Genomic DNA, 55,496 nt, shown 5'->3' on the forward strand with positions numbered 1-55,496 from the left:
TTCGCCCTTGAGATAGTTGTTGATGTAAAACGACCAGAACAGATCCTTCTCGCGCAGCAGGTTGAAGGAGAACGCCATGATGCGGCCATCCAGATAACCATCCGCCTCGAGCTGACGATCGATGCCTTCGAGCGCCGCCTCGCTGAGAAACACACCGATCTCACCGGGATCGCGGAAATCCTGCAGAGTGGCCATATAGGTGACCGAGCGCACCTTACGACCGCGTCGCGTGCTGGTCAGATAGGCTACTGTCGAGGCCGCCAAGGTGCCGCCGACACAGTAACTGAGCAGATTGACCGACTTTTCGCCGCAAGCCTTCTCGATGGCTTCCATGGCGGCGATCGGCCCTAGCTGCATATAATCGGCCCAGGTGATGTCACGCTGCTCGACGCCTGGATTGCGCCAGGAAATGAGAAAGACGGTATGACCCTGGTCGACCAGCCATTTCATCAACGAGTTGTCTTGGCGCAAATCGAGGATGTAGTACTTGTTGATCCAAGGGGGAATGACCAGCAAGGGGGTCTTGAACGTCTTTTCGGTGGTAGGGCGATACTGAATCAATTGAATCAGTTCGTTTTCATAGACAACATCACCGGGGGTTACGGCGATGTTGTCACCGATACGAAAGGCTTCGCGATCGGTCATCGCCACATTCAGGCCTTCCGCCGAATTGGCAAGATCTTCCCGTAGACGCTGCAATCCATCGATCAGATTCTGACCCTTGGTTTCCAGGGTCCGACGCATCACTTCGGGATTAGTGGTGACGAAATTGGTCGGCGCCATCGCACTCATGTACTGGCGCGCATAGAATTCGAGACTGCCTTTTTGTTTGTCTGTAAGATTATCGATCCCCTCGATCAGCTCGTTCATCGTGCGCACCGACAGCAGATACTGCTGCATGATGTAGCGATAGAAAGGCTCGTTTTGCCAGGCTTCATCTCGGAAACGGCGATCGGAGCGCTCCGGTTCGATGATCGTCTCTCCCGGCTCGGCATCACCATAAAACGTCTGTGCGGTCTGCTGCCAGAGACGCATCTGATCCTGTGCTAGACGCATCTGCGCGCCATAAAGCAACTGGGGATTGCTTGCCAGTGCCTCCGCACCCCGGCGCAAACTTTCTTTCATGTCTCCAAGAATCGACTCACCGGCTTCACTAGGCATCATGCGCGTCAGCAATTCCTGCGTCAGCGCCTGATACTCATGATTGATCGCTCCGAGCTTTTCCATCCACTGCTCGTCAACGAATGGTCCAAGCTCGAATTGGGAATCTGACTGCATACACCCCCCTATGCTCCTGGCGCATCTTTATTGAGTATATCCCGGCATACCAACGTGCAAGCCTCACTGCACGAGACTTGCACCTTGTACCAGGATCACATTGCCAAGGCCGGTATTGCCGGCCTTTTATCGATCAACTGTTCTTGGTATTGCGCGAGCTAGTGGACTTGGATGATTCAGCAGTCGATTTTGCCGAATCGGCAGCCATCTTGGTCGCTTCCTGGCCTTGACGCGCCGCTTCATTCATCTGATTCATGGTCTGCTGGCCGGCGTCGGAAAACGCCTTCTGCAGCTCTTCACGAAACTTGACGCTCAGATCGGACATGGCCCGAGCATCTTCCATCATCTGCTGCGACAGCTCGTTCATCAGCTCGGTCTGACGGCTTGCAAAGTCACGCATGTCGTCCGCATCCTTGATTTCAGAAGCAGCACGCACACGCTCGGTGCCCATCTGGCTATAGCGTTTCATTGACTCCAACTGGAACTGAGTCATCTTTTCCATGTTGTCGAGCATGACGCCATTGAGCTTACGCATCGGCTCGAAGAAGTTGCGAGTCTGCTCGGTCAAGGCGTTGTACATCTGCTCTTGCTGATCGGTGCGTGCCATATCGAGTACCTCCTGATAAAAATCGTCATTATCGTGGTAGTGCACTTTTTGCTGCACTGCACAAAGCGTAGACGCTGCACTGGCAAGTTGCAACAAGTTCACGCTGATATAACCAGGTCGCGCTCCTAGAATTCATCGACCCGATCGGTTTTACACCTCAGTTCTGTGTCTTTCGTGATTTGCTGCGAGAGGAGCTCGCGGCGCTTGAGCGTGTCGAGGATGTATTATCGCTTTTCGCATTTGCCTTTTTTTCCGACGCCTCTTGTTTCTCCTGCGTTGCGGATGAAGATGATGCCGTGACATTGCTTCCCGCCTGGCGAAACATGTCCAGCATCATTTGCTGATAATTGCCAAAATTGGCCATTCCCTGGTTTAGCCCCTGATTCAAGTTCTGGCTGAGCCCTGTTTGCAGGAAGGGTTGCATTAGACTCCAGGGATCGTAACCGTCGACGCCGGCTTCCATTTGCTGCTGGATGCGATTCATCATATCGCGCTGGAATGCCTCGACGTCCGGGAGCCCGAGAGACTCTCGAAACTCTGCCGGGGTGAGATCGAATTCAACGTTGATCTTCATGAAATGTCTCGGTCGCTGAACATTGTTTTCAGTGTAGCAGCAATGCCGATACAAGCACGTCGGCGTTTAACCCCGCCTGGACATTCAACAGCCCGTTCATGTTCGACAATGGAAGACCCCTCAGCGCAGATGGGGCGTATCGACTCGCACCTGCGGATTTTGCGCACGCTGACGCAACAGATGATCCATCAGGGTCAACGCCATCATGGCTTCCGCGATGGGGGTAGCACGAATACCGACACAGGGATCATGGCGGCCTTTGGTAATGACCTCGATGGGATTGCCCTGGACATCGATGGACCGGCCAGGCTGTGTGATGCTCGAAGTGGGCTTGAGTGCCAGATGCGCAATCACCGGCTGCCCCGAGCTGATGCCGCCCAGCACCCCGCCGCCATGATTGGAAAGAAAGCCCTCCGGTGCCATCTCGTCACGATGCTCACTACCGCGCTGGGTCACCGTCGCGAAGCCATCACCGATCTCGACGCCCTTGACCGCATTGATGCTCATCAAACCATGAGCGAGGTCCGCATCGAGTCGATCGAAGACCGGCTCTCCCAATCCCACCGGCACGCCATCGGCAATCACGGTGATACGGGCACCCACGGAATCCTGATCGCGCCGCAATTGATCCATGAAGGCCTCGAGTTCGGCCACTTTATCCGGGTCGGGGCAGAAGAAGGCATTATCATTGACCCCTTCCCAGGACTTGAACTCGATGGGGATAGGGCCGAGCTGACTCATGTAGCCCCGCACGGTGATACCGTGACTTGCCAGGTATTTCCTGGCGATGGCACCGGCGGCGACGCGCATGGCGGTTTCCCGAGCGCTGGAACGACCGCCGCCTCGATAATCGCGAATCCCGTACTTGTGATGGTAGGTATAGTCGGCATGGGCCGGTCGGAACTGGTCCTTGATGTTCGAATAATCCTTGGAGCGCTGGTCCGTATTTTCGATCGTGAGACCGATCGGGGTACCGGTGGTCACGCCCTCGAACACACCGGACAGGATACGCACTCGATCCGGTTCGCGGCGCTGAGTGGTGTGTCGCGAAGAGCCCGGACGACGACGATCCAGATCCTGCTGCAGATCGTCTTCGGTCAGCGACAATCCCGGCGGACAGCCATCGACGATGGCGCCGAGCGCAGGACCATGGCTTTCGCCGCAGGTGGTAACGGTGAATAGCTTACCGAAAGTATTACCGGACATGCTGCGTTCCTCAGAGGGTGTTTACAAAACAGGGCTCAAATAAAATGGTGCGCGTACTCATCGAGTTCGCCCGCGGTCAATACAAACACGCCATGGCCGCCCCGCTCGAACTCGAGCCATAGAAAGGGTACTTCCGGGAAAGTGGCTTCAAGTTGCCGGTCCGAATTGCCCACCTCGACGATCAATACGCCATCGTCTTCGAGATACTCCCGAGCCTCGCGCAACAAACGCCGTACGACGTCCAGTCCGTCATTGCCTGCCCCCAGCGCCAACGCCGGTTCATGACTGAACTCAGCAGGCATAGTGGCTAAGTCTCGAGCATTCACGTAGGGCGGATTGGCGACGATCAGATCGTAGCGCTGACCGGCCACGCCCTCGAACAGATCAGAGAGCACCGCTCGTACCCGCAACCCCACGTCATGAAGGGTGATATTGGCCTTGGCCACCTCCAGCGCCTCGGCACCGATATCGACCAGATCGACCTCGGCGGTGGGCAGATACAGTGCCGAGGCAATACCGATACAGCCCGACCCAGTCCCTATGTCCAATATCCGATCTGGAGGCTGAGCGGGAAACCAGGCGGCAAAACCATGCTCGATCAGCTCGGCGATCGGTGAGCGTGGAATCAGTACGCGTTCATCGACCACAAAGGGATAGCCGGCGAAGAAGGCCTCGCCTAGCAGATAGGGCAAGGGTCGACGTGTCTCGATACGTTTGCGCACCAGTTCAACAAGCCGCTTGCGCTCGGGCTCCAGCAGCCGAGCATCCAGTACCGCCGGGTCGACGTCCCAAGGCAGATGCAGGCCGCCAAGCACCAGTGCCACAGCCTCATCCCAGGCGCTGGCGGTCCCGTGCCCGAAATGAAGGCGGCTTATATGAAACTCACTGGCCGCCCAGCGCAGATAATCCCGCAGGGTGATGAGCTCTAAGGTAAGCTGTTCGTCATTCAGCGTCAGCGTTGAAACAGCGGTCGGTTGAGGGTTCACGCGACATCCTGTCGTTCGAAACGGTCATGGAAAGGATACTAGAAGAGGAATTGTACCTGCCTAGGGGGACGGTTCACAGCCAGGCTCAAGTCGCTATACTGAAGCGCTACGCACAGTATCGGACGCTATCAAGGGCCAGATCATGAGCCGACATCGCCGCGACAACTCAGACGAAGAGATCGCCCTGTTTCGTCAGGCGCTGGAAGATGCCGGCGTGCGAAAGCTTACCTCTGATCGTGCCGATCCGGGCAAGCGCCGACAGGACAAGGCAAGCCTCGGCGAGCGCAGAAGTGCCGCTACCGCGGTGGCAACGGATGTTTTGAGTAGCCGCACCAGCGATGGACGCGTCGAGCCTGTACGTCCCAGCACCCACCTCAATTTTGCGATACCGGACTTACCTTATCGGACCCAGAGCGCCTTGAAACGTGGTCAGATTGTCTGGGAGGCGGGGCTCGATCTGCACGGTTACACCCTCGACGAAGCGCGTCTGGAACTGGAAAGCTTTCTGGCCGAAGCGCGCGACAAACGCATGCGCTGCGTGCTGGTGGTGCATGGCAAGGCGCGCACCAGCGCCGGCAATCTGCTCACCGACTATCCTGTCATCAAGAGCCACGTCAACGCCTGGTTACGAGAGTGGCCCACGGTGTTGGCCTTCTGTTCCGCCCGGGAACTGGATGGCGGTACCGGTGCCGTCTATGTGCTGCTGCGCCGTCGTGGCGAAGTGTAGCCACTGTTCGTACCCTCTCTAAGATGTTGAGATATCATTGAACTGGTGCGCAGCGACCAAGGGATAGCTGCATCTAATCGCAGTGCTCTCCAAGGTCACCTGGTTGCTGCTTGATAGAAACTTACATGCATACAACGTTGATATTGGAGGCTTTGAAGATGGCAGTGAGGCGTTGGCAATAGTAGCGAACCTAGTGCATCATCCGCCATCAGGAGTAAGCATGCATCGTCTTATTTCTAAATAGCCTAGTGTGGGATGACGACCAAGCTTCGGTGGAACCGCATAGAGAAGTGTTGAGGCGTGGCTTGGGGATGTGTCCGCTTCAATTTGACTAAAACAATTTTTTTAAACAAACATAGTTCACAACATGAATATTTTGATGCGCCCTCCGGCTATGACCAGCTTTTTTGGAAAACTTGCCTTAAGCATGCTCGTCCTTCTAGGCATATTCACTACCTCCTCTGCGCTAGCAGTCGAGCGCGATGAGAAAAAGCATTTTGCAGCTTCGACGGCGATCTCTGCGACCTTGACCGCTGCCACTGACAAGCCATGGGTCAGCTTTGGAGGCTGCATCGCAGTTGGCGCAGCAAAGGAGCTTTATGATGATCGCCAATCTGACAACCACTTCGACTGGCAGGACATGAAGTACAACACCTTGGGATGCGCTATCGGCATTCCAATTGGCAAGGGCGCACGATGGCTGTTTACCGATGGCCGTTCGTTCGGATTTCGTGCGAACTTTTAGCCGCGCTCAAAGACTTTCACTTGGGTTCTCTCCAAAATAATTGCAAAGCAGCATTCGCTATTCGATCTCTTGTCTGCGCTTACTTCCGTTTACTGTGACAAGCTTTTCCAAGCATTACTCATCAACAGCGACCATAACGGTCGTTCAACCGCACGATATCATCTTCTCCCAGGTAGGAGCCCGACTGTACTTCGATTAGCTCCAGGGGAATTGAGCCAGGATTTTCGAGCGCATGCACCTGGCCAATGGGAATATAGGTGGATTCGTTCTCGGTGACCAGATAGGTCTTATCGCCGTTGGTGACCCTGGCGGTGCCCGATACCACGACCCAATGCTCGGCGCGATGATGATGCATCTGTACTGACAGCTTGGCTCCAGGCTTCACGGTGATCCGTTTGACCTGGTAACGATGACCGTTGTCGATGGAATCATAGACCCCCCAGGGGCGATACACCTCCCGGTGAGTGTCGGATTCACGGCGCTTCTGGGCATTGAGCGTCTCGACTACCTTTTTGACATCCTGCACCTGGTCCCTGTGGGCGACCAGTACGGCGTCCTTGGTTTCAACGATCACCAGATCATCAACGCCCACCGTGGCCACCAGCCGACTATCGGCATGGACCATCAGATTATGGCCGTTCTCTATCAGCACATCGCCTCGGGTCACGTTACCTCGATCGTCCTTGTCACTCACTTCCCATAGCGTCGTCCAGGAGCCGATGTCGCTCCAGCCAGCATCCAGCGGTACCATGCAAGCCTGCTCGGTTTTCTCCATCACCGCGTAGTCAATCGATTCCGACGGACACGCCCTGAAGGCATCCGCATCGACACGCATGAAGTCGAGATCCTGTTGAGCCCCTTCGATGGCCGCGCGGCATGCTTCTACCATTGCCGGCTGAAAGCGTTCCAACTCTTCCAGGTAGCATTTTGCCTGGAACATGAACATGCCGCTGTTCCAATAATACTCCCCCGAATCGAGATAGTTCTGAGCCGTCGCGAGACCCGGCTTTTCGACGAAGCCTTTTACATGAAACCCTTTACCGCCCAAGGAGGCGCCGCGCTGAATATACCCATAGCCCGTTTCGGGGTGAGTGGGGACGATGCCGAAGGTGACGAGCTGGCCCTCCTCCGCCAGTTCTTTGGCATCATTAATCCGCGCCTGAAACTCGACGACATCCGTGATCAAGTGATCCGCCGCCAATATCAGTAACAGCGCGTTTTCATCCTGGCGCAGGGCCTGCAGGGCGGCGAGGGCAATGGCCGGCGCCGTATTGCGGCCTTCCGGCTCGAGCAGAATAGTGGCCTCGGCAATCCCTTGATCGCGCAGCTGCTCCGCGACCAGGAAGCGGTGTTCTTCATGGCAGATCAGATAGGGTGGCCGATGCGCGATATTTTCCAGGCGCTTCAGCGTTTCCTGAAGCATGCTGCCTTCTCCCGTCAAGGCGAGAAACTGCTTGGGGTTGTATCTGCGCGACAATGGCCACAAGCGCGAACCGCTGCCTCCGGCCATGATGACGGGGGTAAACAACACTTACACTCCTTTTGACTGGATGGCATCCAGATAAGCCCCAGGAGCCGTATCGACCGCAACGGAGGCCGCTCTAATTCGCGGGTTTTCCTGTGGCCGGCTCGCTCACCATCTCCTGGCCATCTTCGCCTCGCGAATCACGATTGGCTTCGTAGCGATCCAGCGCCTGTACCGCCAGATGGCGACCCAAGCGAATCAGGGCGTCGGCACGATGAAACTCATAAGCGCCACATACCGTCTTGGGTATCTCGACCAGGATATCCGGCGGATAGCCTGCAATCTTGTACTTGGCAAGCGCCCCCTGGGTGATCTCGAAGGAGGCAAGCATGATATCAAGCTTACTCCATGCTCGTTCTGCGGCGCGCTTGTGCTTGTTCGTCACATCTGCCTTTTCGTTAGTGTCATCGTTGTCTTCATCTTCTTCTTGAGGACCACTAAACATGCGGTGGGCCCGCTCACGTACCCATTTGGAAAAGCCCTTGCCCTGAGCCTCAAGCTCGGCTTCCCGAGCATGCTCCTTGGCAGCCTCATCCTCCGGTAGTAGCTCCTCAAGAGACACCGGTTGGTGAGACTGCGCCGTGGCATTGACCGCTAGTACCAGATCAGTGCGCGTCGACACCGTGGGGATGATCGGCAACGGATTCATCAATCCACCATCCACCAATATCTGACCATCGAGGCTGACCGGGGTGATGATGCCGGGCACGGCGATCGAGGCACGAATCGCCTGCAAGAGCGGCCCATTTTGAAACCACACTTCGCGCTGACGATTGAGATCCGTGGCCACGGTCGTCAGCGGAATGGGCAAGTCCTCGAGCAGCACATCGCCGATCAGTTCCTCGAGCTTGTCCATCACCTTGTTGGCACGCATCGCGCCAAGCGGACTCCAGGTAACGTCGATCAGTTTGAGTACATCGAAATAGGCAAGCTGGCTGACCCACTCGCGATAGCCGTCCATCTGGCCTGCCACAAAAACACCACCGACCAGGGCACCCATCGAACATCCGGAGATGGCAACGATCTCGTAACCCCGAGACACCACCTCATCGATGACGCCGATATGGGCATAACCCCTTGCCCCACCGCTGCCCAGCACCAAGGCGATACGTTTGCTCACGCTAACCTCCTCTCATGAGTTGTCGACGACATCCGCCACGATCGCCTCGCTGACCGCTGCCACCGCGGCCGGCTCGAGATGGAGATGATGACCGCCGACCAGGACACGTCTTCGCAATGGCCGAAGGGCACTGCGCGCACGCTGAGCCTGTTCGCGATCGCCGAGAATGCCACCATCACCCTCGATCAACAGCGTCGGCATTTCGATGGCATTCAGAATCGCCTGCACCTGCTCCGGACAAAAGCGCACCATCGAAGGTCGCAACAAACGTCCATCGGTACGCAGACGATAGCCTCCTTTCCCATCATCCTCGAGATTGCGCCGCACCAAAGGCTCGGCGGTAACCGCATCGATGGCGGTCACTCCCCCGTTGACCCGCGCCGCAATGGCGCTCTCGACATCCGCATAGTGCGGTGCCTTGGAGCTGCGCCGTCGATGACCCTGCAACCCCTTGCGCAACTGCTCGGCGGTCTTCTCCGCTGGTGTGCTCAAGGTACCGAGCCCATCGATCAGAACCAAACGCTCGACGCGTTCCGGCAATGCGGCCGCCACCAGACAGGCGACCCCCGCGCCCATCGAATGACCGAGTAACGGCGCGCGCTCGAGTCCCAGAGATTTCAATACATCCAGCACATCCTGGGTGTAATCCCAGATAGCATAGTCGGCTCCGGAAGGGTGACGCTGCGATTTGCCATGACCACTGAAGTCGATGGCGACAATACGTATGTTCAAACGCTCGACAAGCAAGGGGGCCAGCCGCGAGAAGCTCGCCGCATTGTCCAGCCAGCCATGCAGTGCCAACCAGGTCGGTGCGTCTTCGTGGCCCCAGCTCAAACCGGCCAGGCGCCCTCCTGCTAGAAGTATTTCAGTCGCTGCAATCATTAGATGTGATTCTCCAGCAAGGAGTCGATAGTGACTAACAAGGTGGCACGCGCTTCTTCGGGATACTCCATGGGAAACATGTGGCTGCCCGGGGTCGTGACGACATGCAGGCCATGACGCGTCAGTCGACGTCGGCGGGCAGGCGTCAATAAATCGGAACGATCGCCGGCAATCAATGCAAGGGGTGTTTCGACACGTCGCGCCAGGCCGTGCAGGTGATCCGGCAGATAGCGAAATATCTCGACCTCCACCGCAGGATCGAACAGCAGCTCGATACTGCCATCGTCCCGGCACACGGTGCCGCCTGCGATATAGTCCTGCAGCGCCGCCTCGGTAAAGGGCTTGAACAATCCCCGCTGACGCAGATAGTGGCCCATGGCATCTCGGTTAGGCCAGTGCTGACGCCGCCCCTTGCTGCGGCCCGCCGGCGTGACGCGATCGACCATTTTAAAACGTTTGGCAGTGCGCAACGCCAGGGCATCCAAACCCACCATAAGCGGCGAATCGAGCATCACCACGCAACGCAGCGCTTCCGGCACTATTTCCGCAGCCATCAGCATCAGCACGCCACCCATGGAATGACCGACCCCGATTACCGGAGCATCGAAAGACCGCAGATGCATCACCAACTCATCCCGCAGGGCCGGCCAGTTATCGCTCACCGGATGATCCGGGTCATGGCCCAAACGATCCAAGGGATGAAGATCGAAGCGGGCTCCGAGCGGAGCTAGAAAGCTTTTGTAGCTGGCGCCGGTGAAACCATTGGCATGAGCGAAGAGCAATCGGGGTAATGGCATCGAACCCTATTTTCCTGTGACGAATGACGAACGCACGACTATTGGAAGGGCGCGCTAGGCGTAGGTAACGTGCCGGTTTACCATAGTACATCGACAGCAAGAATCATACAGTCGTTTAAATCTCAACTAGCGACCGCTGACAAGGAAGCCGCTGTGTCAAATTCTCGCCCTCCCCGCAACACTGGTCTACGCAACTCCTTGTTTTTCGCGACGGTGATTGCCGCGATCATCGTCGGCTTATGGCTGGCACGCTAGGCGGATACAATGAATCTACTTACGATCTTCGCGCAAACGCTGGAAATCACCCTTCCGGTCTTTGCCATGGTTTTTATCGGGCTCGGGCTCAAGCGTATCGGCTGGATCGATAGCGCCTTCATCACCACGGCGTCGATGCTGGTATTCAAGGCGACGCTGCCAGTGCTGATTTTCCTCAGCATCATCCGCGCCGACCTCGAGACTGCCTTCGACCCCGGGCTCATGGTGTTCTTTGCTCTGGCAACGATCGTAACCTTCTTGCTCAGTTGGCTGTGGGCTGGTTGGCGTGTGCCCAAGGACGATCGCGGCATCTATGTGCAAGGAGCCTTTCGCGGCAATTGTGGCGTGGTGGGGCTTGCGCTGGCGGCGGGTATGTATGGTGATTACGGGCTCTCCGCCGGCAGTCTGCTGCTGGGCGTAGTCATCCTGACCTATAACGCCCTGTCGGTGATCGTGCTGACGGCCTATCAACCCGGGCGGCAGGCGGATTGGTATGGCATGGGAAAGCATATTGCGCGCAATCCGCTGATTCTGTCCGTCCTGATTGCCATCCCCTTCGCCTGGTCCGGTATCGAACTACCTGATTGGCTGATGACCAGCGGCGACTACTTTGCCTCGCTGACCCTGCCCCTGGCGTTGATCTGTATCGGTGGCACCTTGTCGGTAAGCGCCCTGCGCGACGATCGAGCAACCGCACTGGGCGCCAGCCTGATGAAGATGGTCACGCTACCCGTACTCGCCACCGGTGCCGCCTGGCTAGTTGGGTTTTCCGGCCCTCAACTGGGCCTGCTGTTCGTGTTTTTTGCAAGCCCCACCGCGGCAGCAAGCTTTGTGATGGTCAAGGCGATGGGCGGCAACGCCAAGCTGGCCGCAAACATCATTGCCGTCACCACCTTGATGTCCAGCGTCACGATCACTGGTGGGGTGTTCGTGTTACAGATCTGGGGGGTGATTTGAGAGATTAACGTCTGGCGCTGATGACGATCTCGAACTGCTCGATGCCGCCGCCTTCCCGGGTCGCCTCCGCCGGCAAAGGATCGGCGTGGGCTTGCTTGAAATCCTCACTGTTCACCCAGCCGCGAAATGCTTCCTGACCTTCCCATTCGGTTTCCACCACATAGGGCGCCTGATTGCCTAGAGGGCGCAGCACGCGCATGGCGACGAATCCGGGCTGCTTGTCGATCTCACCGGCCCGGGCCTTGAAGCGAGCCTCGAACATCTCCTCGAAGCCCGGATTGACGAAAATACGGTTATTGACCACGAACGACATGCAAACCTCCAGATAAAAGATGCCAGACAAGCAGCGGTGTCAGACAAGATCGGCGGGATGGCGGAAATCAATCATCTCGGCGCAGCCCGCCGCCCATACCTCGGCCTGTAAGGCTGCGATGGCGGCGGTCGGCATGGGCAGACTACTACGTGGGTCGCCTTCGACCAATCGCGCACTCAGCGTCCCCACCATTGGCATATGACTGACCAATAGACACGGCGCTTGCTGAGCCTCCTCCTGCAGCCAGTCGATGATGGGCTCCACAGGGTCATCCGGGGTGATGATCGTCAGCGTTTCGACCTCTCTGCCCAGCCGCTCGGCAATGATGTCTGCAGTTTTCCGGGCGCGGACATAGGGGCTTGCGACAATGCGCAATTGCACGCGCTGCGTGGCATCGAGGCTCTCAGCCAGCCACTCGGCCATGCACCGCACCTCGGCGCGTCCATGAGAAGTCAACTCGCGTCGTGAATCGGGATGCCCCTGGGCAGCCTCACCATGGCGCATGATCCAGAGCCGTTTCATACCGTCCCCTCCTCTGCACCTTGTCCCTTCTCATCCCCTTGACGCTGTTGCTGGACGATCTCTCGTGGAAGGGTGAATTCGACATCGCTGCTCTGTTCGTTCTGCATCAGCAGCTGTGCCATCTGACGCGCGGGTACGCCTTTGAACAGCACCTGGTAAAGCCCGGCAGCCAGGGGCATGTAAATACCCTCCTGGCTGGCCTTGCGGCACACCAGACTGACCGTGTTGACCCCTTCGGCAACCTGCCCCAAGGCCTCGACGGCTTCGTCGAGCGTTCTGCCTTCCCCTAGGGCATACCCGACCCGATAGTTGCGGGACAGACTCGATGAGCAGGTCACGATCAGATCCCCCACCCCGGCCAACCCGATGAAGGTCAGCGGGTTCGCGCCAAGCGCGACGGCGAACCGGCTCATTTCCGCCAGTGCTCGGGTCATCAACATGCTGCGGGTATTTTCTCCCATGCCAAGCGCCGCCGCCATCCCCGCGGCAATGGCATAGATATTCTTGAGGGCGCCGCCAAGCTCGACCCCGTAGCGATCGTTGCTGGCATAGACGCGAAAATAATCGCACCCAAGCGCGGTCTGCACCCGGGCGCGTGTCAGGGCATCGTCGCTTGCCACCACCGTGGCGGTCAGTTGCTTTTGAGCGATCTCCGAGGCCAGATTGGGCCCGGATAGCACGCCGATGTGGGTAAATCCGGTCTCCTCTTCGAGGATCTGACTCATCAGCTTGAAGCCCTCCTCCTGGATGCCCTTGGTAGTGCTGACCAGGATCTGGTCACTATTCAGATAGGGTAGGGCCTGACGTAGAACCGAGCGAAAGGCCTTGGAGGGAATGGCCACAAATACCAGCTCGGCCTTCTCGAGTACCGCTTTCAGATCGCTCGAAGCCCACACCGCCGGATTGATGGCGTAATCCGGCAGATAGCGGGAATTGCGATGCTCCTGGGTGATCTCGGCGGCAAGCTCGACATCGCGCATCCATTGACGCACCTCGCCACCGTTGTCGGCGGCGATGCTGGCGAGGGCCGTGCCGAAGCTGCCGCCACCCAATACCGCTACGCTCAAGCCCATCGACGTCGATTGCTGGTCTTGGCTATTTACCGTCATGGAGTACTCCGGCTAGATCAATACTGTTTTCGAGTATAACGAAAAACGCCCCTCGCAAGGGGCGTCGTCGGAGTGGGTAGGATCAATCGAGTAGCGGTAACAGCGAATCGATGCTGCTCTTGGCGTCGCCATAGAACATTCGCGTGTTGTCCTTGAAGAACAGCGGATTCTCGATACCGGAATACCCCGTACCCTGACCTCGCTTGCATACAAAGGTCTGCTTGGCCTCCCACACCTTCAGCACCGGCATGCCGGCGATGGGGCTGTTGGGATCTTCCTCGGCCGCCGGGTTGACGATGTCGTTGGAGCCGATGACGATGGCCACATCGGTCTGAGGGAAATCGTCATTGATCTCATCCATCTCCAGCACGATATCGTAGGGCACCTTGGCCTCGGCCAGGAGCACGTTCATGTGGCCGGGCATGCGCCCTGCGACCGGGTGAATGGCGAAACGCACATCCTTGCCGGCAGCGCGCAGTTTGCGCACCAGTTCACTGACGGCATTCTGCGCCTGGGCTACCGCCATGCCGTAGCCGGGGATGATGACCACGCTGTCCGCATCGTTGAGGGCACTGGCCACGCCACCGGCATCGATCGAGACCTGCTCGCCCTCGATCTCGGCGGCAGGTCCAGAGGTGCCGCCGAAGCCGCCCAGGATCACATTGACAAACTTGCGATTCATCGCCGTGCACATGATGTAGGAGAGGATCGCACCGCTCGAGCCCACCAAGGCGCCAGTAACGATCAACAGATCGTTGGACAGGGTGAAACCGATGGCCGCTGCCGCCCAGCCGGAATAGCTGTTGAGCATCGACACCACCACCGGCATGTCGGCGCCGCCGATGCCCATGATCAGGTGCCAGCCGATGAACAGCGCGAGCGCTGCCAACACCAGTAGCGTCCAGAACCCCGCTCCGTTGAGATACATGATGGCCAACAGCAAGCACAGGATCGCGGCCCCGGCATTGAGCATGTGGCCGCCGGGGAACTGCGTGGGTTTGCCGTCGATCTTGCCCGAGAGCTTGCCGAAGGCAATGATCGAACCGGTGAAGGTGACGGCACCGATGAACACACCAAGCACCACCTCGACCTGCAGGAACGTCAGTTCCGCAGGCGTCTTGGTGGCCACCAGAGCGGCAAATGCGGAGAAGTTATCCGCCGCGCCTTCGATCATCTGGCTCGCCAATACCCGACGGCGTTCAAGATCGGCGTTGAAGCCTACGAATACCGCTGCCAAACCGACAAAGGAGTGCAGCGCCGCGACCAGTTGCGGCATCTGGGTCATTTCGACCTTCTTGGCGACGTAGACGCCAACCACCGCACCGATGATCATCATGGGGATCATCAGCCAGTAGCCGCCGATGCCTGGCCCCAAGATGGTAAAGAAGACCGCGACGGCCATACCCACGATGCCGTACCAGACAGCCCGCTTGGCTTTTTCCTGATTGCTCAATCCCCCGAGTGAGAGAATGAAGAGCACACTTGCCGCAATCGCCGCGGCAGAGACGAATTCTTGACCTAGCATTCTTTATTCTCCACCGCTCAAGATTTCTGGAACATGGCAAGCATCCGGCGCGTCACCAGAAAGCCACCCACAATATTGATCGACGCAATCAGCACCGAGATACCCGCCAATATCACCACCAGGGCATTGCCGGAGCCAATCTGCAGCACTGCCCCTAGCACGATGATGCCGGAAATGGCATTGGTCACCGCCATCAGCGGCGTGTGCAGGGCATGGCTCACGTTCCAGATCACCTGATAACCGACGAAGCAAGCCAATGCAAAGACAATGAAGTGCTGCATGAAAGAGGCCGGTGCTACCAGCCCTAACAACAGCATCACGACGCCGCCAATGCCCAGCATGGTGACCTGCGTCTTGGTTTGAGCCTTGAACGCCGCGATTTCGGCAGCCTTCTTCTCCTCCGGCGTCGGCTCCTTTGCCTTGGGTTTGGGTTTGGCGGCGGCGATCGCCTGCACCTTAGGCTGGGGTGGCGGATAGGTTATCTCGCCTTGATGCGTCACGGTGACGCCGCGAATCACATCGTCTTCCATGTTCTGGTTGATCTTGCCGTCTTTTTCCGGCGTCAGATCCGTCAGCAGGTGGCGGATATTGGTGGCATACAAAAGCGACGCCTGGGTCGCCATGCGTGAGGGAAAATCCGTATAGCCGATCACGATCACGCCATTATCGGTCACGACCCGCTCGTCCGGCTTGGTGAGCTCGCAGTTACCGCCCTTTTCCGCGGCCAGATCGATGATCACCGAACCGGGCTTCATGGCCTTGACCATGTCCTCGAGCAGCAGTTTAGGAGCCGGCCGTCCGGGAATCAGCGCCGTGGTGATGACGATATCCACCTCAGGTGCCTGTTCACGGAACAGTGCCAGCTGCTTTTCGCGGAATTCGGGGCTCGAGGGCGATGCGTAGCCACCGGAGCCAGAGCTGTCCTGGGAGTCCTCGAAATCGAGAAACAGGAACTCGCCGCCCATGGACTCGATCTGCTCGGCCACCTCCGGACGCACATCGAAGGCACGCACGATGGCGCCGAGGCTCGCCGCGGTACCGATGGCGGCAAGACCCGCCACGCCGGCGCCAACGACCATGACCTTGGCCGGCGGCACCTTGCCGGCGGCGGTCACCTGACCGGCGAAGAAGCGGCCGAACTGATTACCGGCCTCGATGACCGCCCGGTAGCCAGCGATATTGGCAGTGGAGGACAGTGCATCCATCTTCTGGGCGCGAGAAATACGCGGCACCATGTCCATGGCCATGACCGTGGCGCCCTGAGCCTTGCATTTCTCCAGTAGCGCCTCGTTCTGAGCCGGCCAGAAAAACGAGATCAGGGTCTGATCTTTCTTGAGATATCCGGCCTCCTGCTCGGAAGGCTCGCGCACCTTGACGACGATATCGGCCTCCTTCCACAGCGCCTCGGCGCTATCGACCACGGTGACATCCGCCTCGCGATACGCCTCGTCGGGAAAACCTGCCGCCTCGCCGGCACCGGTTTCCACCAGGCACTCATGACCGAGCTTGATGATGTGCTTCGCGCTCTCGGGGGTCAGCGCGACGCGCGCCTCTCCCTTGGCAAGCTCTTTGGGTGCACCAATCTTCACATCCATTCTCCTGTTTCCAGGTTATCGTTGTGTGCCCAATCCTGGGCGAAGGCATGGCAACTACGTCTTGTCCGCCTAGCTTACTGCAAATTTATAACCTTACGTGATGCTTATTACCTATGGCATCGATCATTCAGACGAGTCATGGCAACCTGATCGAACATCGAATCAAAAATGCCGAATGATCGCATGCGTATCGGTGACTTGCGCATATTCGCCATCGAGCAGCGCCAAACTCAGATCATGCACCTTCTCGGCAGGCCAATGTTGCTGATGACGATCCGTCACCGAAAAGCTGGCGCAGGCGTCTGCCGGCACCGAGACACTGAAATCCAGGCAGGCGGCGTGACGCACGCTGGTACTGACCGAGTGTGCCGTAGCGACACCCGCCATGACGAGATGCGTTACCCCATGGCGATGTAACCAGAGTTCCAGCTCGGTGCCTACGAAGGCACTGTTGACATGTTTGGTAATGATCCGCTCGCGCTCGTGGGGTGCAGCACATGCCTTGAACTCGGCACCTGGCTGTCCGGCCCGGTAAGGAGAACGCGGCTCCCGGGAATGATGCCGTACATGGACGATATAACCATTACCACGGCGCCAGCAACTCAGTAGTTCCGTCAACCGCTCTTCAAGATCCGGGTTGTTGCGATGCCCCCAGTAGTCGCTGTCGTCGATCGCCTGCTGTACATCGATGATGACGAGAGCGGCGCTCTCATCGCGGGCATCACACAATCTTAAACGAGCTGAGCCAGCTGCCATGAAACGGAACTCCTGCAACGAGAAGCGAAAAGGATCGTTATAGCATAGGCGTTGATGGCAACGCCTGCCGATTCTGATCGCCACTCTCTCAGGATGAGCAGGAAAGGCATACCGGCGGTGCCGTTATCGCCGGGGGCAGGAACCAATCATCGCCATCACCGACGTGGCGGCTGAAGGGTGAGGCCAGACGCTCGCGAAAACAGCGCAAAGGAGCGCTGTCACCGGCCTCGGCGGCCTCGATGACCTCTTGAGCTAGATGCGTGCGCAGCACATAGCAGGGGTTGACCGCATCCATCGCGAGCTTGCGGGCTTCAGCACCGCGGGATTCCTGCTGCAGTCGCCGATCGTAATCGTCGAGCCAGGTTTCCAGCGCTTTGTCTTCCGGTGCGATCTCCAGGGCATTTGCCAGTTGCCAGCGCGAATCGGCATCGCTGCGATAATTCCCCAATGCACGAAAGGCGTTGTGAAAGTCCGCTTGATGCTGCTCGAGCAGCTTGAGCCAAGCGGCGGTCAACGAAGCGTCGCCCGGCGAATGGTCGTCGTCCTTCTTGGCGGTCAATCCCAGCCGCGCCCGCATAAGCTGCGCGTAGGTGCTTTGCAAGGTAGGCTCGTATTCATCGAGCATGCCTCGTAAGCGCTCGACATCGATCAACGGCGTCAGCGATTGCGCCAGTACGGTCAGGTTCCACAGGCCTACCCCAGGCTGTTGATCGAAGGCGTAACGCCCGCCGGCATCGGTGTGATTGGGCGTCCAGTCGGGTTTATAGCGCTCCATGAACGCATAAGGCCCGTAATCCAGTGTCAGGCCCAGCAGCGACATGTTGTCGGTATTCATCACTGCATGCACGAAGCCATAGGCCTGCCAGGCGGCAATCAGGTTCGCGGTACGCTCCACCGCGTCGGCAAAGAAGGCCTCGAAGGGCCTCTCGGCCTCGGCGAATTCGGGGCGATGGCGATGAATCAAATGCCAGAGCAGCGCTTGCATGTCCTCGGTCTTGCGTCGCTGATAAAGCCACTCGACATGCCCGAACCGCGCATGACTCGGCGACAACCGTAACAAGGTCGCGCCGGGCTCGACCCGCTCGCGCATCACGCGCTCACCGTTGATCGCCACCGCCAGTGCCGTGGTGGTGGGAATGCCCAGCCCGCTCATGGCCTCCCCGGCGAGGTATTCGCGGATCGAGGAACGCAGCACGGCCCGGCCATCGCCGAAGCGGGAGTACGGGGTCTGACCGGCGCCCTTCAGGTGTAGATCCATGGCCCCCTGGATCGTCATCGCCTCGCCCAGCAGCAGGCCGCGCCCATCGCCGAGCGCCGGGTTGTAGGTGCCGAACTGATGGCCGGTGTATTTCTGGGCGATAGGCGCCATGCCGGGCAGGAGTTCGCGACCGGCCATCAATGCCTCTAGGCACTCGCGATCGATGGAGTCGGAGTCCATATCCAACTGAGCGGCCCCCAGGGGGCTCACATCCAGCACACGCGTATCGCGCCAGGTGGTGGGCGAAACACGGGAATAGAACGCCTCCGGCAAGCGCATCCAGGCGTTGTCGAACTGCAGAGAATTCAAGTTCATGCGACACACTCCTTGCGACGATCGCTGTCTTGAGTGTAAGCCATGCCAGTGGCATGGCTGCAAAAGCAAGCGACCGGCCAGAAGGCCGGTCGTTTGTATGGTGCTGTCGATAATGTCAGATGAACCTCAGGCCGTCAGCAACGTATTGAGGCGCTTGACGTAGGCCGCCGGGTCATCGAGATGACCGCCTTCGGCGATGATTGCCTGATCGAGCAGGATGCGAGCAAGATCCGCGAAGCCGTCATCACCGGCATTTTCCAGCCGAGTCACCAGGCTATGCTCAGGATTGAGTTCGAGGATCGGCTTGACCTCCGGCACTGGCTGACCCGCAGCCTCCATGATACGCCGCATTTGAAAGCCCATCTCATGCTCGGAGAGCACCACGCAGGCCGGGGAATCCGTCAGGCGATGGGTCACCCGCACTTCCTGAACGTCATCGCCTAGCGCTTCCTTGACCCGCTTGACCAGATCTTCCTTGGCCTTGGCAGTTTCTTCCTGAGCCTGCTTCTCTTCTTCGCCCTCGATCTCACCCAGATCGAGATCGCCCTTGGCCACATCGGCGAAGGTCTTGCCATCATATTCGGTGAGATGACTCATCAACCATTCGTCGATGCGATCGGAGAGCAGCAGCACCTCAATGCCCTTCTTGCGGAAGATCTCCAGATGTGGGCTGTGCTTGGCAGCATTGAAACCATCGGCAATGATGTAGTAGATCTTCTGCTGACCTTCCTTCATGCGGCCCACGTAGTCCGCCAGGGACTGATCCTGGGTAGCGCTGTCAGTGTGGGTGGTCGAAAAGCGCAGCAACTCGCTGATCCGTTCGCGATTGGCATAATCTTCCGCCGGGCCTTCCTTGAGCACGCTACCAAAGTTGTTCCAGAAGGTCTGGTAGGTTTCCTTGTCCTTGGCCAGCTTCTTGAGCATGTCGAGTGCGCGCTTGGTCAGCGCCGATTTCATCTTGTCGACCTGCGGATCTTGCTGCAGCAGCTCCCGAGACACGTTCAAGGACAGATCCTTGGAATCCACCACGCCCTTGACGAAGCGCAGATAGAGCGGCAGAAACTGCTCGGCATCTTCCAGAATGAACACGCGTTGCACGTAAAGACGTACACCCCGAGCGCCGTCCCGCTCGTAGAGATCAAAGGGTGCGCGCCCGGGCACATAGAGCAGGCTGGTATATTCGAGCTTGCCTTCGACCTTGTTGTGACTCCAGGTCAACGGATCGCTGAAGTCATGGGCCACGTGTTTGTAGAACGCCTTGTACTCGTCGTCGCTGATTTCCGACTTGGGGCGCACCCACAGCGCCTGAGCCTCGTTGACGGTTTCCCAGGTAACGGTTTCGCTGCCCTCGATGTCCTTGCCGTCCTCGTCCTGGGCCCTTTCGGTCTTGGGCATGCGCACCGGCACTTCGATATGGTCGGAGTACTTGCGCACCAGATTCTTGAGACGGAAGTCGTCGGCGAACTCCTTGGCGTCTTTTTTAAGGTGCAGCACGATCTCGGTACCGCGTTGGGGTCTGTCGATATCGGCGATGGTGAATTCGCCCTCGCCCCTGGAGCGCCACTCCACACCCTCCTTCGCATCAGCGCGACGGGTGCGTACCGTGACCTCGTCGGCCACGATGAAGCCGGAGTAGAAGCCTACCCCGAACTGGCCGATCAGCTTGGCGTCCTTCTGCTGCTCGCCGGAAAGTTGCTGCAGGAACTCCGCGGTACCGCTCTTGGCGATGGTGCCGAGATTCTTGATCACCTCTTCACGACTCATCCCGATGCCGTTGTCGCGCACGGTGACCGTTCCTGCCTTGTCGTCGTGCTCGATCTCGATACGTAGATCGCTGTCGTCGCCATAGAGCGCATCGTTGTCCAGCGCCTCATAGCGCAGCTTGTCGCAGGCGTCGGCGGCATTGGAAATCATCTCGCGCAGGAATATCTCCCGGTTGGAATACAGGGAGTGAATCATCAAGTGTAGCAACTGCTTGACTTCGGTCTGGAAACCAAGCGTTTCTTCATGGGTGGCGGTAGTCATGTGGCAAAAGCCCCTCATGGTGCTGTGAGTGATTGCGTCGATACCGATATGGGGCCCAGCGAACACTTTTCAAGCACCCGAACATGATAAGCAGTGTTGTATTAGCCTGGGTTCTGCATCGGTGGGTCGGCATCGACTCCTTTCCAGCGACGATAGTCCTCGAGCGAGCCATCGACCTTGTGGAGCATCCAACCGACGATCACTACATCGTCCACCATCCCGATCAACAACAAGGCTTCAGGAATCAGATCAAGGGGCGATATCAGATAGACAAAGGCCAACGCCATCCACATGAATGCCGACCAGGGAACCGGACGATAGCGTCCCTTGATCACATCGGCACACATGGGGGCAAACAGCCGCAGGGCGCGGCCCATACGCGACAGCGCGCCGGTGCGATGCTTGAGACGCGAGAAAAAACTCCAGGGTTTCAGTAGGGACATTCCTTTTCTCCGTTTCGAACGCGTAAAATTGCAAGACTTCCTAGCTGAAGACACGTTGCAACCTGATGGCACTCACCTGTCGGGACAATCTACATAATTGGGGCAAGCACGAGGAAACACCAGTCATGAAAATTCGATATGTCAGGCATGGCATGGCCTTGGTGATCGCCACGTTGATGAGTCTACCTGCCATGGCCGCCGACAGCGCCGATCAGCAGATGCGCCAGGCTCTGGAAGCCGCCCGCAACAAGCAATGGCATAAGATCAACCAGGCCGCCATCGAGGATCATATACTCGCGGGTTATGTCGAGTACCATCGTCTACGTGACCGTTTGCCTCATCTCGACCCGGCGGTCGTCAACGATTATTTGGAGCGCTATGCCGATTCGCCTCTGAGCGACTGGCTGCGCGGCGTGGCGGAGGTCAGCTACGGCGCCAGCGGTCGTTACGATGCGCTACTGGCAGTCAGCAATGGCGAACCCCGCGGCACCATCCGCCAGTGCCATTACTATACCGCCCTGCTCGATCGCGAACCGAGCACGGCGTCCCGGGGTGGACTCGATCTCTGGCTGACCGGGCGCTCTCAGCCTAATGCCTGTGATGATCTGTTCGCTACCCTGCGGGCGCGGGGCGTCATCGATGGGCATGCCATCTGGCAGCGTCAGATGCTGGCTTGGGAAAACGGCGAAGACGGGCTGGCGCGCTACCTGGCACGCTCGCTACCCAGCACCTGGAATGATGCTCAAGCGGCCTTCGAGCGCCTGCAGAAGGATTACGGCGCGATTACGCGGATACCGATCTCGCTTGGCCCTGGCGGAGCAGGCAGTGCCGCCCTGTTCACGGCGGGCATGCACAACTTCACCCGGGCCGATACCGAGGCGGCCCTCGAGGCGTGGCGCAAGATCGGCTCTCATCTGACACTCGAGCCCTCGCAACGCCATCAGATTGAACACGATCTGGCGTTCTACTCCATGGCCCGAGAGATTCGCAACAATGAAGGCTGGGTCGATCAAGCACTTCCTCGCCTGGCGGACGAGGATCTGCTCGAACTCCGGGTGCGTCGCGCTTTGGCACAACGCAACTGGCACGAGGTCATTCACTGGGTCCGCACAATGCCCGACGAGGCCGGCCAGAGCGCCCGCTGGCAATACTGGTTGGGGCGTGCTCTGGCCAAGCAAGGCGACGAACAGGCATCCCGCAACGCCTATGCGATCGCCGCCGCCCAGCGCGACTTCTTCGGCTTTGCCGCTGCCGATCGTCTGCAGCAGCCCTATAACCTCAATTTAGAACGGGCCGTCTTCAACGAAAGCTTCCGTCGTCAGGTCGCCAACTGGCCTGCGGTCAAACGTGCCGAGGCCTTGCAGCGCATCGGCGAACCCGGGCTTGCCCGCAGCGAATGGTATGGCGCCGTGGCGCGGGCCAGCGAGCAAGAAGCCAAGGCGCTGGCAGACTACGCGCTGAGTCAGGGGCGCTATGCCACTCTGGTCCAGACCACGATTGCCGCCGAGCAATGGGACGCATTGGACTGGCGCTTTCCCAGCGCCTACCGCGATAGCTTTCTACGCTGGGGCGAGACGACCGGTGTCGACCCCTTCTTACTGATGGGCATCGCGCGGCGGGAGAGCGCCTTCAACAACGAAGCGGTTTCCCCGGTAGGCGCCCGAGGCCTGATGCAACTGATGCCGGGTACTGCGGCGCTGGTCAGCCGTCAAATGGGTAGCGCCAACCCCAGTCTGGAAGGTTTGTTCGACCCGGAGGTCAACATTCGCCTGGGCAGCACCTACATACGCGATATGTTAAAGCGCTATCGTGGCAACCGTTTGGCGGCCACCGCGGCTTACAACGCAGGCCCGGGCCGAGTGGATCGTTGGCTACGCGACTCACCTGAGGAGTTCGACCTGTTCGTCGAGAGCATCCCGTTCCGCGAAACCCGCAATTACGTTCAGGCGGTACTGGCCTATCAAGTCATCTTTGCCAGCCTGGCACGGGATGGCGATACCCGCGGCATCGCCATGCTGACCCAGGCCGAACGCCAGAGTGACTACGATGCCTCGCTGCTCGCCCGCAACTAGTAACAGTGGAATATGACGCCGGACGCCTCGCTTGAGGCGTCTTTTTTTAAGCCCTGACAAGACGCTTAGAACCTGTTCATGGACGTTGCTGCAGAGCCAGCTTGATGCCGAACAGGATCAACACCGTTCCGGTGAGACTCTCGATACTGCGCGACACCCACCCCTTGGCCAGCCAGTGGCCAGCACGGCCCACCATCAGCACGATCCCGATCTGCCAGACATTGGCGATGAGGAAATGCACGCTGGCCAGCCACAGCGACTTGAGCAGCGCCGGATCACTCGGCGCGATGAACTGGGGCAGAAAGGCCATATAGAACACGACGGTCTTGGGATTGAGCACATTCGACAAAAACCCTTCCCGCAGCGACAACCAGGAAGAGACCCGCCGCGACGGTGCACTGACCCCGGCGACGGGCAAGGGTGTACCGCGCCGGGCGCTGAGCAGGCTCTGTATTCCCAGCCATATCAGATAAGCGGCTCCCAGCAATTTGAGCACACCGAAGGCCCAGGCCGATTGCAGCAGGATCAACGAAATACCCAGCGCGGAAACACTGGCATGTACGAACAGGCCGCAGCAGATGGCTAGACTGGTCAGTACACCCTCCCAGGTACCACCGCGCAATGTATTACGAATCACCAGCAGCGTATCGACCCCGGGCGTCATGCTCAGCAACGTGATAGCAAGCACGAAGGGCCAGAATTGAGCATCAATCAGCATGGTTGATCCCACTAGAAAAGCGTCAGCTTGAATGGGCGAGTCACGAAAACAACCACTGAAACAGGAACAGGCCGCCAGCGACCACCACAACGAGCCCAAACGCCATCAACAGGCCATCTCTGGCGGCCAACCCGAGCCCCATCAGGGTAATGGCCAGCGCCGGTAACGCAGCCGCAAAGGGCACGAGCTCCAGAGGAAGCATGGATAGCGCCAGAGCCACTGCCAGAGCGGCGATCAAGCGTGTGGATAACGGATTGACCAGACGCTGCAAGCGCGGCTTGAGCAATTTGTCGATGCGTTGTGTCCAGGGCTTCAGGCGCGTCACCGCACGACTGAATTTGTCGTGACTGAACCCACGCTGGGACAGGCGTTGTGGCAACCAGGGCGACGACTTGCCCATCATCATTTGTGCCGCCACCATGGTGATGAACAGCCCACATAGCGTCGGTATACCCGGAATGGCGCCGGTCGGCAGCACTACTATGAGGGCCGGCAACACCAGTAACGGCCCGAAGCCGCGAGTCTCGAAGTTATCGACGATGTCCTGCAGGCGAATCGTCTCGCCACTATCAGCTTCATCGAGTTGCTCGATTAGCTGCGTCAAGGTGATGCCTTGCGCCATGCGCCCTCCTTGGCGTGCCTCAATCGATGAGATGAGGTCGAAGTGCAAGATGAGCAGCGTGCTCAGCCACTGAAGATTCCGCGGCGTGCATGCTTCAAGGAAATCTGATCGTTCAGCGTCCAGAAATCGTACAGTACGCCGAGCAAGAATAGTCCGCCGGTGAGCAGATAGAGAATCCCCGTGATCCATTTGCCCATGTACATCCGGTGAAGGCCAAAGATGCCTAAAAAGGTCAACAGCACCCAAGCCAGCGTGTAGTTGATCGGTCCTGCTCTGAAGCGCAGGTCGGCCTGCCTGTCCATGCCAGGAATGAGAAACAGATCGATCAACCAACCGATGCCCAACAGGCCCAGAGTAAGGAACCAGATCGTTCCGGTAACCGGCTTGCCATAGTAGAAACGATGCGCCCCTGTGAAACCAAAGATCCACAGCAGATAACCAACCCCCATACTGTGGGTATTGCTGGCAGACAAGTGAGTCACGTTCGCTCCTGTAATCCTGTGATTGTTAAACGACACACTACCAAAATCTGTTTAAATGACGCCAAGCGCTCTTTGAGATAGCTGTCCGCCGTATGGCGCTCCGATGCAGGTGATCACGCCCTCCAAGCCCGTGTCACGCCATTATTGCAAGAAGTGCTCCGCGGCGGTTGGAGAAGCATAATCGGCATTCTGGACGTACATGATTTTTCCAACTATCGTGCTTATGCGGGTATCGTAACCTGAAAATAGCCGCCTTAGCAGCACAACGGCATTCTTCAAACATGACCCCGCAACGTTGGTCGGCAGGCAAAGTAGCGTCACCTAAGCCGCTCGCACGGTAGATAATAGCGCCTTTGCCGACTGACTTACGTGATACGGGTGTGAAAGCAACACTGGTTCTTTCACTCCCAGCACCATCATTAGTTAGTCGAGGAAATCTGCAAATGGCAACTGGCACTGTCAAGTGGTTCAATGATACCAAGGGCTACGGTTTCATCTCCCCAGACGATGGCGGCGACGACTTGTTTGCCCACTTCTCCGAAATTCAGGCTGACGGCTTCAAGACTCTGCAGGATGGACAGAAGGTCTCCTTCGACGTCACCCAGGGCAAGAAAGGCCTTCAGGCCGCTAACATCAAGGTCGAGAACTAATCTCTGCGCTACTTCAATTCCGGAGACGATGACGACCCCCCTCGCAACGGCTCCTCAATTGCCAGCGCTCGCAGTAAAAGGCTCACCCAGGTGGGCCTTTCTTTCATATCCTATGGTCAGCATACGTCATACTGCCAAGCATGATGTCAAATAGTTCTTGACCCTTTCGAATGAATAGCGCACTCTCTCCTCCGTTGGTTTGTAAGCAGAATGACGTCGGTTGTAATCGATTCCCCTCGATAATCCTCGTGCGCGTTTTCTCTAGCATATGAGCCTCGCACTGATGGTGGAAAGCAGCTCACGGCTTCTCGAAACCTCGTTAATATCATCTAGTTAGAAGTAAGGAAATCGACAATGGCAACTGGCACTGTCAAGTGGTTCAACGATACTAAAGGTTTTGGTTTCATCTCTCCCGACGACGGCGGTGATGACCTTTTCGCTCATTTCTCTGAAATTCAAGCTGAAGGCTTCAAGTCTCTGCAGGACGGTCAGAAGGTTTCCTTCGACGTCACTCAGGGCAAGAAAGGCCTTCAGGCTGCCAACATCAAGCCTGAGTGATCTCGGCTTAATGATGTGACGACCAACTGATCGGACGTTGGTTACAGTAAAAGGCCCACTTCGGTGGGCCTTTTCGTATGCACCGTTCATGCCGGCGCCATTCACTTCGATGCCATATACAACACTATCAGGGCTGGTCGCCCTCTACAGGGGCATCGATTTCCTGATTCTGCTTGACGTCCTCCTCTTCAGCGGCCTTGAACTGTTCCTCCAGTTCCTTTTCAGCCTCCTCGAAACGTCGCTCTGTTTCTTTCAATGCCTCGTTGACATCATCTTCCGTGTTGTCCCAGGAGCTATCCGCGGCAGTTTCACCGGCATCGTTATCGGTGACGGGATCGCTCGAAGACGAATCACTCTCGAGTGAGCCGCTGCTCTGTGACTGCATCGCATCAGCATCACTGGATTCGTCCATCGTCGCCGCATCGCTCGAGGGAGACGAGTCACCTTGTGCCTGACCACTCGGCTGCTCGGCCGGCTGTGTAGACTCTTGTGCGATCTGCACCGACTCGCCAGCATTGTCGCTACTCGATTGCGTAACCGGTTCTTCACCATCGTCGCAAGCCGCCAGGCCCAATGTCAGCATTAGAGCCGCTGCAGGCAATATCCAGGGCGCTTTGGCCATCGATCCTCTCCTTGAAAACGAATGAACCCTTCATTCGATGCAGCGTCATTGCAGCAAACCCGGCCTTCTTGCGCAAGGTATGTCGATTGCTGCCCTGGGCTTATGCATCGACACTTACCCACCGATATCTTCGTTCCACAACTCGGGATGACGCCTGATGAATGCCTCCATCAGGTCACGGCATTCGGCACTATCGATCACCTCGAGCTCAACCCCTTGCTCACGAAGGTGGGCTTCCGCACCCATGAACGTGCGGTTTTCACCAATCACCACACGTGGAATACCGTACAGCAGGATCGCCCCACTGCACATGGGGCAAGGCGACAGCGTAGTATAGAGCACGGTTTCCCGATAGACAGACGCCGGCTGACGTCCCGCTTTCTCTAACGCATCCATCTCACCGTGCAGCACCACGCTATCGCGCTGCTGACGCTGATTGTGCCCACGGCCGATGATACGCCCTCGATGCACCAATACCGACCCGATCGGCACACCGCCCTCTTCCAACCCCTGGCGCGCTTCATCGATGGCCGCCTGCATGAACTCGTCCATGGCAACACCTCACGTAGCAAACAGTTGACCTTCAATATCGCGAAATGCCTTGAACTCAAGGGCATTGCCTGACGGGTCGAAAAAGAACATGGTGGCCTGCTCTCCCGGCTCACCACGGAAGCGGATATAGGGCTCTATCTCGAAACGCACTCCTGCCTGGGTCAGACGATCGACCAGGGCCTCCCACGCCGGCATGTCCAGCACCACACCGAAATGCGGAACGGGTACGCCATGACCATCGACAGCATTGAGATGAAGAGTATCCTGCACGCCACCCAACTCAGGGTTCAGATGGCAGACGAACTGATGGCCATAGAGATTGAAATCGACCCAGGAATCACTGGAGCGCCCCTCGGCGCAGCCTAGAAGATCACCGTAGAATCGCCGAGCCTCCTCGATATCACGCACCTGCACGGCCAGATGAAACGGATTCTGCATGCGATATTCCTCCTTGGTTTCTCCTCAGGCAGTCTCAGCCCGAGCGGGGGACGATGACGACAATAACGGGCTACTCGGGGGTAACAGCATGCGAATGGCACGCGGTATGATCGATGCCTCGAACTCGCGCAGATAGCGTGGCTCGCCATCGAGATTGAGAGGAAACACACCGTCGGCACGAAAGACGATACGTGAAGTACGCACCGTTCGCACGAAATCCCCGTTTTCCGGGATTCGTTCCAGTTCGGCCATCAACTGGCGCATTTCGCTCAGGGAAGAGAAATGCCGCACGACCAGAACATCCAGCAAGCCGTCATCAATCTTGGCCTGAGGCGCTAACTGCTGACCACCCCCCGCCTGAGAACCATTGGCAATCGCCAGCAGAAAAAGCGGTGCCTCGATCTGATCTTCACGATCGCCTTCCCTCCAGCGTACGAGCCCACTATAGGGGCGATAATGCCAGACCTTGAACATGCCCATCAGGGCATAGGCACCGCCACCGAGTACGCGCTTGAGCGCTCGTGGCGTGGAGGTCGTCACCTGGGCGCCAAATCCACCGGAGGCCATATTGATGAAGTAATCCTCTCCCAGATGAGCAACGTCCACGGCCCGGGACGAGACACCCAACGCAGTACGCAAAGCATTCAGTGGTTCAAAAGACACGCCGAGTCCCCGCGCAAAATCATTGGCACTCCCCAAGGGAAGTATGCCCAACGATGCCCGGTTGGCCTCCTCAAGCCGCATCAGGCCATTGACGACCTCATTGACGCTGCCGTCGCCGCCACCGACAATCAGCCGGCCCACGCCATCTTGGCTGGCTTCTTTCACGTAGCGTAGGCCATCGCCTGCCTCCCAGGTAACACGTACCTGCAGGTCGTAACCTTCCTCTCGCAATGCCTCCACGGCCTCACGTACTTCAGGAACCTGGGATGACTTCCCATTGAGAATCAAACGCGCCGTACCTGCCATTGTGTCGGCCATTCATACGTCCCTTGAACTCATAGTGTTGTTATGCGCTTCAGCCATCATGTTGTCGACGGCGCTAATCGATACTCCTGAATGGTATCCGAGTCGCGCAGATGAGCAGCCAATTTGGCCAGATTTTGCTTGTCATGGGTTTGTAATACCATATGGTAACGATAGAGGGTACCGCGTTCATCCAGGCTGTAGCTCATCGACTTGATGACACACCGGTGCTCGGCGATCATTCGGCGCACCTTGGCTTCGTCATCGACTGCATCGATGGCATAGCACAACATGTGATCCGCGAAAAACTCACTGGGCAAGCGACTTTCTACCCAACGAAAGGTCGACAACGTCAAGAGCGTCGCGATGGTCACCAATATTGCAGGGTAGAGAAAACCAATACCAAACAGAATTCCCAGCGCCGAGGTAATCCAGATCGACGCTGCCGTAGTCAGGCCATGCACTGTCAGGCCTTCCTTGAAGATGACCCCCGCACCTAAAAAACCGATGCCCGTCATGATGCCCTGGGCCATACGGGTAGGGTCGGTACGTATTGCCGTGTCCGCCAGGCTGCTGCCAGCCATCCACTCGCCTTGATGCACAGAAATGAGCATCAGCATCGCTGAGGCTCCACATACCAATGCGTGAGTGCGAAACCCTGCGGGGCGGCCGTGATAACTACGCTCCAATCCGATCAGACTACCCGCTAGCCAGGCAGCACCCAGATGAATCAATATCGTCCATGCGTCTTCGGTCATGCATCATTCCCCACACCAATCAATTTTATCTAAAGTACAGCTTGCGAGAAAAACCGCCTAGGATTCACTCTTTTGTTCTTTTAAACGTATCTGGATAACCGAACGAGTGATAAGGGATTGCGGCAAGGCATGCTATCGATCACAGTCGAGGACATCCAACGTCCAACAGGAAGGAATGCTTCTCTTGTCAGCGACCAAGATGCCCCAAGCAAAGGCTACAGAAACGAAGGACAAATCCCAGCAAACTCAAGCGGCCGCTGTACACGAAACGATACGCATCCAGGGCGAGAAAGAACTGCGTCGCACGGTTTCGGCACTGCTGTGGTCAGCCATCGCCGCCGGGTTGTCGATGAGTTTTTCGATGCTGGCCATTGGCTTGCTCAAGTCCCACCTTCCCGAAAACGATACTGGCCTGTTGATTTCCTCTTGGGGATATTCAATGGGTTTCATTGTGATCATCCTGGCACGCCAACAGCTATTTACCGAAAACACCGTCACTGCGGTGCTCCCTTTGGTGAACGAGCCAGGGCTTTTCAAGCTTTTTTGCTTACTGCGTCTTTGGAGCGTGGTGCTTATCGGTAACTTGATCGGCGTGGCGATCGCCGCCTATGTGCTGTTAGCCATGCCTCTGTTCGATGCCCAGACTCACGACGTCTTCATTTCTCTGGGCAAGAAAGTCATGAGCAATGATCCCAGTCAGATGTTCGCCAAGGGCGTCGTCGCCGGCTGGATGATCGCCACCATGGTATGGCTGATTCCCGCCGCCGGACAGGCCAAAATCTGGGTGATCCTGATCGTTACCTATTTGATCGGCCTGGGTGGGTTCACGCATATCATCGTGGGGTCCACGGAAGTTCTGTATCTGGTTTTCGACGGCAATGCCAGCATGAGCGATTATACAGTCAGGTTCGCTCTGCCGACGCTATTGGGCAACGTGGTGGGCGGCACCTTCATCTTTGCATTGATCAGTCACGCTCAGGTGCGTAGTGACAACCTGAACGGAACAGGCTGAACGCTCGACCCGAAACAACGATGAACATGGACAAAGAAGGATGTCATGCAACTCGACGAACGTTGTCACTGTGGTTCGGTACGCTTCAGCATGGAAGCCAAAGCGCCCTACGCGAATCGGCCGCCTCAGGGGCGGCCGTGAGGAAACGTCAGCAGGCCCTGGTGACACGGATCAGGCGTTAGCTGCCTGCGCCTGCACTGAGTCAAGCATGCCAGAGGCAGCGTTGCTGCGGTTGATCGCCGAGAGTACCGCCTTGAGCGACGCGCTGACGGTATCGCCATCCTCGGCCATACCGCTGACTCGCACTCCGTCGATATTAAGCTGCACGAAGGCGATGGCGACGGCATCACTGCCCTCCCCCAACGCGTGCTCGCCATAGTCGACCACGTTCACGCTCTGGCCGGTATGACGCTGCCAGGCATCCATGAAGGCGGAAATAGCACCGTTACCCTGACCTTCGAGAGCGATCGTTTCATCTCCTTGCATCAGGGTCGCCATCAATCGCTCGGCGTCTTCCCGATCCAAACGATAGCCCTTGAGGGTCAGTGGGGCATCGCGCATGAAGGTGTCCATCAAGATATCGCGAATCGCCTGACTGGAAAGCTCGCCGGTCACCTTTTCGCTGGCCACCTGCACCACCGGCGCCAGTTCCAGGATCATCCAGCGCGGCAGACTGATACCGAAATCACGCTCGAGCAAGAAGGCCATGCCGCCTTTACCCGACTGGCTGTTGACGCGAATCACTGCATGATAGTCGCGGCCCAGATCCTTGGGATCGATGGGCAGATAAGCCACCTGCCACGGCTCGTCGTCCTGCTGTTTATGCAGGCACTTGCGAATCGCATCCTGATGGCTACCCGAGAAGGCGGTATAGACCAATTCCCCGACCCATGGGTGGCGTGGATGAACGGGAAGATCCGTGCATTCGGTATACACCTGGATGATCTCGTCGGGATTGGAGAGATCGAGCTGCGGATCGATGCCCTGGCTGTAGAGGTTCATCGCCAAGGTAATAATGTCCATATTGCCAGTGCGTTCGCCATTGCCCAGCAAGGTACCCTCGACACGATCGGCACCGGCCAGCAGGCCCAATTCCGCCGCCGCCGCTGCGCCGCCGCGATCGTTGTGGGTATGCAGCGAGATGATCGCGCTCTCACGGTTCTTCAGATGCGTGACGAAATACTCGATCTGATCGGCGAAATGGTTGACCGGCCCCACTTCGACGGTAGCCGGCAGATTGAGGATGCACGGCTTCTCGGGGGTCGGCTGCCAGACATTCATCACCGATTGGCAAATCTCCACAGAGAAATCCACCTCGGTGCTGGTAAAGCTCTCCGGCGAATACTGGAAGGTCCACTGGGTATCAGGATAGCGCGCGGCATATTCCTTGACCCAGCGCGCTCCCTGCTCGGCGATAGCCACGATGCCTTCGCGCTCCTGCTCGAAGACCCGCTCGCGCTGCACCTTCGAGGTCGAGTTGTAGACATGCACGATGGCCCGCTCGACGCCTTCGAGCGCCTCGAAGGTCTTCTCGATCAGATGCTCGCGGGCCTGCACCAGGACCTGCACGTTCACGCCTTCGGGGATCTGGTTCTCCTCGATCAGCCAGCGCGTGAAGTCATAATCGAGCTGGCTGGCGGCAGGAAAGCCGATTTCGATCTCCGTGAGCCCGATTTTCACCAGCAACGCCCATAGTTGTTTTTTCTGCTCCACGCTCATCGGCTCGAGTAGCGCCTGATTGCCATCGCGTAAATCGACACTGGCCCAGTGAGGAGCCTTGGTCAGCCTACGCGAAGGCCACTGACGATCTGTGAGCGGAACCGGTTCCACCGGGGCGTATTTGCGATGATCAAAAGCAGTGGAGACAGAAGCCATGAGTCATATCCTTGCCGGAGTCTGATGCCGGATGTCAGCTTGACCGGCGAATGTTTGAGCAGTGTGTTAGACCTTGTGAGTCTAGCGCCGGCAGAAGCACTTGTGGAGCCACTGCCGACACAACGAGGCTATCGCGATAACGATGCTTAATAGACTACGCCATTCGAATGCGTAGAGGATTGCGAAATAAGATGAAAATGCACCTGGTATTGGCATAAAATATCGGCAAAACGTACTTTATCGATACAGGATTCCCCTTTTGCCAGCAAACGAGACTTGCCCTGCTCTGGATCGCTACGATCGCCACATCCTCGATATCCTGCAGCACGAAGGCCGTATCAGCAATCAAGAACTGGCTGAGCGCATCGGCCTTTCTCCATCGCCTTGTCTGCGCCGGGTTCGCGCGCTGGAGGAAAGCGGCCTGATTACCGGCTATCGCGCGTTGGTGGATAGCAAGCGACTCGGCTATAGCTTGATGGCGCTGCTGCATATCTCCATGGATCGTCATACCCCGGAGCGCTTCGCCAATTTCGAAAAGGAAATAGGTGCCCTGCCTCAGGTGCTGGAGTGCCTATTGATTACCGGTCAGGAAGCCGACTATCAACTCAAGGTAGTGGTGCGCGACATGGACGATTACCAGAACCTGTTGCTCAACCGCATCACCCGCATTGAAGGCGTCAGCGGCGTGCACTCGAGCTTCGTGCTGCGTCGGGTGATCGACAACCCGCCGACGCCGGTGGGTTGAAACTGGCCGGCCAAGCAGCAAATCGCATCCGCCAATGCTATGATTGGCAACATTTTTAAAAACAACAGGTTGCCTAGTCTTACGATGGTATTATCAGATCAATGAACGCGTCGGCATATTTACTCAATACCCCACAGGCTATCTAATCGCTGTTAGATTCGGCTGAGTTCATTCATATCTGGAGGATTCCTCATGAAATTAACAATTGTTCTTGAGCCCAGCGAGGAAGGTGGCTACACGGTATATGCTCCCAGTCTCCCCGGCTGTATTAGCGAAGGGGAGAGTAAAGACGAGGCCATGCGGAATATTCAAGAGGCCATAGAGCTATATCTGGAGCCTGTGGAAGACGACATGAGCTTCGGTCCTGACGCGGAGATTGCGGAAGTCGCAGTATGAGCAAGGTTCCGAGTGTGTCGTATGAGAAGGTGATTGCGGCACTGAAACGGGATGGTTGGGTGGTGGTTCGCCAACGAGGTAGCCACATACGGCTCCAGAAACGCACCCGCTCAGGAGTTCTGAAAATCACGGTGCCGGCACACCGGCCTATAAAGCGATCGACGCTCTCACATATTTTGAAGCAGGCATATATATCAATCGATGAGTTTCAAGAACTGCTTTAAGCATCGAGTCTAATACGGTGCTTAATGTAATTCAGGAGAAAAAATGAGCAGCCTTGATCAGGAGGAACGTGAAATTTTTGAGGCGTTTGAATCGGGCAAACTGAAACGCGAGTCCCCATGAAATATATCGGAGCCCACGTCAGCGCCGCCGGCGGTGCCGATCAGGCGGTGATTCGCGCCCAGGAGATCGGCGCCAATGCCTTTGCGCTGTTCACCAAAAACCAGCGTCAGTGGGTAGGCAAGCCGCTGACCGACGAGGCCATCGAGGCGTTTCGGGTCGCCTGCGAGCAACATGAGTTTGCTCCGGAGCAGATTCTTCCCCACGACAGCTATTTGATCAATCTCGGCCATCCGGATCCCGATGGCTTGAAAAAATCCCGGGCGGCCTTTCTCGATGAATTCCGGCGCTGCGAACAACTCGGCCTGAGGCTGCTCAACTTCCATCCGGGCAGCCATCTACGCAAGATTTCCGAGAGTGAATGCCTCAAGCGTATCGCCGAATCGATCAACGAGGTGCTTATCCATACCCGCGGCGTCACGGCGGTGATCGAAAACACCGCCGGACAAGGCACCAACTTGGGGCACCGCTTCGAGCATCTGGCCGAGATCATTGAGCAGGTCGACGACAAGACCCGGGTGGGTGTGTGCATCGACACCTGCCACGCCTTCGCCGCCGGTTATGAGCTACGCAGCGCCGAGACCTGCACCGCCATGCTGAATGAGTTCGATACCGTGGTGGGCATGAACCATCTGCGCGGCATGCACCTGAATGACGCCAAGAGCGCCTTCGCCAGCCGCGTCGACCGTCATCACAGCCTGGGTCAAGGCAATATAGGCCTTGAGGCGTTCACTACCCTCATGCGTGATACGCGACTTGATGGCATTCCAATGATTCTGGAAACCATCGAGCCGGCTCTCTGGTCTCAGGAAATAAGCTGGCTTCGCGCTCAACAACGTTCCGACACCCCAGACACACTTCATGGATGATTCATGCAAACTGATGGCTTTTTCAACTGGCTCGGTGAGCGCATTGGTGAGGCGATTCGCGCGCTCGTCGATTTATTTTCGGATTTTTTTGCCGGTATCGGGATCGCCATCTACGAATTCATCGAAGGATTATCCGGCTCTCTAGGCGTCAATACATCACTACTCAACATGGTCGTGCTGGTGATTGGGCTATTGTTGCTGATCAAGGGCATTCGCAGCTTTATAGGCCGCTCCATCATTGGTGGCGTGATCTGGACATTGATGGGCCTGTTGATATTGAGCTGGCTGATGACGTGACGAAAGTGTCGCCATGACTATGACGAAGCCTGTCTGGTCACGTAAAGTAGCAAGCGTGGACCACAACCAGGGACGACATATCCTATGCTTTCTCGTTTCAAACTACGGCTTGGACTTCTCACACTGTTGCTTTGCGGCGGACTCGCCTCTCATGCCCTCGCGCAGCAGGGACAAGCGGATCCCAACATGAGTGTCGAAAATTTTCAGGATTGGGAAGTGCGTTGCCCCGAAGGGGGCACTGCGGGGCAGTGCTCGATGATGCAATTGGTCGACAATCCCAATGGCAATCAGCCGATCATGCAAGTCATCATGGCCTATCCGCAGGAACTCGATACTCCGGCGATGGCCTTCATCCTGCCCCTCGGCACCCGTCTGGCCCCGGGGCTGCAGTTGGTCATCGATAACGGCGAACCGATCAAATTTCCCTATCAAATGTGCCAGCAGCAAGGCTGTCGTGCCGACATCCCGGTCACGGAAACCCTGCGCCAGCAAATGCGCAATGGCAGCCGGGCCACCCTGAGCATCATGGGTCCGCGAGGTGAGCGCCTCAACCTCCCCATCTCTCTGCAGGGCTTCACCGCCGCCAACGATCGCATCGCACGCTGATCTTTATATTGAACAGCCACAAAAAAGCGGGGCCGCTCGGATGAGCGGCCCCGTTTTATTTCCAATATCGGCTAGCCTTGTAGCATCAGCCTGCCAGCGCCTTCTCGACGATCTCATAGACGTTCGGCGACAGATCCTCGGCGCGAATACGCTCGAGCTCCGCCTTCATCAGTGCCTGGCGCTGTTCATCGAAGCGCTGCCAGCGAGTGAGCGGCGTGATGATACGGGCCGCGATCTCCGGGTTGAGCTTGTTGAGCTCGATGACCACGTCCGCCAGCAGCTTGTAGCCCTCCCCATCCAGGCGATGGAAATTGACCCGGTTCTGGCCCACGAAAGTGCCGATCAACGCCCGCACACGATTGGGGTTCTTGAGCGAGAACGCTGGATGCGACATCAGGTATTTCACTCGATCCAGGGCATCGGATTGGGGCCGGGTGACCTGCAGACTGAACCATTGATCCATGACCAGCGGATCATGGGCCCACTTCTCGCCGAAGGCGCGTAGCGCCGGATCAGCGATATTCCCCCGGGAGCTGTGTACCAGCAAGGTCAAGGCAGTACGCACATCCGTCATGTTGTGCTCGGCCTCGAATTGTTGCTGAGCCAGGGCGACACCCTCTTCGTCTTCGATGCTCATCAGGTACGACAGCGCCACGTTCTTGAGGCTGCGGCTTGCGATCTGCTCCGCATTCGGGACGTAGGCCGCGTCGGATTGATTGGCCTGGTACATCGCCAGGAATTCGTCCCGCAAGGCATAGGCCAAGGACTGCTTGACGAAGGTACGCGCGGCATGGATGGCGTCCACGTCCACCACCGGCTGCTGCTCGGCGATATAAGCTTCCGATGGTAGCGTCAGCATCTCGGCAAGCACTGCCTTGTCTTCTGCTGGAGTCGTCAGCAGGCTGCGGAAGGCGTCAATGACCCGCGGGTCCATGACCTTCTCCACCCCATTGCGATGGGCGGCGATCAAATCGTCGAGAGCCAGCATGGCCAGACGCTGCCCGGCGTCCCAGCGATTGAAACCGTCGATATCGTGCTTGAGCAGAAAGGCCAAGTCGTCGCGCCCATAGGGAAAGCGCAGTTTGGCCGGTGCGGAAACCCCACGCAGCAGCGAGGGGATGGGCGCCTCATTAAGCCCCGTGAAGACGAAGGTCTGCTCTTCTTCGCGCAGATGCAGCACGCCGCCCTTGTCCAGATTCGCCTGATCTTCCGGGTTCTCTAGGGTAAGGGCCATATCCTCCCCGGATTTGGTGCCCACCAGGCCGACACGAACGGGAATATGCAGCGGTTGCTTGGTGGGTTGGCCTGGCGTGGCCGGGGTACGCTGGCGCAGGGTCAGATGATATTCGCCCTTGGCGTAATCGTATTCACCGATGGCATCGATCTCTGGCGTGCCTGCCTGAGAATACCAGCGCATGAACTGGCCAAGATCGAGCCCCGAGACCTCCGCCATGCAGCCGACGAAATCCTCGATGGTCACCGCCTGGCCGTCAAAGCGTTCGAAATAAAGATCCGACCCTTGACGAAAGGTGTCCCAACCCAGCAGATGGCGCAGCATGCGCACAATCTCCGCGCCTTTCTCGTAGATCGTCAGGGTGTAGAAGTTGGTGATCTCGAGGTAATGATCCGGGCGCACTGGATGGGCGGTCGGGCCGGAATCCTCGGCAAACTGGGCGGTGCGCAGCATCGACACATCCTGGATGCGCTTGACCGGGGCCGAATTCATGTCCGCGGAAAAACTCTGATCACGGAAGACGGTGAAGCCTTCCTTGAGAGAGAGCTGGAACCAGTCGCGGCAGGTGACCCGGTTGCCCGACCAGTTGTGGAAGTATTCGTGGGCCACCACGCCTTCTACCCGTTGGAAAGCGGCATCCGTGGCGGTCTGGGGATGAGTCAATACCGCGGCGCTATTGAAGATATTGAGGCCCTTGTTCTCCATCGCCCCCATGTTGAAATCATCCACGGCGACGATCATGAAGCGGTCGAGATCGTACTCGCGACCATAGGTCTCTTCGTCCCACTTCATCGCTGCCTTGAGGGAGCGCATGGCATGTTCGGTCTTATCGATATTCTGCGGCTCGACCCAAAGTTGCAGCAGCACCTCACGACCGCTCATGGTGGTGAAATGATCTTCGATCTTCTCGAGTTGACCCGCCACCAAAGCGAACAGGTAGCTGGGCTTGGGATGAGGGTCTTCCCAGCTGACGAAATGCCTGCCATTGGGCAGTTCGCCACGCTCCACCGGGTTGCCGTTGGAGAGCAAGACCGGTAGCTGCCCCTTGTCACCAATCACCGTGGTGGCAAACGTCGCCATGACATCCGGGCGATCCGGATAGAAGGTAATGCGGCGGAAGCCCTGAGCCTCACACTGGGTACAGAACATGCCATTGGAAACATAGAGCCCTTGCAGCGCGGTGTTCGAGGCGGGATCAATCTCGACCTCGGTCTCTAGACGCAAGCGGTCCGGCGCGTCATCGATGGTCAGCGTTCTCTCGTCGAGCCGGTATTCGCCTTCCTGAAGCTCTTGCCCATCGATGGCAATGCGCTGTAGCGACAGCTTCTCACCATTGAGGGTCAACGGACGCCCCGGCGCACTGTCGGGGTGCCTTTCGAGATGCAGTAACGCGGTGACTCGTGTACTCGAAGGGGCAAGATCGAACTTGAGCTCGGTATGGGTCACCCGATAGGCCGGTGGCTGATAGTCGCTCAGGTAGGTGGGTTGCGGCTCCGAGGTCGTCGGTAACTCTTGCAGCGTAGACATCGAATGAACTCTCCTGAATATGGTTGCCGACCATTGTACGGCCACCGGGGCAGGCGTCTCAAAGAGATCAGCCGCCGATGAACGAGGTCGAGGTGACGTGTCGCCAAGGATGATCGGGCGTCGAGGTAAGGGGTGCGATTCAACTACGCGGCTCTGCCCGGGTGACGATCCATAACCCTACCAGGGCGAGGAATGGAATCAGCAGGCTGCGCAGCAATAGCGAATCAAGAGTAAAGGTAATCACGGACATCGACAGTAACAGCATAGCAGCCGCCAGACACTTGGCCTGGCGTGAAATGGCACGCTCATTCTCCCAGGCGGCGATAGGCGGGCCGAAGCGCGGATGTCGGCGAATCCAGCCAGCGAAACGCGGCGAGCCCTTCGATGCCAGCCATAGCGCCAGCAGCATGAAAACCGTCGTGGGCATCAGCGGCAGAAACGCCCCGACGATGCCCAGACCGAAGCTGACACCCGCCAGACTTGTATAGAGCGTGCGCTGCAGCTTCGACATCGCAGCCTCCGAACGGCGTGGAGTTGCTATTACCGAATAGACCTTCGACGGATCCCTTCAGTCGCGGAAATTGTTGAACTGCAAAGGCATATCGATGGATTCATCGTTTTTCAACAGCATCATGGCCTCTTGCAGATCGTCGCGCTTCTTGCCGGTAACTCGCACCTTATCTCCTTGGATCTGCGCCTGCACCTTGGGCTTGGCATCCTTGATCGTTTTGACGATCTTCTTGGCCAGTGGCTGATCGATGCCCTGACGCAGCACTATCTGTTGGCGAGCACGCACGCCGCTGCTATCCGCATCCTTTTCCTCTAAACAGCTCACATCGATGCCTCGAGCGATCAGGCGTCCCTTGAGGATATCGATCATCTGGCGCAACTGGAAATCCGCATCCGCTTCCAGGTTTACACTCTCACCTTCCTCGGTGAAGCTGGCAGTAACACCGCGAAAGTCGAAGCGGGTGCCAAGTTCACGATTGGCCTGGTCCACGGCATTGGTCACTTCGTGCTTATCGAGTTCCGAGACGATATCGAAAGAAGGCATCCATTCTACTCCGTACTATGCAGTTAAAGCCTCTATGCTAGCCCAAGCCGCTACCCGACGCATCACGGAACAGCCCCCAGAGGAATGCCGGAACCCGCCGGATCGGCTACTTGTAGCTGCTTATCCATCTGCCAGGCGGCACAGCCATCGCTGTAATAATCGTCCAGCCAGCGGCGCGGTAGAAAGCCCATTCTCCGGTAAAGCCCCATCGCTGCGCGATTGTCGGCACGCACCTCGAGAACCAGTTTGTGCATTCCACGCTCACGAGCCTCCTTTTCGAGCCGTTCGACAAGCCCTCGACCGATACCGCTTCCCCGCGCCGAAGAATGAACGCAGAAGGAGTAGAGTCGAGCGCTGCGGCTGTTGCGCCGGAAGAGCAGCGTACCGTAGCCGATCGGCGTTTCATGCTCATCGACAGCAACCCAGGTAACGGCATGGGCACGGGTGAGCAGGTGCGCCAGTTGACGACGGCTGAAACGATCCCAGTCGAAACAGGCGACCTCCAGATGGCAAAGCGCATCGAGATCATCGGAACGGGCCGGGCGCAGCAATGGCAACACGATGGAACTCATCTTTTGGCTGACGGGTTGAGGACGGCATTGTGGGGGGTGTTTCGGGGTTTGTCATCACTTTGATCCACAGCGCGATTCCTTTGCGCCGGCGTATTGAACCTGACCCGGACCCGGTGCATTCTAGCGCCGTTCACGGGTCATTTCGGCCCTTTTTATCGGCTCTTTTTATCAGCTTTTTTTCAATTCTTTCTTCCAGGCAGGATATTGACCCATGTCGCCACTGCGCATCGTCGTCGACCGTGTTTCCGACTGGCGCCCCTATTTCCCCACCGATGATCTGATCACCGCTGGCGAGTATCTGGCCCAGGAGGCCAGCAACCCCCAGGACAGCACCATCCATGTCATCAACCTGTGCGGTGGACTCGACTATCTCGACACTGGCTATTACGTCTCGCTACTGGCCCAGGCCCGCGGGCAGCGCGTGCTACCCACGGTCGAGACCCTCAACCAGCTATCGCGCAAGGCGCTGGTGGATCTGCAACTCGAATCCCTGGCACCCTTGATGGACGAACTGGCACGACGCGGCACTCTGGAAGGCGATGCCTTTCACCTGCGACTGATGTTCGGTGAATGTCTTCAACCGGGGCTCGGCAAGCTGGCTCGCCGATTGTTCGATCGACTGCCTTGCCCGCTGCTGGAAGCACGCTTTCAGCGTCGTCAGGGGCTTTGGCGTCTGACCCGGCTCAAGCCCCTATCGCTCTCATCGCTGAGTGCCGCAGAACAGGATCTGTTCGCTCAGGCGCTGAACCGTCACTCTCGCCGGGTATGGCGTACCCCTAAGGCGCGGCGTCGCTATCGTTACGACCTGGCGGTCCTGATCGACCCCAGGGAGGCATTGCCCCCCAGCAACAAGAGCGCACTCAAGCAATTCATCCGCGCTGGACGCCGGCTGGGTATCGATGTCTCGTTGATCACCAAGCGTGATGAGAGCCGGCTGGCCGAGTTCGATGCGCTGTTCATTCGAGAGACCACGTCTCTCGATCATCACACCTATCGCATGGCCCGGCGCGCCGAGCATGAGGGCCTGGTGGTGATCGACGATCCACGCTCGATTTTGCGCTGCACCAATAAAGTCTATCTGCACGAATTGCTCGGCACTAAGGGTGTGCCCACACCGGGCGGGATGCTGCTGCATCGCGATGATCTCAAGCGTCTACCCGAGAAGGCTGCGGGACTGCAGTTTCCGATGGTGCTCAAGGTCCCGGACGGCGCTTTCTCTCGCGGCGTAGTGAAAATCCAGTCCGCCGATCAGCTCCAGCAGGAAGCCAGCCACTTGTTCGAGTCCTCCGCCCTGCTGTTGCTGCAGGAGTGGCTACCCACGGAATTCGATTGGCGCATCGGCGTACTCGACGGCAAGGTATTGTTCGCCAGCCGCTATTACATGGCTCGCGGGCATTGGCAAATCTACGATCACTCCCGAGGCAAGACCCGTAGTGGCGGTTTCACGACCCATGATCCCAAAGAGGCGCCCAAGGCCGTGGTCAAGGCAGCGCTCAAGGCTACCCGGCTGATCGGTGATGGCCTCTATGGCGTGGATCTCAAGCAAATCGGCGATCGGGTGGTGGTCATCGAGGTCAACGACAATCCCAACCTGGATGCGGGGATAGAAGACGTGGTTTTAGGCCAAAACCTGTACACCAAGGTCATGGAGGTGTTTCTGGCGCGGATGGAGGCCAGGCGGCAGCAGGCTAGCTAGCAAATCACTGCATGAGGAGTACTGGATCAAATGATGACCGACTACTGAACGTTCACCTCGTAACCGGTGAACTTGCGCAGATTGATCACCCCTGTATCGAGCATCAGGTATTGCCCCTTGAGCCCGAGCAATGTGCCGGCGACCACGGGATTCTTATCGAAGTTGTGGGACACCACCTTTGTCGGCGCTTCTAGAACCGGATACTCGAAGCTGACGGGATCGGCCTCGAGGATACGCAGGAAGTCCTCACCGAAACGCTCGCGCAGGTTGGCGAGCCCACTCGTCAGTGCGTCCAGCAGCCGATCGCGCTCCGCGCGCAGATCAAGTGGCGCGGCTTCACCCTTGAGCATGGCGCGCCAATTGGTGCGATCGGCCACCAATTCTTTAAACAGTACCTCGACGAAACCGGATTGTTGACGCGTATCGACCTCCAGAATCGGCAGCGCCTGGATTGCCCCCTGATCCAGCCAGCGGGTCGGCATTTGTGTCTTGCGGGTAATCCCCACCTTGAGCCCCGATGAATTGGCCAGGTAAATCACATGAGGCTGGAAGCAGTGGCGCTCTCCCCACTCCGGCTCACGGCAGGTGCCGGCAAAATAGTGACACAGTTCCGGCTTGACGATACAGGTATCGCATTGCGCCAGGCGCTTGAAGCAGGGGTAGCAATAGCCCTGAGCAAAGCTCTTGCGGGTAGGACGGCCGCAATGGGTGCAGGCAATGGCCCCGGTATGCCTCAAATGCAGCACCTGGCCCAGGCGTGTATTGAGATCGAGACGATGCTCGCCGGCCCGAAGCGTATATTGCGCTGGCCGACCGCTTCCTCCAGGTTCGATGACCATCTTGCTCAAACAGCCACTCAACGTAATCAATTCACCCACGTGATGCTGTCCTCACCATCGTTCGTGTCGCTGCCACAGCCGTTACTGCCGAGATATCCTACCCGCTCGCTTTCGGGCACCTTGTGCTCGATTTCATAGCGCATCACCGCCTCGAGGCACAACTCGGTCTGCTCAGGAGTGAGGAGACGCCCATCGGGCCATTTACGCAGGGACACCGCCTGTTTGAGACTTTCGTAGATGGCTGGCGTCATATGTTGAATCATGCGCTCGAAGGTCATGTCGCTCATCGTTTGCTCCCCAAGAATTGTCATGAAATACGGCGGGCACGACTGCTGGCCAGCCATCCCATTATCAGGCCGCTTATGAGCCCTCCCAGATGGGCTTCATTGGCAACGTTGCCGAAGCCAATGGGCTCGGCAAAATCGGTCATGGTAAAGACCATCCAGCCGAGCATGAACACCACCAGCATCTGCGGCACGAAGAAGCCGCTTTTCGGCACCCGCCAAGCCATCAACCAGACATAGCCAAGCAGCGCATAGTCCACCCCGGACATGCCACCGAACAGAACCGTGCCGGTAGCGTACTGGGCCAGATTGGACACCAGGGCGCTGATGATCACCACGCCTAGTAGCCGCAGTGGCCCTTGCAGCGCCTCGATCTGACGCCCGAAGTACCAAAGCCAGAGCATGTTGAAGATCAGATGCGTCCAACCGAAGTGCAGAAATGCCGGTGATATCAAGCGCCAGAGCTGACCCGTCACCAGCGTATCACCCAACGTGCCGACGCTAAGCTGGTTCCCCACTATGCCAAGGGGAGTGATGGTCATGGCGGCGATCACAAGATCGCCGAAAATGGCCATCAACCCGAATACCGCCATGCACAGCAGAATCAGTCCCGCTGCCAGCGGCGCTTCGGCCAGCAATCCATGGCGCCAGCCCTGCGGAGTACGGCGCTGCTCCGCGTTCAGTTCCAATGATTCACCATGCTTCCAACGCTCGATCAGCGCCATCAGATCCTCTTGCTGACGAGGATCGGCAAGCCACAGGACTTGAGCATCCTCCTCTTCAGTCACGCGATGGCCGATACGCTGTGCCCAGAGCGCCTGACGCAGTGCCCGGGTATCAGTGTCCCTCGGCAACATCAGCACCTTGTGCATCGATTTGCCCTCATCCAGTCGGTATCGGGACGTTACACCCAACAATGATATGCAGCGACCAGTATCCCATAAAAGAAAAGTCCGGCGGAGGGGGCCGCCGGACAACGAGCAAGGGATCATTCAAGGGAACACTTACTCTGAGGATATTTGACGCTAAAAGTTTCCGACAGAATCAAAAAATTGAGTAATGAATTGTAAGCACCCTAATCCAAGTCGATTTCCCAGGGCCTGGGTCTTGTCTGCTCATCTCGCGGCACTCGCACCCAGACAAACTTATCGGCACTCAATACCTGCTCACCGTCCCAACGATAGGCCACCAGACGTCCATACTTGACGGCGCTGTAATCCACACAGGCGATGTTGGGCGTCGGTAATGCCGGCACCCCCTCACACCAGTAATGTCCGATAAAAAGGGGCGGTTCACTGGGCCCATAGTAGGAAAGACGTGCCTGCTCCCGCTCGGAAAGCGGACGCTCCTCGAGATCGTCGGGCAGGTTGTCGGGCTGGAAGATGACATCACCATAGGTGCGCGGTGTCTGCGCCCAGAAGTGAGCGCGAAAGGTGCGCCGGGTGAAGCCGTCGCCGGAATGAATCTTGACGCCTTCAGGTAAGGGAATGTGGGTTCCTCGAGTCAGCCGCTCCAGCACCTGATAGGCGAAGCTGTCGGGAATCACCGAGTCATCGAGGAACGCTTCATCGATACGCGCGTCGGGATAGTGAGACAAGAACTGGTTGATGAGGGGGGCGTCCCAGCAAGCATGAACTACTCTCATGCCATCAAGCTCGAGTAGCAAGGGAATCTCCATGAACCAGGCCAGGGTATCCTCCCATTCTGCAGGATGATCCCGATACTGCTCGAGGGTTTCCTGAATGACCCGATTATGCCGGGGGGTATGCTCACGCAGCCATTCACAACCCAGCCCTGGCGGGCAACGGCGGCTATAGGCCAATGCATTGATCTCATGGTTGCCCATGACGATGAATGCCTCCCCTGCCTCGACCATGCTTCGAACGATGGATACCGCCAAACGAATACGGGGTCCACGATCGATGAGGTCTCCCAGAAAGATGGCCTTGCGCCGTGGGTGACGATAAATCCCGCCCTGCTGATGGTAACCCAGCTTTTCGAGCAGCGCCGCCAAGGTCGCACCGCAGCCGTGCACGTCACCGATCAGATCATAACCTTCTACTTTGTCGATCATGGGCGTATCACTCTCCGAGCCGGCTACTCCAGCCCAGTTTGCTGCGACAGATTTCGAAATAGTTGTGCCCTCGCGGATGAATCAATTTGAGTTTATGCGGTTTGCGCCGTACATGGACGATGTCTCCCGGAGTCGATACCACCTGGGTCTGACCATCACAGCTGACGTGCGGGTAGGTTTCGTTGGTCTCGCCGATATGCACCATGATCTCGCTGGCCGCGTCGACGACGATGGGCCGGCTCGACAAGGTATGCGGGAACATCGGTACCAGGGTGATGGCATCGAGCTTAGGATGAACGATCGGCCCGCCCCCGGACAGGGCATAGGCGGTCGAGCCCGTCGGGGTGGCAATGATCAAGCCATCGGAACGCTGGCTATAGACAAGCTGGCCATCTACGAACAGCTCGAATTCGATCATCCGTACCGCCTTGCCGGGATGGATCACCACATCGTTTAGGCTCTCGCCGATACCCACCAGAGTCTCACCGCGAAAGACCTCGGTATCGAGCAAAAAGCGCTCTTCGATATCGTACTCCCCGGCCAGTACCTCGCCCACGCGCTCTTCCACCTCATCCGGCGAAATATCGGTCAGAAAGCCTAGGCGTCCTCGATTGATCCCGAGTACCGGCGTTCCGCTTCTACACAGGGCTCGGCCCGCCCCCAGCATGCTGCCATCCCCTCCTACCACGATCACTAGATCGCAGATATCGCCCAGCAGGCGTCTGCTAGCTTCCTGCTGCCCATGATCGAGCAGCACCGTGGCGGTGCGCTCCTCGATAATGACGTGATAGTGTCCAGCGTTGAGAAAACGGATCAAGCGTTTGAGCGTTTCGACCACGTTGGCACTACCGAGGCGCCCGATCAGGCCGATGTTCTTGAAAGATGCCATGGGCACTCCGTTACCCCGTCGAAGGCAGCTATTATGCGGGCTGAGTGCAAGACGGGGCAAACCGAACGCGTTCTGCACAGGTGGATACGAGACGCTTGACAGGCGGTTTGAAAAGCGCGGCTCCATTACGCACACTGCCAACGTATCCTCTTACCGGTGCACAGCCGATGTCCTTGCCTCCCATTATCATGCAGGACGCCATGATTGCCGACCTGGCCGGGTTACGGCATCCGCTGGTAAGGGACCTCGCCTGGCTGCTACATGCACCGGACATGCTGATGACGCCCTTCGCCGGGCGCCCCTCCCTCTTTGAACTGGGACTCGAGGACCCTCAGCGACGCAGTGCCTGGCTGAATGCGTTCGAGCAAACACCGCAGGCGATCGAGACCCGGGTAGGGCCGAGCCTCGTCAATCGCTTGGGTCACTATCACGAAAAGCTTTGGCATTTTTTGCTGGATCACGCCCCGCATACGCAGTTGCTGGCGCACAATCTGACGATACGCGATGCCAAACGCACCCTCGGTGAACTCGATCTGCTCTATCGTCATCGCAGCGACACGCCACCGGTGCATCTGGAACTGGCCATTAAATACTATCTCGGCTTACCGCAAGGCCCGCAGGCCATGGATAGTCAGGCACGCTGGATCGGTCCGGGTTGCGCCGACTCATTGGCCATCAAGCGCCAGCACAGCATCGAGCATCAGCTGCCCTTGGCCTCTCGGCCTGAGGCCGCCAAGGTTCTGGCACCGTTCAACGCCCCACCGCTCACGCCTCGACTGGCGTTGCTGGGGATCCTGTTTCGCCCCTGGTCGAATGAAGCGCGGCTATCTGCGCCTTGCGAGACTGCTTCCCAGGCCCTCTTTGGCGAGTGGCTTGCGCTCTCCCGCTGGCCCGATTTCTGTTGGCAACTTGACGACACTCGCGTTATCCGCGGCGCCTTTCTCGACAAGCCGCATTGGCTGGCGCCGCCGGCCGACACCGACTTGATCGAGTTGAGCCGTCTAAATCAAGCGCTAGAGCAGCATTTCGCCCGGCGTCGATCGCCCCGGCAGTTGATACTAAAGCACCCTGACGGCCGCTGGCAGCGCCTCTTCATCGTAGGAGATGACTGGCCGCACAGAATCCCGCTTCCACCAGGACGGTCGGCGTCAGAACACTAGCATCGGGCAGTGACGTTTGAGCAGCGCTGCTCGCGGCGCCTTACCCACCATTCGTTGATCAGCAAGGACGCGACAATGATCGCACCGCCCAGCGCCAGACGCAGTATATCCGCGTCCCGGTTCCAGATCAGCAGATTGACCAGCAGTCCCGCCGGAATCAACGCATTGTTCATGATCGCCAAGGCACCAGCATCGACTCGGGTCGCACCCTTGTTCCACAGAAAATAGCCAAGCCCCGAGGCAGCCAGCCCCAGCCAACCCAGCACCCCCCACTGCACGCCGGTGGTCGGCAACTTTTCGGTGGAACCGAAGATGGCGAAGGCGACGATTACCAGTGCCAGCGCGCCGAGATAGAACCAGCCGAACACGCTGCGCTGGGGGATACCCCGTGGTAGACCCTGGGCAAGATGCCGATAGGCCACCTGACCGATAGCGAAGCACAGGTTGGCGCCCTGAACCACCAGGAAGCCAAGCCAGAAATCGTCGCTGATACCTTGGTAGCGAATGACCGCCGCCCCCAGCACGGCAACGGCTGCCGTGAGCAGGTAGAATGGCGAAAAACGCTTGATCATGGCGTCGTCAAGCAGGGTTACGTAGAGCGGCGTGAAGATGGTGAACAGCAACACTTCAGGCACCGACAGCAATAGAAAGGACTGATAAAAGAAGATGTACATCAGCCCCAACTGGACCGCCCCGATGCACATCATCGCCAGCTTCATACCATTGGAAAGCGCCGAGGGCCGAAGAAATGGCAAGAACAGGAGGCTCGCCAACGCGATACGCACCAGTACCGCAAAGTAGCTATCGACCTGACCGGCGAGATAGGCGCCGATCAGAGAGAACGAGAAGGCCCATAGGGCCGTGACACCAATCAGGTAGGACATGAGCGACCCGTGAATCAACCAATTGAGCCGGCTATCTTAGCGCTACGCCAACGGCTGCTGTCAACCTCAAGAGTATATTTTGGTTCACAGCCACAACCGGGGTCGCGCAGCGGCTGGGCCGGCCGGGGCAATGGCACGGTCGTCGCCGAGGCGCACGCCGACATCAGCCTGACGCTCACCGAAAGCGGTCGCTTTCGGCTGGAGGGCGCGGCCGAGTCGATTGCCTTTCACAACGTCTTTCGCTGGCGCTTTTATCAGGATCGTATCAGCCTATCCCATGAGCGGCGTGGTCCCGAGGCGGCGGTATGGCTATTCGATCTGGTCGCCGCCGATCACGAACAGAGTTGCGATCTCATTTCCCGAGAGGCTCACCTGTGCGGTAGAGATCGCTATCGGGCGCGACTGACCTTCATGGATCAGGGATTCGATCTCGAATGGACCATTCAGGGACCGCGCAAGGACGAGCATCTTCATTATCGATATCGGTAGACGTCGCCCACCAAAAGGATGGCGCCCGCAGGCGCCATCGTCGTTCTATCACTCAAATCCACACTCTCACTCGAGCGGTGGAATCAGCCCTCCTCCCAGGACTTGACCAACTCGTCATAGGGCACGGTCTTGCCCTGGGGCTTCTCGTTGTCGAGCTTGGGCTTGGGTGCGCCGGGCTGATCGAGCCAATACTGGGGGTCGCGCTTCTCGTTGAGCCTGGGTCCGCACTCTTCCTGCACCTTGGCGCGTTCCAGGCGCTCGAGGATACGATCCTGGGCTTCGGCCAGGCCGTCGAGGGCCTCCTGGGCGCTGGACTCACCGCTGGCAGCGCGGGAGACATACTGCCACCACAGCTGAGCCAGCTTCGGATAGTCGGGCACGTTGGTACCGGTCGGCGACCATTGCAGACGCGCCGGGCTACGATAGAACTCGACCAGGCCGCCCAGCTTGGGCGCCGCTTCGGTCATCGCCTCGGACTGGATGTCCGACTCGCGGATCGGCGTCAACCCGACCAGGGTCTTCTTCAGCGACACGGTCTTGGAGGTAACGAACTGCGCATAAAGCCAGGCCGCCATGCGATTCTCCTTGGGCGTGGAGTCGAAGAAGGTCCAGGCGCCCACATCCTGATAGCCTTTTTTCATGCCATCTTCCCAGTACGGCCCGACCGGCGACGGCGCCATGCGCCATTTGGGTGTGCCGTCCTCGTTGACTACCGGCAGGCCTTCCTTGGTCATGTCCGCGGTGAAGGCGGTGTACCAGAAAATCTGCTGGGCAATATTGCCCTGGGCGGGCACCGGCCCGGCCTCGGAAAAGGTCATGCCCTGGGCGGCAGGCGGCGCATAGGCCTTTAGCCAGTCGACATACTTCTGGGTGGCGTACACCGCCGCCGGACCGTTGGCAGCACCACCGCGGGCGACCATGGAGCCTACCGGGTGACACTCTTCGACGCGAATACCCCATTCATCCACCGGCAAGCCATTGGGGATGCCCTTGTCGCCGGCACCGGCCATGGAGAACCAGGCATCGGTGAAGCGCCAGCCCAGGGGCGGGTCTTTCTTGCCATAGTCCATGTGGCCATAGATGCGCTTGCCATCGATCTCCTTGACATCGTTGCTGAAGAAGTCGGCGATGTCCTCGTAGGCGGACCAGTTGACCGGCACCCCCAACTCGTAACCGTACTTGTCCTTGAACTGTTTTTTGAGTTCGGGATCGTCGAACCAGTCGGCACGGAACCAGTAGAGGTTGGCGAACTGCTGATCCGGCAGTTGATAGACTTTGCCGTCCGGCCCGGTGGTGAAGGAGAGGCCAATGAAATCGTCCATATCCAGGGTCGGCGAGGTAAATTCGGCACCATCACCCTCGATCATGTCCGAGATCGGCACCACCTTGCCGTAGCGCGAGTGGGTACCGATCAGATCCGAGTCGTTGACATAGCCATCGTAGATATTGCGCCCGGACTGCATCTGGGTCTGCAACTTCTCGATGACATCGCCCTCCTGAATCAGGTCATGATTGAGCCTGATGCCGGTAATCTCGGTAAAGGCCTTGGCCAGCACATTCGCTTCGTACTGGTGGGTGGTCAGGGTTTCCGAGGCGACGTTGATTTCCTTGCCGCGCAGCGATTCCGCAGCATCGATGAACCACTGCATCTCCTTCATCTGCTCTTCCGGGGTGAGCGTGGAGGTCTCGAACTCCTGCTCGATCCAGCGCTTGGCGGCATCCTGATACTGATCGGCAAGCGCCAGGCCGGGTGCCGCGATCAGGCCTGCCAGACTAATGGCCATGGCCATACGGGTCAGCTGCGGAACGTACGTGATATGAGACATAGCAACCTCGTTGTTGTGTGATGTTGTGCTCTAGTGAGATCGATGACGCTTCAGAGTGTGATGCATTACCCCCATTTCAGGATGATGACGAGTCCCGCCACACTGGCTAACGTGGCGATCCACAGCGGCCAGCCGGTCAAAGCGAGCAGTAGCAGGTGTAGATACCCGGCGCCCAGCAGGCTGATGAAGAGTCGATCTCCCCGGGTCGTCGAGATCGGAAGGAACCCCTTGCGCTGATGTCCCGGCGACACCGTCTGCCAGATCGTCATCCCGGTCAGGATCAGCGCGATGGCGATGAAGAAGCTCGCCGTCGGTAGTGTCCATGCCATCCATTCCATGTGCTGCCCTCCTCGTTACGGAATCGCTGAATAAATTGCCGAGCAGAATGAAGCGCAAGGCGCCCGGAACACAGAAGACGAGACATAACTAGGTGTTAGGCGATCTTCGACCGGGCTGGCGCACCAGTACCGCGTAACGCAGCGATTCGTCTGTGTAGGCATTTATTCCTCATACACGGCCCAGGGCGAAGCCCTTGGCAACATGGTTACGCACGAAGTAGATCACCGCGATACCCGGCAACAGCGCCACGACCCCGGCGGCGGCGAGCACGCCCCAGTCGATCCCCGAAGCGGAGACGGTACGCGTCATCTGCGCCACGATCGGTTTGGCATCCACCGCCGTGAGTGTTCGCGCCAGCAGTAGCTCGACCCAGGAGAACATGAAGCAGAAGAAGGCGGTGACCCCGATACCTGGGCGAATCATCGGAATGAAGATACGCAGGAAGAAGCGCGGAAAGCTGTAGCCGTCGATGTAGGCCGTCTCGTCGATCTCCTTGGGCACGCTGGACATGAAGCCCTCGAGAATCCACACCGCCAGGGGCACGTTGAACAGACAGTGAGCCAGAGCCACGGCGATGGTGGTGTCGAACAGGCCGACCGAGGAGTAGAGCTGAAAGAAAGGCAGCAGAAACACCGCCGGTGGAGCCATACGGTTGGTCAACAGCCAGAAGAACATGTGCTTGTCGCCGAGAAAGCGATAGCGCGAGAACGCATAGGCCGCGGGCAGTGCCACCGCCAGCGAGATGACCATGTTCATCGACACGTAGCTGAGCGAATTGAGATAGCTCGTGTACCAGCTTGGATCGGTAAAGATCACCCGGTAATTATCCAGCGTCACATTCGCCGGCCACAGCGACAGCGTCCCGAGGATCTCTTGATTCGATTTCAGGGACATGTTGATCAGCCAGTAGATCGGTACCAGCACGAACAGCAGATAAAAAAACAGCACGAACAGCTTTCTTGTCTTCATGACGCACCTCAGTCCTTGTCGTCGGCGTGGGTCATGGCGGTATAGAACAGCCAGGTGACCAGCAGAATGATCAGGAAGTAGATCAGCGAGAACGCCGCGGCACGACCAATATCGAACTGTCCCACCGCCATCTGGGTCAGCGTCTGACTGAGGAAGGTGGTGGTGGTGCCGGGCCCGCCACCGGTCAATACGAAGGGCTCGGTATAGATCATGAAGCTATCCATGAAGCGCAGCATCACGGCGATCAGCAGCACGTTCTTGAGCTTGGGCAGCTGAATATAGCGAAATACCGCCCAGTGCGACGCACGATCGATGCGCGCCGCCTGATAGTAGACATCCGGGATCGAGCGCAGTCCGGAATAGCACAACAGCGCCACCAGCGAGGTCCAGTGCCAGACGTCCATGATCAACACCGTGACCCAGGCGTCCACGGTGTTGGAGGCGTAGTTGTAATCGATGCCTAGGTTGTGCAGCAGTCGACCATAGAGGCCAATGTCGCCACGCCCGATGATCTGCCAGATGGTGCCCACGACATTCCAGGGGATAAGCAACGGCAGCGAGAGCAGTATCAGACAGATCGGCACCCCGAGACCGCGGCGCGGCATGGACAAGGCCACGATGATGCCGAGCGGAATCTCTATCGCCAAGATGCTGAAGGAGAAAGCGAACTGGCGCAGCAGGGCATCGCGCAGACGTTCGTCGCGCAGGATTTCCCGATACCACTCGGTGCCCACGAAAAAACGGGTACTCGGGTCGAAGATGTCCTGAACCGAGTAGTTGACCACCGTCATCATCGGGATGATGGCGCTGAACGCCACCAGTATGAATACCGGCAGCACCAGCCACCAGGCCTTGTTGTTGTGTACTTTCATTGTGCGTCTCCACCAGCGTCATCCACATCCGCCGTCTCCATTTCCACCAAGACGTCATCGGCGTAGAACCGAGTCCAGCGCTCGGGGAACAACAGGCCAATCTCACCGCTAGGCACCGCATGATCTTCTTCAATGCGCGCTTTGATGAACACGGGTTCACTATTTCCCTGCAACCGCAGATCGAGAATCTTGTAAGTGCCGAGGTCCTGCACCAGATCGATCCTGGCATGCAGATATGCCTGCTCAGGCGCGATCAACTGAACGAACTCGGGGCGGATGCCCAGCCTGAGCGACTGCGAGGAGCGCGCCCAAAGGGCATCACGTACGGCCGGCGCCAGCGGTAAATCGATACCGGCCACGCGCACTCCCGTCTCGCTCGGCGTGGCCTCGAGCAGGTTCATGCCAGGGCTGCCGATGAAGTAACCGACGAAAGTGTGGGCGGGGTTCTCGAACAGCTCCCGAGGCGTGCCGAACTGCACGATCTGGCCGTCGTACATGACCGCGATCTTGTCGGCGAAGGTGGAGGCCTCGAGTTGATCGTGGGTCACGTAGACCATGGTGATATTGAAGCGCTCGTGAATCTGCTTGAGCTTGCGACGTAGACGCCACTTGAGCTGTGGGTCGATCACCGTCAGCGGCTCGTCGAACAGGATAGCGGCCACGTCGTCACGCACCAGTCCTCGGCCCATCGAGACCTTCTGCTTCTCGTCCGCGGTCAGGTTGCGCGCCTTGCGATGCAGCAGATCCTCGATCTCCAGGGACTCCGCCACCTCCCGAACGCTCCTTGATCTTGTCCGCTGGCTGGCGCTGATTGCGCAGCGGAAACGCCAGATTGTCATACACCGTCATGGTGTCGTAGATCACCGGAAACTGGAAAACCTGGGCAATGTTGCGCTGCTGCGGCGTCAGGCCATTGACCGACTCGCCGTCGTACAGCACCTTGCCCTCGGAGGGATCGAGTAGCCCCGAGATGATATTGAGCAGCGTGCTCTTGCCGCAGCCGGAAGGGCCCAGCAAGGCGTATGCACCGCCCTGCTCCCAGACGTGATCCATGGGGCGCAAGGCGTAATCCTCGGGTCCGGACGGGTTGGCCTGATAACTATGGGCCAGCTGTTCAAGACGAATTTCCGCCATGATCTATTCTCACTCATGCCTGTTGTTGGATTTGGCTGGGCGCATGGACCAGATCGCCACTCTCATCGAAGACAAACAGCTTATGGCAGGGTGCATAAATGCGAACCTCGTTATCCACATGAAAATCATGGATACCGCTCAGGTGCAGCACCAGATCGAAGGCGTCGCTACTTACGTGCAGGAACGTCTCGGAACCACTGATCTCGGCGACGCCCACGATCATGCGGAATTCCAGGTCATCGTCTCGCATCCGGGTCAGGCTCAGATGACTGGGCCGAATACCCAAGCGATAGCGTCCTGGCTTCAACTGAGCCAGGGGCAGTGATATCGGGAAGGTCGTGCGATCGATGACCAACTCGCTATCGCGCAGCTCGACATTCATCAAATTGATGGGCGGCTCGCCGAACAGCGAGGCGGCCTCGACAGTTTCCGGATGATGATAGACCTGGTCGCTGGGGCCGTTCTGCAGGATTCGGCCCTCGTGCAAAAGCGTGGTGGTGTCGCCTAGCGCCAAGGCCTCACCAGGCTCGGTGGTGGCATAGACGGCAATGGTATTGCGCGTATGGAACAGCTTGCGCATTTCCAGACGCAGTTCCTCGCGCAGCTTGTAATCGAGATTGACCAGCGGCTCATCGAACAGCACCAGGTCGGCCTCCTTGACCAGTGCACGGGCCATGGCAGTGCGCTGCTGCTGTCCACCGGAAAGCTCCTGAGGGTAGCGTCCCAACAGATGCTCGATACGCAGCATACCGGCCGTCTCCTCGACCCGACGGACGATCTCCTGCTTGGGCACCTTGGCCAGCTTCAACGGTGAAGCGATATTGTTGAAGACATTCAGCGTGGGATAGTTGATGAACTGCTGATAGACCATCGACACATTGCGCTCGCGTACCGGCACGCCGGTCATGTCGCGACCATTGAGCAGCACGCGTCCGCGACTCGGGGCATCCAGACCCGCCATCAGGCGCATCAGGGTGGTCTTGCCTGCCAGAGTATGGCCCAGCAGCACATTGAAAGTGCCGGATTCAAGGGTCAGGTTGGCGTCGACGATGTGCTTCTCGCCGCTTACGGTTCGCTCGAGTTGCTCAAGTGTCAGGGACATGGATTATTATTTTCCTTTCGTGTTCGCACATTTAAAAGATCATGGGCGAACATCATGTCGAGCGCAAAAAGAGATTTCGAAATTCTCGATAATTAAAATCAACCTTTTGTTTTTAATTAAAAAAACAAGTCTTATACCTTGGTATAAGCGCTTTTTCGAGCAATCTGACGGCATCCATAAGAACAAAAAACGATCGCTAACGCTGCAGAAAAACGACAAAAACTGTTCGCAAACGAACACCTCGCGCGCATCCTGTAGCGAAGGGCGCAGTGATGAAAGCAATCGCCGCCAAGCATCCTACAGCACGATCTTATATCAGCAGATAGACGCAACCGCTGCATGTTCTACGAGGAACACCGAGTCCCTTCTGGACAGCGGGCTCTTTTATCAAACAGCGGTATTTCAACCGTGGCGCCCGATGCGTATTGAGCATGTAACAAAAGGCATATTAC

The 55,496-nt window shown here is 58.0% G+C and carries 59 protein-coding genes and 1 pseudogene (2 of these 60 cut by a window edge); 17 read left to right on the forward strand and 43 right to left on the reverse strand.

Translation table 11 applies throughout. The annotated features are described in order from the left end of the window. The 5 genes from phaC to prmB all read right to left on the reverse strand — a co-directional run. Positions 1–1,227 carry the 5' portion of a class I poly(R)-hydroxyalkanoic acid synthase gene (phaC, locus tag ACPF7Z_RS09895; protein ID WP_425193075.1) on the reverse strand. Its footprint begins 576 nt before the window's first position, so the window shows 1,227 of its 1,803 coding nt (coding positions 1–1,227); it begins with the start codon at positions 1,225–1,227; its stop codon lies off the left edge, out of view. Positions 1,228–1,411: 184 nt separating this feature from the next. Further along, positions 1,412–1,885 (reverse strand): phasin family protein, encoded by a 474-nt coding sequence (locus ACPF7Z_RS09900; protein ID WP_425193076.1) that lies wholly within the window; start codon positions 1,883–1,885, stop codon positions 1,412–1,414. A 157-nt stretch (positions 1,886–2,042) separates the two neighbouring features. Continuing rightward, positions 2,043–2,459 carry a hypothetical protein gene (locus ACPF7Z_RS09905; RefSeq protein ID WP_425193077.1) on the reverse strand — a complete coding sequence of 139 codons (417 nt, stop codon included), beginning with the start codon at positions 2,457–2,459 and terminating at the stop codon, positions 2,043–2,045. 120 nt (positions 2,460–2,579) lie between these two features. After that, positions 2,580–3,665 carry a chorismate synthase gene (aroC, locus tag ACPF7Z_RS09910; RefSeq protein ID WP_425193078.1) on the reverse strand — a complete coding sequence of 362 codons (1,086 nt, stop codon included), beginning with the start codon at positions 3,663–3,665 and terminating at the stop codon, positions 2,580–2,582. 35 nt (positions 3,666–3,700) lie between these two features. Next, positions 3,701–4,651 carry a 50S ribosomal protein L3 N(5)-glutamine methyltransferase gene (gene prmB, locus ACPF7Z_RS09915; protein WP_425193079.1) on the reverse strand — a complete coding sequence of 317 codons (951 nt, stop codon included), beginning with the start codon at positions 4,649–4,651 and terminating at the stop codon, positions 3,701–3,703. Positions 4,652–4,793: 142 nt separating this feature from the next. On the opposite strand from prmB, the gene ACPF7Z_RS09920 reads away from it, so the two are divergent. Beyond that, positions 4,794–5,378, forward strand: coding sequence for a Smr/MutS family protein (locus tag ACPF7Z_RS09920; RefSeq protein ID WP_425193080.1), 585 nt, complete (start codon positions 4,794–4,796; stop codon positions 5,376–5,378). A gap of 367 nt (positions 5,379–5,745) precedes the next feature. Then, positions 5,746–6,123: a hypothetical protein gene (locus ACPF7Z_RS09925; protein ID WP_425193081.1), complete on the forward strand. Its 378-nt coding sequence runs from the start codon at positions 5,746–5,748 to the stop codon at positions 6,121–6,123. Between the two features lie 121 nt (positions 6,124–6,244). On the opposite strand, the gene ACPF7Z_RS09930 is transcribed toward ACPF7Z_RS09925, so the two are convergent. The 4 genes from ACPF7Z_RS09930 to ACPF7Z_RS09945 all read right to left on the reverse strand — a co-directional run bounded on the left by ACPF7Z_RS09930 (position 6,245) and on the right by ACPF7Z_RS09945 (position 10,447). After that, positions 6,245–7,651 (reverse strand): mannose-1-phosphate guanylyltransferase/mannose-6-phosphate isomerase, encoded by a 1,407-nt coding sequence (locus tag ACPF7Z_RS09930; RefSeq protein WP_425193134.1) that lies wholly within the window; start codon positions 7,649–7,651, stop codon positions 6,245–6,247. Between the two features lie 73 nt (positions 7,652–7,724). Continuing rightward, positions 7,725–8,768, reverse strand: coding sequence for a patatin-like phospholipase family protein (locus tag ACPF7Z_RS09935; RefSeq protein WP_425193082.1), 1,044 nt, complete (start codon positions 8,766–8,768; stop codon positions 7,725–7,727). Between the two features lie 12 nt (positions 8,769–8,780). Next, complete coding sequence (locus tag ACPF7Z_RS09940; RefSeq protein ID WP_425193083.1) at positions 8,781–9,650, reverse strand: alpha/beta fold hydrolase; 870 nt, start codon at positions 9,648–9,650, stop codon at positions 8,781–8,783. After that, positions 9,650–10,447, reverse strand: a complete 798-nt coding sequence (locus tag ACPF7Z_RS09945) for an alpha/beta fold hydrolase (protein ID WP_425193084.1) — start codon at positions 10,445–10,447, stop codon at positions 9,650–9,652. The genes ACPF7Z_RS09940 and ACPF7Z_RS09945 overlap by 1 nt, the downstream gene beginning before the upstream one ends. A 264-nt stretch (positions 10,448–10,711) precedes the next feature. Between ACPF7Z_RS09945 and ACPF7Z_RS09950 the strand changes: the two genes are divergently transcribed. Then, a complete protein-coding gene (locus ACPF7Z_RS09950) occupies positions 10,712–11,659 on the forward strand; it encodes an AEC family transporter (RefSeq protein ID WP_425193085.1) in 948 nt (315 codons plus the stop codon). 4 nt (positions 11,660–11,663) lie between these two features. Here ACPF7Z_RS09950 and ACPF7Z_RS09955 read toward each other — a convergent pair whose 3' ends face one another. From ACPF7Z_RS09955 to ACPF7Z_RS09995, 9 genes are all read right to left on the reverse strand, one after another. Next, entirely contained in the window at positions 11,664–11,972 is a 309-nt protein-coding gene (locus tag ACPF7Z_RS09955; RefSeq protein ID WP_425193086.1) for an antibiotic biosynthesis monooxygenase family protein, read from the reverse strand. A 39-nt stretch (positions 11,973–12,011) separates the two neighbouring features. Further along, positions 12,012–12,494 carry a phosphohistidine phosphatase SixA gene (sixA, locus tag ACPF7Z_RS09960; protein ID WP_425193087.1) on the reverse strand — a complete coding sequence of 161 codons (483 nt, stop codon included), beginning with the start codon at positions 12,492–12,494 and terminating at the stop codon, positions 12,012–12,014. Next, positions 12,491–13,603, reverse strand: coding sequence for an NAD(P)H-dependent glycerol-3-phosphate dehydrogenase (locus tag ACPF7Z_RS09965; RefSeq protein WP_425193088.1), 1,113 nt, complete (start codon positions 13,601–13,603; stop codon positions 12,491–12,493). Before ACPF7Z_RS09965 ends, sixA begins: the two co-directional genes overlap by 4 nt. A gap of 82 nt (positions 13,604–13,685) precedes the next feature. Further along, a complete protein-coding gene (locus ACPF7Z_RS09970) occupies positions 13,686–15,128 on the reverse strand; it encodes an NAD(P)(+) transhydrogenase (Re/Si-specific) subunit beta (RefSeq protein WP_425193089.1) in 1,443 nt (480 codons plus the stop codon). A gap of 17 nt (positions 15,129–15,145) precedes the next feature. Next, complete coding sequence (locus ACPF7Z_RS09975) at positions 15,146–16,717, reverse strand: Re/Si-specific NAD(P)(+) transhydrogenase subunit alpha (protein ID WP_425193090.1); 1,572 nt, start codon at positions 16,715–16,717, stop codon at positions 15,146–15,148. A gap of 168 nt (positions 16,718–16,885) precedes the next feature. Then, positions 16,886–17,479, reverse strand: coding sequence for a cysteine hydrolase family protein (locus ACPF7Z_RS09980; protein WP_425193091.1), 594 nt, complete (start codon positions 17,477–17,479; stop codon positions 16,886–16,888). An 88-nt stretch (positions 17,480–17,567) separates the two neighbouring features. Beyond that, entirely contained in the window at positions 17,568–19,052 is a 1,485-nt protein-coding gene (locus ACPF7Z_RS09985) for a protein adenylyltransferase SelO (protein ID WP_425193092.1), read from the reverse strand. A 126-nt stretch (positions 19,053–19,178) separates the two neighbouring features. Further along, on the reverse strand, positions 19,179–21,077 hold the full coding sequence (htpG, locus tag ACPF7Z_RS09990; protein WP_425193093.1) for a molecular chaperone HtpG: 1,899 nt from the start codon (positions 21,075–21,077) through the stop codon (positions 19,179–19,181). Between the two features lie 101 nt (positions 21,078–21,178). Next, a complete protein-coding gene (locus tag ACPF7Z_RS09995) occupies positions 21,179–21,520 on the reverse strand; it encodes a YkvA family protein (RefSeq protein ID WP_425193094.1) in 342 nt (113 codons plus the stop codon). 125 nt (positions 21,521–21,645) lie between these two features. Between ACPF7Z_RS09995 and ACPF7Z_RS10000 the strand changes: the two genes are divergently transcribed. After that, positions 21,646–23,592 (forward strand): transglycosylase SLT domain-containing protein, encoded by a 1,947-nt coding sequence (locus ACPF7Z_RS10000; protein ID WP_425193095.1) that lies wholly within the window; start codon positions 21,646–21,648, stop codon positions 23,590–23,592. 76 nt (positions 23,593–23,668) lie between these two features. Here the strand turns inward: ACPF7Z_RS10000 and ACPF7Z_RS10005 are convergent, their stop codons facing one another. The 3 genes from ACPF7Z_RS10005 to ACPF7Z_RS10015 all read right to left on the reverse strand — a co-directional run bounded on the left by ACPF7Z_RS10005 (position 23,669) and on the right by ACPF7Z_RS10015 (position 25,381). Continuing rightward, positions 23,669–24,310 carry a LysE family translocator gene (locus ACPF7Z_RS10005; RefSeq protein WP_425193096.1) on the reverse strand — a complete coding sequence of 214 codons (642 nt, stop codon included), beginning with the start codon at positions 24,308–24,310 and terminating at the stop codon, positions 23,669–23,671. A 40-nt stretch (positions 24,311–24,350) separates the two neighbouring features. Next, positions 24,351–24,932, reverse strand: a complete 582-nt coding sequence (locus ACPF7Z_RS10010) for an exopolysaccharide biosynthesis protein (RefSeq protein WP_425193097.1) — start codon at positions 24,930–24,932, stop codon at positions 24,351–24,353. Positions 24,933–24,994: 62 nt separating this feature from the next. Further along, a complete protein-coding gene (locus ACPF7Z_RS10015; RefSeq protein WP_425193135.1) occupies positions 24,995–25,381 on the reverse strand; it encodes a TM2 domain-containing protein in 387 nt (128 codons plus the stop codon). A 476-nt stretch (positions 25,382–25,857) separates the two neighbouring features. Here ACPF7Z_RS10015 and ACPF7Z_RS10020 point away from each other — a divergent pair, with 476 nt between their 5' ends. Together ACPF7Z_RS10020 and ACPF7Z_RS10025 are read left to right on the forward strand one after the other, a co-directional pair. Continuing rightward, positions 25,858–26,064, forward strand: coding sequence for a cold-shock protein (locus tag ACPF7Z_RS10020; protein WP_299246308.1), 207 nt, complete (start codon positions 25,858–25,860; stop codon positions 26,062–26,064). A 354-nt stretch (positions 26,065–26,418) separates the two neighbouring features. Next, positions 26,419–26,622, forward strand: coding sequence for a cold-shock protein (locus ACPF7Z_RS10025; RefSeq protein ID WP_425193098.1), 204 nt, complete (start codon positions 26,419–26,421; stop codon positions 26,620–26,622). A 127-nt stretch (positions 26,623–26,749) separates the two neighbouring features. Here the strand turns inward: ACPF7Z_RS10025 and ACPF7Z_RS10030 are convergent, their stop codons facing one another. The 5 genes from ACPF7Z_RS10030 to ACPF7Z_RS10050 form a co-directional block, all read right to left on the reverse strand. Then, positions 26,750–27,244, reverse strand: a complete 495-nt coding sequence (locus ACPF7Z_RS10030) for a hypothetical protein (protein WP_425193099.1) — start codon at positions 27,242–27,244, stop codon at positions 26,750–26,752. A gap of 114 nt (positions 27,245–27,358) precedes the next feature. Further along, positions 27,359–27,796, reverse strand: a complete 438-nt coding sequence (locus ACPF7Z_RS10035) for a nucleoside deaminase (protein ID WP_425193100.1) — start codon at positions 27,794–27,796, stop codon at positions 27,359–27,361. 9 nt (positions 27,797–27,805) lie between these two features. Next, the gene (locus ACPF7Z_RS10040) at positions 27,806–28,234 is read right to left on the reverse strand and encodes a VOC family protein (RefSeq protein WP_425193101.1); all 429 of its coding nucleotides are present in this window, start codon (positions 28,232–28,234) and stop codon (positions 27,806–27,808) included. Positions 28,235–28,258: 24 nt separating this feature from the next. Continuing rightward, positions 28,259–29,215 (reverse strand): lipid kinase YegS, encoded by a 957-nt coding sequence (yegS, locus tag ACPF7Z_RS10045; RefSeq protein ID WP_425193102.1) that lies wholly within the window; start codon positions 29,213–29,215, stop codon positions 28,259–28,261. A 44-nt stretch (positions 29,216–29,259) separates the two neighbouring features. Next, positions 29,260–29,958 (reverse strand): MgtC/SapB family protein, encoded by a 699-nt coding sequence (locus ACPF7Z_RS10050; protein WP_425193103.1) that lies wholly within the window; start codon positions 29,956–29,958, stop codon positions 29,260–29,262. 184 nt (positions 29,959–30,142) lie between these two features. Between ACPF7Z_RS10050 and ACPF7Z_RS10055 the strand changes: the two genes are divergently transcribed. Beyond that, complete coding sequence (locus ACPF7Z_RS10055) at positions 30,143–30,970, forward strand: formate/nitrite transporter family protein (RefSeq protein ID WP_425193104.1); 828 nt, start codon at positions 30,143–30,145, stop codon at positions 30,968–30,970. A 171-nt stretch (positions 30,971–31,141) separates the two neighbouring features. Here ACPF7Z_RS10055 and ACPF7Z_RS10060 read toward each other — a convergent pair whose 3' ends face one another. Beyond that, on the reverse strand, positions 31,142–32,845 hold the full coding sequence (locus ACPF7Z_RS10060) for a 2-isopropylmalate synthase (RefSeq protein ID WP_425193105.1): 1,704 nt from the start codon (positions 32,843–32,845) through the stop codon (positions 31,142–31,144). Between the two features lie 259 nt (positions 32,846–33,104). On the opposite strand from ACPF7Z_RS10060, the gene ACPF7Z_RS10065 reads away from it, so the two are divergent. The 6 genes from ACPF7Z_RS10065 (at position 33,105) to ACPF7Z_RS10090 (ending at position 36,100) form a co-directional block, all read left to right on the forward strand. After that, positions 33,105–33,590, forward strand: coding sequence for an Lrp/AsnC family transcriptional regulator (locus ACPF7Z_RS10065; protein WP_425193106.1), 486 nt, complete (start codon positions 33,105–33,107; stop codon positions 33,588–33,590). Positions 33,591–33,782: 192 nt separating this feature from the next. Further along, the gene (locus tag ACPF7Z_RS10070) at positions 33,783–33,986 is read left to right on the forward strand and encodes a type II toxin-antitoxin system HicB family antitoxin (RefSeq protein WP_425193107.1); all 204 of its coding nucleotides are present in this window, start codon (positions 33,783–33,785) and stop codon (positions 33,984–33,986) included. Next, entirely contained in the window at positions 33,983–34,210 is a 228-nt protein-coding gene (locus tag ACPF7Z_RS10075) for a type II toxin-antitoxin system HicA family toxin (RefSeq protein ID WP_425193108.1), read from the forward strand. Before ACPF7Z_RS10070 ends, ACPF7Z_RS10075 begins: the two co-directional genes overlap by 4 nt. A gap of 117 nt (positions 34,211–34,327) precedes the next feature. Further along, the gene (nfo, locus tag ACPF7Z_RS10080; protein ID WP_425193109.1) at positions 34,328–35,197 is read left to right on the forward strand and encodes a deoxyribonuclease IV; all 870 of its coding nucleotides are present in this window, start codon (positions 34,328–34,330) and stop codon (positions 35,195–35,197) included. Positions 35,198–35,200: 3 nt separating this feature from the next. Next, positions 35,201–35,494 carry a hypothetical protein gene (locus tag ACPF7Z_RS10085; RefSeq protein WP_425193110.1) on the forward strand — a complete coding sequence of 98 codons (294 nt, stop codon included), beginning with the start codon at positions 35,201–35,203 and terminating at the stop codon, positions 35,492–35,494. Positions 35,495–35,680: 186 nt separating this feature from the next. Next, a complete protein-coding gene (locus tag ACPF7Z_RS10090) occupies positions 35,681–36,100 on the forward strand; it encodes an invasion associated locus B family protein (RefSeq protein WP_425193111.1) in 420 nt (139 codons plus the stop codon). An 85-nt stretch (positions 36,101–36,185) separates the two neighbouring features. Here the strand turns inward: ACPF7Z_RS10090 and pepN are convergent, their stop codons facing one another. The 4 genes from pepN to ACPF7Z_RS10110 all read right to left on the reverse strand — a co-directional run bounded on the left by pepN (position 36,186) and on the right by ACPF7Z_RS10110 (position 40,475). Further along, complete coding sequence (gene pepN, locus ACPF7Z_RS10095) at positions 36,186–38,861, reverse strand: aminopeptidase N (RefSeq protein ID WP_425193112.1); 2,676 nt, start codon at positions 38,859–38,861, stop codon at positions 36,186–36,188. Positions 38,862–39,000: 139 nt separating this feature from the next. Further along, positions 39,001–39,372, reverse strand: a complete 372-nt coding sequence (locus tag ACPF7Z_RS10100; protein WP_425193113.1) for a YbaN family protein — start codon at positions 39,370–39,372, stop codon at positions 39,001–39,003. Between the two features lie 57 nt (positions 39,373–39,429). Next, a complete protein-coding gene (locus tag ACPF7Z_RS10105) occupies positions 39,430–39,915 on the reverse strand; it encodes a YajQ family cyclic di-GMP-binding protein (RefSeq protein ID WP_425193114.1) in 486 nt (161 codons plus the stop codon). A gap of 62 nt (positions 39,916–39,977) precedes the next feature. Continuing rightward, on the reverse strand, positions 39,978–40,475 hold the full coding sequence (locus ACPF7Z_RS10110) for a GNAT family N-acetyltransferase (protein WP_425193115.1): 498 nt from the start codon (positions 40,473–40,475) through the stop codon (positions 39,978–39,980). A gap of 223 nt (positions 40,476–40,698) precedes the next feature. Here ACPF7Z_RS10110 and ACPF7Z_RS10115 point away from each other — a divergent pair, with 223 nt between their 5' ends. Next, positions 40,699–42,183 carry a RimK family protein gene (locus ACPF7Z_RS10115; protein WP_425193116.1) on the forward strand — a complete coding sequence of 495 codons (1,485 nt, stop codon included), beginning with the start codon at positions 40,699–40,701 and terminating at the stop codon, positions 42,181–42,183. Between the two features lie 41 nt (positions 42,184–42,224). Here the strand turns inward: ACPF7Z_RS10115 and ACPF7Z_RS10120 are convergent, their stop codons facing one another. The 5 genes from ACPF7Z_RS10120 to ACPF7Z_RS10140 form a co-directional block, all read right to left on the reverse strand. Continuing rightward, a complete protein-coding gene (locus tag ACPF7Z_RS10120) occupies positions 42,225–43,022 on the reverse strand; it encodes a DUF2797 domain-containing protein (protein ID WP_425193136.1) in 798 nt (265 codons plus the stop codon). A gap of 26 nt (positions 43,023–43,048) precedes the next feature. Next, positions 43,049–43,309, reverse strand: coding sequence for a YeaC family protein (locus ACPF7Z_RS10125; RefSeq protein ID WP_425193117.1), 261 nt, complete (start codon positions 43,307–43,309; stop codon positions 43,049–43,051). Positions 43,310–43,329: 20 nt separating this feature from the next. Next, on the reverse strand, positions 43,330–44,178 hold the full coding sequence (locus ACPF7Z_RS10130; protein WP_425193118.1) for a rhomboid family intramembrane serine protease: 849 nt from the start codon (positions 44,176–44,178) through the stop codon (positions 43,330–43,332). A gap of 203 nt (positions 44,179–44,381) precedes the next feature. Then, positions 44,382–45,380 (reverse strand): metallophosphoesterase, encoded by a 999-nt coding sequence (locus tag ACPF7Z_RS10135; protein WP_425193119.1) that lies wholly within the window; start codon positions 45,378–45,380, stop codon positions 44,382–44,384. A 7-nt stretch (positions 45,381–45,387) separates the two neighbouring features. Then, entirely contained in the window at positions 45,388–46,269 is an 882-nt protein-coding gene (locus ACPF7Z_RS10140; RefSeq protein WP_425193120.1) for an NAD(+) kinase, read from the reverse strand. 167 nt (positions 46,270–46,436) lie between these two features. On the opposite strand from ACPF7Z_RS10140, the gene ACPF7Z_RS10145 reads away from it, so the two are divergent. Then, the gene (locus tag ACPF7Z_RS10145) at positions 46,437–47,429 is read left to right on the forward strand and encodes a DUF1853 family protein (RefSeq protein ID WP_425193121.1); all 993 of its coding nucleotides are present in this window, start codon (positions 46,437–46,439) and stop codon (positions 47,427–47,429) included. Here ACPF7Z_RS10145 and ACPF7Z_RS10150 read toward each other — a convergent pair. Continuing rightward, on the reverse strand, positions 47,426–48,313 hold the full coding sequence (locus ACPF7Z_RS10150; RefSeq protein ID WP_425193122.1) for a carboxylate/amino acid/amine transporter: 888 nt from the start codon (positions 48,311–48,313) through the stop codon (positions 47,426–47,428). The genes ACPF7Z_RS10145 and ACPF7Z_RS10150 overlap by 4 nt on opposite strands. A 9-nt stretch (positions 48,314–48,322) precedes the next feature. Here ACPF7Z_RS10150 and ACPF7Z_RS10155 point away from each other — a divergent pair, with 9 nt between their 5' ends. Continuing rightward, complete coding sequence (locus ACPF7Z_RS10155; protein WP_425193123.1) at positions 48,323–48,802, forward strand: DUF6314 family protein; 480 nt, start codon at positions 48,323–48,325, stop codon at positions 48,800–48,802. A gap of 83 nt (positions 48,803–48,885) precedes the next feature. On the opposite strand, the gene ACPF7Z_RS10160 is transcribed toward ACPF7Z_RS10155, so the two are convergent. The 6 genes and pseudogenes from ACPF7Z_RS10160 to ACPF7Z_RS10185 all read right to left on the reverse strand — a co-directional run bounded on the left by ACPF7Z_RS10160 (position 48,886) and on the right by ACPF7Z_RS10185 (position 55,044). Then, a complete protein-coding gene (locus ACPF7Z_RS10160; protein WP_425193137.1) occupies positions 48,886–50,592 on the reverse strand; it encodes an ABC transporter substrate-binding protein in 1,707 nt (568 codons plus the stop codon). A gap of 101 nt (positions 50,593–50,693) precedes the next feature. Further along, complete coding sequence (locus ACPF7Z_RS10165; RefSeq protein WP_425193124.1) at positions 50,694–50,966, reverse strand: DUF2160 domain-containing protein; 273 nt, start codon at positions 50,964–50,966, stop codon at positions 50,694–50,696. A 169-nt stretch (positions 50,967–51,135) separates the two neighbouring features. Beyond that, the gene (locus ACPF7Z_RS10170) at positions 51,136–51,936 is read right to left on the reverse strand and encodes a carbohydrate ABC transporter permease (protein ID WP_425193125.1); all 801 of its coding nucleotides are present in this window, start codon (positions 51,934–51,936) and stop codon (positions 51,136–51,138) included. Between the two features lie 8 nt (positions 51,937–51,944). Beyond that, positions 51,945–52,808, reverse strand: a complete 864-nt coding sequence (locus tag ACPF7Z_RS10175; RefSeq protein WP_425193126.1) for a carbohydrate ABC transporter permease — start codon at positions 52,806–52,808, stop codon at positions 51,945–51,947. Beyond that, positions 52,805–53,942, reverse strand: a pseudogene (locus tag ACPF7Z_RS10180) (ABC transporter ATP-binding protein). Before ACPF7Z_RS10180 ends, ACPF7Z_RS10175 begins: the two are co-directional and overlap by 4 nt. 13 nt (positions 53,943–53,955) lie before the next feature. Continuing rightward, on the reverse strand, positions 53,956–55,044 hold the full coding sequence (locus ACPF7Z_RS10185) for an ABC transporter ATP-binding protein (RefSeq protein WP_425193127.1): 1,089 nt from the start codon (positions 55,042–55,044) through the stop codon (positions 53,956–53,958). On the opposite strand from ACPF7Z_RS10185, the gene ACPF7Z_RS10190 reads away from it, so the two are divergent. After that, on the forward strand, positions 55,043–55,496 hold the 5' portion of the coding sequence (locus ACPF7Z_RS10190) for a hypothetical protein (protein ID WP_425193128.1). The gene runs 20 nt beyond the window's last position; the window shows 454 of its 474 coding nt (coding positions 1–454); it begins with the start codon at positions 55,043–55,045; the stop codon falls past the right edge of the window. The genes ACPF7Z_RS10185 and ACPF7Z_RS10190 overlap by 2 nt on opposite strands.

The sequence above is a fragment of the Halomonas sp. GXIMD04776 genome, from assembly GCF_049808615.1.
Taxonomy (GTDB): Bacteria; Pseudomonadota; Gammaproteobacteria; order Pseudomonadales; family Halomonadaceae; genus Modicisalibacter.

What these genes read in the sequence shown, in the direction of transcription:
- pepN (WP_425193112.1), bottom strand. Translation starts at nt 38,861, where the DNA reads ATGTCTACGCTGCAAGAGTTACCGACGACCTCGGAGCCGCAACCCACC.
- ACPF7Z_RS10085 (WP_425193110.1), top strand. Translation starts at nt 35,201, where the DNA reads ATGCAAACTGATGGCTTTTTCAACTGGCTCGGTGAGCGCATTGGTGAG.
- ACPF7Z_RS09900 (WP_425193076.1), bottom strand. Translation starts at nt 1,885, where the DNA reads ATGGCACGCACCGATCAGCAAGAGCAGATGTACAACGCCTTGACCGAG.
- ACPF7Z_RS10100 (WP_425193113.1), bottom strand. Translation starts at nt 39,372, where the DNA reads ATGTCGAAGCTGCAGCGCACGCTCTATACAAGTCTGGCGGGTGTCAGC.
- ACPF7Z_RS10020 (WP_299246308.1), top strand. Translation starts at nt 25,858, where the DNA reads ATGGCAACTGGCACTGTCAAGTGGTTCAATGATACCAAGGGCTACGGT.
- ACPF7Z_RS10135 (WP_425193119.1), bottom strand. Translation starts at nt 45,380, where the DNA reads ATGATCGACAAAGTAGAAGGTTATGATCTGATCGGTGACGTGCACGGC.
- ACPF7Z_RS10185 (WP_425193127.1), bottom strand. Translation starts at nt 55,044, where the DNA reads ATGTCCCTGACACTTGAGCAACTCGAGCGAACCGTAAGCGGCGAGAAG.
- ACPF7Z_RS10030 (WP_425193099.1), bottom strand. Translation starts at nt 27,244, where the DNA reads ATGGCCAAAGCGCCCTGGATATTGCCTGCAGCGGCTCTAATGCTGACA.
- ACPF7Z_RS10140 (WP_425193120.1), bottom strand. Translation starts at nt 46,269, where the DNA reads ATGGCATCTTTCAAGAACATCGGCCTGATCGGGCGCCTCGGTAGTGCC.
- ACPF7Z_RS10015 (WP_425193135.1), bottom strand. Translation starts at nt 25,381, where the DNA reads ATGGGGGTTGGTTATCTGCTGTGGATCTTTGGTTTCACAGGGGCGCAT.
- ACPF7Z_RS10075 (WP_425193108.1), top strand. Translation starts at nt 33,983, where the DNA reads ATGAGCAAGGTTCCGAGTGTGTCGTATGAGAAGGTGATTGCGGCACTG.
- ACPF7Z_RS10000 (WP_425193095.1), top strand. Translation starts at nt 21,646, where the DNA reads ATGAAAATTCGATATGTCAGGCATGGCATGGCCTTGGTGATCGCCACG.
- ACPF7Z_RS09965 (WP_425193088.1), bottom strand. Translation starts at nt 13,603, where the DNA reads ATGACGGTAAATAGCCAAGACCAGCAATCGACGTCGATGGGCTTGAGC.
- ACPF7Z_RS10005 (WP_425193096.1), bottom strand. Translation starts at nt 24,310, where the DNA reads ATGCTGATTGATGCTCAATTCTGGCCCTTCGTGCTTGCTATCACGTTG.
- ACPF7Z_RS09980 (WP_425193091.1), bottom strand. Translation starts at nt 17,479, where the DNA reads ATGGCAGCTGGCTCAGCTCGTTTAAGATTGTGTGATGCCCGCGATGAG.
- ACPF7Z_RS09950 (WP_425193085.1), top strand. Translation starts at nt 10,712, where the DNA reads ATGAATCTACTTACGATCTTCGCGCAAACGCTGGAAATCACCCTTCCG.
- sixA (WP_425193087.1), bottom strand. Translation starts at nt 12,494, where the DNA reads ATGAAACGGCTCTGGATCATGCGCCATGGTGAGGCTGCCCAGGGGCAT.
- yegS (WP_425193102.1), bottom strand. Translation starts at nt 29,215, where the DNA reads ATGGCCGACACAATGGCAGGTACGGCGCGTTTGATTCTCAATGGGAAG.
- ACPF7Z_RS10130 (WP_425193118.1), bottom strand. Translation starts at nt 44,178, where the DNA reads ATGCACAAGGTGCTGATGTTGCCGAGGGACACTGATACCCGGGCACTG.
- ACPF7Z_RS10175 (WP_425193126.1), bottom strand. Translation starts at nt 52,808, where the DNA reads ATGAAAGTACACAACAACAAGGCCTGGTGGCTGGTGCTGCCGGTATTC.
- ACPF7Z_RS09920 (WP_425193080.1), top strand. Translation starts at nt 4,794, where the DNA reads ATGAGCCGACATCGCCGCGACAACTCAGACGAAGAGATCGCCCTGTTT.
- ACPF7Z_RS09905 (WP_425193077.1), bottom strand. Translation starts at nt 2,459, where the DNA reads ATGAAGATCAACGTTGAATTCGATCTCACCCCGGCAGAGTTTCGAGAG.
- ACPF7Z_RS10120 (WP_425193136.1), bottom strand. Translation starts at nt 43,022, where the DNA reads ATGGTCATCGAACCTGGAGGAAGCGGTCGGCCAGCGCAATATACGCTT.
- ACPF7Z_RS10170 (WP_425193125.1), bottom strand. Translation starts at nt 51,936, where the DNA reads ATGAAGACAAGAAAGCTGTTCGTGCTGTTTTTTTATCTGCTGTTCGTG.
- htpG (WP_425193093.1), bottom strand. Translation starts at nt 21,077, where the DNA reads ATGACTACCGCCACCCATGAAGAAACGCTTGGTTTCCAGACCGAAGTC.
- ACPF7Z_RS10070 (WP_425193107.1), top strand. Translation starts at nt 33,783, where the DNA reads ATGAAATTAACAATTGTTCTTGAGCCCAGCGAGGAAGGTGGCTACACG.
- ACPF7Z_RS10125 (WP_425193117.1), bottom strand. Translation starts at nt 43,309, where the DNA reads ATGAGCGACATGACCTTCGAGCGCATGATTCAACATATGACGCCAGCC.
- ACPF7Z_RS09985 (WP_425193092.1), bottom strand. Translation starts at nt 19,052, where the DNA reads ATGAACTTGAATTCTCTGCAGTTCGACAACGCCTGGATGCGCTTGCCG.
- ACPF7Z_RS10090 (WP_425193111.1), top strand. Translation starts at nt 35,681, where the DNA reads ATGAGTGTCGAAAATTTTCAGGATTGGGAAGTGCGTTGCCCCGAAGGG.
- nfo (WP_425193109.1), top strand. Translation starts at nt 34,328, where the DNA reads ATGAAATATATCGGAGCCCACGTCAGCGCCGCCGGCGGTGCCGATCAG.
- ACPF7Z_RS10040 (WP_425193101.1), bottom strand. Translation starts at nt 28,234, where the DNA reads ATGCAGAATCCGTTTCATCTGGCCGTGCAGGTGCGTGATATCGAGGAG.
- ACPF7Z_RS09995 (WP_425193094.1), bottom strand. Translation starts at nt 21,520, where the DNA reads ATGTCCCTACTGAAACCCTGGAGTTTTTTCTCGCGTCTCAAGCATCGC.
- ACPF7Z_RS10115 (WP_425193116.1), top strand. Translation starts at nt 40,699, where the DNA reads ATGTCGCCACTGCGCATCGTCGTCGACCGTGTTTCCGACTGGCGCCCC.
- ACPF7Z_RS09955 (WP_425193086.1), bottom strand. Translation starts at nt 11,972, where the DNA reads ATGTCGTTCGTGGTCAATAACCGTATTTTCGTCAATCCGGGCTTCGAG.
- ACPF7Z_RS10010 (WP_425193097.1), bottom strand. Translation starts at nt 24,932, where the DNA reads ATGGCGCAAGGCATCACCTTGACGCAGCTAATCGAGCAACTCGATGAA.
- ACPF7Z_RS10165 (WP_425193124.1), bottom strand. Translation starts at nt 50,966, where the DNA reads ATGGAATGGATGGCATGGACACTACCGACGGCGAGCTTCTTCATCGCC.
- ACPF7Z_RS10150 (WP_425193122.1), bottom strand. Translation starts at nt 48,313, where the DNA reads ATGTCCTACCTGATTGGTGTCACGGCCCTATGGGCCTTCTCGTTCTCT.
- ACPF7Z_RS09940 (WP_425193083.1), bottom strand. Translation starts at nt 9,650, where the DNA reads ATGATTGCAGCGACTGAAATACTTCTAGCAGGAGGGCGCCTGGCCGGT.
- ACPF7Z_RS10160 (WP_425193137.1), bottom strand. Translation starts at nt 50,592, where the DNA reads ATGGCCATGGCCATTAGTCTGGCAGGCCTGATCGCGGCACCCGGCCTG.
- ACPF7Z_RS10025 (WP_425193098.1), top strand. Translation starts at nt 26,419, where the DNA reads ATGGCAACTGGCACTGTCAAGTGGTTCAACGATACTAAAGGTTTTGGT.
- ACPF7Z_RS10060 (WP_425193105.1), bottom strand. Translation starts at nt 32,845, where the DNA reads ATGGCTTCTGTCTCCACTGCTTTTGATCATCGCAAATACGCCCCGGTG.
- ACPF7Z_RS09925 (WP_425193081.1), top strand. Translation starts at nt 5,746, where the DNA reads ATGAATATTTTGATGCGCCCTCCGGCTATGACCAGCTTTTTTGGAAAA.
- ACPF7Z_RS09970 (WP_425193089.1), bottom strand. Translation starts at nt 15,128, where the DNA reads ATGCTAGGTCAAGAATTCGTCTCTGCCGCGGCGATTGCGGCAAGTGTG.
- ACPF7Z_RS10105 (WP_425193114.1), bottom strand. Translation starts at nt 39,915, where the DNA reads ATGCCTTCTTTCGATATCGTCTCGGAACTCGATAAGCACGAAGTGACC.
- aroC (WP_425193078.1), bottom strand. Translation starts at nt 3,665, where the DNA reads ATGTCCGGTAATACTTTCGGTAAGCTATTCACCGTTACCACCTGCGGC.
- ACPF7Z_RS10050 (WP_425193103.1), bottom strand. Translation starts at nt 29,958, where the DNA reads ATGACCGAAGACGCATGGACGATATTGATTCATCTGGGTGCTGCCTGG.
- ACPF7Z_RS10145 (WP_425193121.1), top strand. Translation starts at nt 46,437, where the DNA reads ATGTCCTTGCCTCCCATTATCATGCAGGACGCCATGATTGCCGACCTG.
- ACPF7Z_RS09945 (WP_425193084.1), bottom strand. Translation starts at nt 10,447, where the DNA reads ATGCCATTACCCCGATTGCTCTTCGCTCATGCCAATGGTTTCACCGGC.
- ACPF7Z_RS10035 (WP_425193100.1), bottom strand. Translation starts at nt 27,796, where the DNA reads ATGGACGAGTTCATGCAGGCGGCCATCGATGAAGCGCGCCAGGGGTTG.